Origin of the sequence: Lentzea terrae (assembly GCF_003265345.1) — a bacterium.
In the GTDB taxonomy this organism is placed as follows: Bacteria; Actinomycetota; Actinomycetes; order Mycobacteriales; family Pseudonocardiaceae; genus Lentzea; species Lentzea terrae.
This window is the reverse complement of sequence record NZ_QFWW01000008.1, coordinates 203,913-260,152: the sequence shown is the minus strand read 5'-3', so window position 1 is coordinate 260,152 and position 56,240 is coordinate 203,913. Positions and strand designations below refer to the sequence as shown.

The 56,240-nt window shown below is 69.9% G+C and carries 56 protein-coding genes; 35 read left to right on the top strand and 21 right to left on the bottom strand.

Features of this window, described 5'->3' with window-relative positions; translation table 11 throughout:
- The first annotated feature begins 108 nt into the window (after positions 1-108).
- Entirely contained in the window at positions 109-588 is a 480-nt protein-coding gene (locus tag DI276_RS15545) for a cation:proton antiporter regulatory subunit (protein WP_112264045.1), read from the top strand.
- Positions 589-590: 2 nt separating this feature from the next.
- Positions 591-1,757 (top strand): cation:proton antiporter, encoded by a 1,167-nt coding sequence (locus tag DI276_RS15540; protein WP_112264044.1) that lies wholly within the window; start codon positions 591-593, stop codon positions 1,755-1,757.
- On the opposite strand, the gene DI276_RS15535 is transcribed toward DI276_RS15540, so the two are convergent.
- The gene (locus tag DI276_RS15535) at positions 1,722-1,991 is read right to left on the bottom strand and encodes a hypothetical protein (protein ID WP_112264043.1); all 270 of its coding nucleotides are present in this window, start codon (positions 1,989-1,991) and stop codon (positions 1,722-1,724) included. The genes DI276_RS15540 and DI276_RS15535 overlap by 36 nt on opposite strands.
- A gap of 150 nt (positions 1,992-2,141) precedes the next feature.
- Between DI276_RS15535 and DI276_RS15530 the strand changes: the two genes are divergently transcribed.
- Positions 2,142-2,579, top strand: coding sequence for a MarR family winged helix-turn-helix transcriptional regulator (locus DI276_RS15530; RefSeq protein WP_112264042.1), 438 nt, complete (start codon positions 2,142-2,144; stop codon positions 2,577-2,579).
- Complete coding sequence (locus DI276_RS15525) at positions 2,566-3,078, top strand: hypothetical protein (RefSeq protein WP_198680651.1); 513 nt, start codon at positions 2,566-2,568, stop codon at positions 3,076-3,078. The genes DI276_RS15530 and DI276_RS15525 overlap by 14 nt, the downstream gene beginning before the upstream one ends.
- A gap of 10 nt (positions 3,079-3,088) precedes the next feature.
- Here the strand turns inward: DI276_RS15525 and DI276_RS15520 are convergent, their stop codons facing one another.
- The 3 genes from DI276_RS15520 to DI276_RS15510 are packed head-to-tail and all read right to left on the bottom strand — an operon-like array spanning position 3,089 to position 6,433.
- The gene (locus tag DI276_RS15520; RefSeq protein WP_112264041.1) at positions 3,089-4,039 is read right to left on the bottom strand and encodes a LacI family DNA-binding transcriptional regulator; all 951 of its coding nucleotides are present in this window, start codon (positions 4,037-4,039) and stop codon (positions 3,089-3,091) included.
- On the bottom strand, positions 4,017-5,375 hold the full coding sequence (locus tag DI276_RS15515; RefSeq protein ID WP_112264040.1) for an amidohydrolase family protein: 1,359 nt from the start codon (positions 5,373-5,375) through the stop codon (positions 4,017-4,019). The genes DI276_RS15520 and DI276_RS15515 overlap by 23 nt, the downstream gene beginning before the upstream one ends.
- Positions 5,372-6,433, bottom strand: coding sequence for an NAD(P)/FAD-dependent oxidoreductase (locus DI276_RS15510; protein ID WP_112264039.1), 1,062 nt, complete (start codon positions 6,431-6,433; stop codon positions 5,372-5,374). The genes DI276_RS15515 and DI276_RS15510 overlap by 4 nt, the downstream gene beginning before the upstream one ends.
- Positions 6,434-6,998: 565 nt before the next feature.
- Between DI276_RS15510 and DI276_RS15505 the strand changes: the two genes are divergently transcribed.
- Genes DI276_RS15505 through DI276_RS15475 form a run of 7 tightly spaced genes read left to right on the top strand, consistent with a single transcriptional unit; the run spans position 6,999 to position 13,190 of the window.
- Complete coding sequence (locus DI276_RS15505) at positions 6,999-7,958, top strand: ABC transporter substrate-binding protein (RefSeq protein WP_232836675.1); 960 nt, start codon at positions 6,999-7,001, stop codon at positions 7,956-7,958.
- Positions 7,955-8,812 carry an ABC transporter permease gene (locus DI276_RS15500; RefSeq protein ID WP_112264038.1) on the top strand — a complete coding sequence of 286 codons (858 nt, stop codon included), beginning with the start codon at positions 7,955-7,957 and terminating at the stop codon, positions 8,810-8,812. Before DI276_RS15505 ends, DI276_RS15500 begins: the two co-directional genes overlap by 4 nt.
- Positions 8,809-9,558, top strand: coding sequence for an ABC transporter ATP-binding protein (locus DI276_RS15495; protein ID WP_112264255.1), 750 nt, complete (start codon positions 8,809-8,811; stop codon positions 9,556-9,558). Before DI276_RS15500 ends, DI276_RS15495 begins: the two co-directional genes overlap by 4 nt.
- Positions 9,558-11,849 carry a sensor histidine kinase gene (locus tag DI276_RS15490; protein WP_232836674.1) on the top strand — a complete coding sequence of 764 codons (2,292 nt, stop codon included), beginning with the start codon at positions 9,558-9,560 and terminating at the stop codon, positions 11,847-11,849. Before DI276_RS15495 ends, DI276_RS15490 begins: the two co-directional genes overlap by 1 nt.
- On the top strand, positions 11,846-12,283 hold the full coding sequence (locus DI276_RS15485; protein WP_112264037.1) for a roadblock/LC7 domain-containing protein: 438 nt from the start codon (positions 11,846-11,848) through the stop codon (positions 12,281-12,283). The genes DI276_RS15490 and DI276_RS15485 overlap by 4 nt, the downstream gene beginning before the upstream one ends.
- A 3-nt stretch (positions 12,284-12,286) precedes the next feature.
- Entirely contained in the window at positions 12,287-12,637 is a 351-nt protein-coding gene (locus tag DI276_RS15480; protein WP_112264036.1) for a DUF742 domain-containing protein, read from the top strand.
- On the top strand, positions 12,621-13,190 hold the full coding sequence (locus tag DI276_RS15475) for a GTP-binding protein (RefSeq protein WP_112264035.1): 570 nt from the start codon (positions 12,621-12,623) through the stop codon (positions 13,188-13,190). The genes DI276_RS15480 and DI276_RS15475 overlap by 17 nt, the downstream gene beginning before the upstream one ends.
- 47 nt (positions 13,191-13,237) lie before the next feature.
- On the opposite strand, the gene DI276_RS15470 is transcribed toward DI276_RS15475, so the two are convergent.
- Positions 13,238-14,257 carry a PQQ-dependent sugar dehydrogenase gene (locus tag DI276_RS15470; RefSeq protein WP_112264034.1) on the bottom strand — a complete coding sequence of 340 codons (1,020 nt, stop codon included), beginning with the start codon at positions 14,255-14,257 and terminating at the stop codon, positions 13,238-13,240.
- Between the two features lie 434 nt (positions 14,258-14,691).
- Between DI276_RS15470 and DI276_RS15465 the strand changes: the two genes are divergently transcribed.
- On the top strand, positions 14,692-16,023 hold the full coding sequence (locus DI276_RS15465; RefSeq protein ID WP_112264033.1) for an endo-1,4-beta-xylanase: 1,332 nt from the start codon (positions 14,692-14,694) through the stop codon (positions 16,021-16,023).
- A 37-nt stretch (positions 16,024-16,060) separates the two neighbouring features.
- On the opposite strand, the gene DI276_RS15460 is transcribed toward DI276_RS15465, so the two are convergent.
- Positions 16,061-16,951 (bottom strand): sulfotransferase domain-containing protein, encoded by an 891-nt coding sequence (locus DI276_RS15460; protein WP_157984726.1) that lies wholly within the window; start codon positions 16,949-16,951, stop codon positions 16,061-16,063.
- 606 nt (positions 16,952-17,557) lie between these two features.
- Between DI276_RS15460 and DI276_RS15455 the strand changes: the two genes are divergently transcribed.
- The 6 genes from DI276_RS15455 to DI276_RS15430 are packed head-to-tail and all read left to right on the top strand — an operon-like array spanning position 17,558 to position 25,337.
- Positions 17,558-19,351: a 1-deoxy-D-xylulose-5-phosphate synthase gene (locus DI276_RS15455; protein WP_232836673.1), complete on the top strand. Its 1,794-nt coding sequence runs from the start codon at positions 17,558-17,560 to the stop codon at positions 19,349-19,351.
- Complete coding sequence (ispG, locus tag DI276_RS15450; protein ID WP_112264031.1) at positions 19,351-20,436, top strand: flavodoxin-dependent (E)-4-hydroxy-3-methylbut-2-enyl-diphosphate synthase; 1,086 nt, start codon at positions 19,351-19,353, stop codon at positions 20,434-20,436. Before DI276_RS15455 ends, ispG begins: the two co-directional genes overlap by 1 nt.
- Complete coding sequence (gene ispH, locus DI276_RS15445; RefSeq protein WP_112264030.1) at positions 20,433-21,668, top strand: 4-hydroxy-3-methylbut-2-enyl diphosphate reductase; 1,236 nt, start codon at positions 20,433-20,435, stop codon at positions 21,666-21,668. Before ispG ends, ispH begins: the two co-directional genes overlap by 4 nt.
- Before the next feature lie 15 nt (positions 21,669-21,683).
- Positions 21,684-22,712, top strand: a complete 1,029-nt coding sequence (locus tag DI276_RS15440) for a polyprenyl synthetase family protein (protein ID WP_112264029.1) — start codon at positions 21,684-21,686, stop codon at positions 22,710-22,712.
- Between the two features lie 16 nt (positions 22,713-22,728).
- A complete protein-coding gene (locus DI276_RS15435) occupies positions 22,729-24,120 on the top strand; it encodes an MFS transporter (protein ID WP_157984725.1) in 1,392 nt (463 codons plus the stop codon).
- Positions 24,117-25,337, top strand: coding sequence for a cytochrome P450 (locus DI276_RS15430; protein WP_112264027.1), 1,221 nt, complete (start codon positions 24,117-24,119; stop codon positions 25,335-25,337). The genes DI276_RS15435 and DI276_RS15430 overlap by 4 nt, the downstream gene beginning before the upstream one ends.
- Here DI276_RS15430 and DI276_RS15425 read toward each other — a convergent pair.
- Entirely contained in the window at positions 25,285-25,464 is a 180-nt protein-coding gene (locus tag DI276_RS15425; RefSeq protein WP_112264026.1) for a hypothetical protein, read from the bottom strand. The genes DI276_RS15430 and DI276_RS15425 overlap by 53 nt on opposite strands.
- Here DI276_RS15425 and DI276_RS53390 point away from each other — a divergent pair.
- Positions 25,382-25,699, top strand: a complete 318-nt coding sequence (locus DI276_RS53390; protein ID WP_408610552.1) for an MmyB family transcriptional regulator — start codon at positions 25,382-25,384, stop codon at positions 25,697-25,699. The genes DI276_RS15425 and DI276_RS53390 overlap by 83 nt on opposite strands.
- A gap of 177 nt (positions 25,700-25,876) precedes the next feature.
- Positions 25,877-26,392 (top strand): VanZ family protein, encoded by a 516-nt coding sequence (locus DI276_RS15415; RefSeq protein ID WP_157984724.1) that lies wholly within the window; start codon positions 25,877-25,879, stop codon positions 26,390-26,392.
- Between the two features lie 14 nt (positions 26,393-26,406).
- Here DI276_RS15415 and DI276_RS15410 read toward each other — a convergent pair whose 3' ends face one another.
- The 6 genes from DI276_RS15410 to DI276_RS15385 all read right to left on the bottom strand — a co-directional run bounded on the left by DI276_RS15410 (position 26,407) and on the right by DI276_RS15385 (position 34,118).
- Positions 26,407-27,255 carry a hypothetical protein gene (locus DI276_RS15410; RefSeq protein ID WP_112264024.1) on the bottom strand — a complete coding sequence of 283 codons (849 nt, stop codon included), beginning with the start codon at positions 27,253-27,255 and terminating at the stop codon, positions 26,407-26,409.
- A gap of 14 nt (positions 27,256-27,269) precedes the next feature.
- Positions 27,270-29,420 carry a hypothetical protein gene (locus DI276_RS15405; RefSeq protein WP_112264023.1) on the bottom strand — a complete coding sequence of 717 codons (2,151 nt, stop codon included), beginning with the start codon at positions 29,418-29,420 and terminating at the stop codon, positions 27,270-27,272.
- A 154-nt stretch (positions 29,421-29,574) separates the two neighbouring features.
- Positions 29,575-31,203 (bottom strand): response regulator transcription factor, encoded by a 1,629-nt coding sequence (locus tag DI276_RS15400; protein ID WP_112264022.1) that lies wholly within the window; start codon positions 31,201-31,203, stop codon positions 29,575-29,577.
- 207 nt (positions 31,204-31,410) lie between these two features.
- Entirely contained in the window at positions 31,411-32,061 is a 651-nt protein-coding gene (locus tag DI276_RS15395) for a hypothetical protein (protein ID WP_112264021.1), read from the bottom strand.
- A 24-nt stretch (positions 32,062-32,085) separates the two neighbouring features.
- Positions 32,086-33,186 carry a flavin-containing monooxygenase gene (locus DI276_RS15390; protein WP_112264020.1) on the bottom strand — a complete coding sequence of 367 codons (1,101 nt, stop codon included), beginning with the start codon at positions 33,184-33,186 and terminating at the stop codon, positions 32,086-32,088.
- A gap of 86 nt (positions 33,187-33,272) precedes the next feature.
- On the bottom strand, positions 33,273-34,118 hold the full coding sequence (locus DI276_RS15385) for a calcium-binding protein (protein ID WP_112264019.1): 846 nt from the start codon (positions 34,116-34,118) through the stop codon (positions 33,273-33,275).
- Between the two features lie 177 nt (positions 34,119-34,295).
- Between DI276_RS15385 and DI276_RS15380 the strand changes: the two genes are divergently transcribed.
- Positions 34,296-36,929 (top strand): ATP-binding protein, encoded by a 2,634-nt coding sequence (locus tag DI276_RS15380; protein WP_112264018.1) that lies wholly within the window; start codon positions 34,296-34,298, stop codon positions 36,927-36,929.
- A gap of 21 nt (positions 36,930-36,950) precedes the next feature.
- On the opposite strand, the gene DI276_RS15375 is transcribed toward DI276_RS15380, so the two are convergent.
- The gene (locus tag DI276_RS15375) at positions 36,951-37,730 is read right to left on the bottom strand and encodes a helix-turn-helix transcriptional regulator (RefSeq protein WP_112264017.1); all 780 of its coding nucleotides are present in this window, start codon (positions 37,728-37,730) and stop codon (positions 36,951-36,953) included.
- 73 nt (positions 37,731-37,803) lie between these two features.
- Between DI276_RS15375 and DI276_RS15370 the strand changes: the two genes are divergently transcribed.
- Positions 37,804-38,661, top strand: coding sequence for an alpha/beta fold hydrolase (locus DI276_RS15370; protein WP_232836672.1), 858 nt, complete (start codon positions 37,804-37,806; stop codon positions 38,659-38,661).
- Positions 38,648-39,223 carry a TetR/AcrR family transcriptional regulator gene (locus tag DI276_RS15365; RefSeq protein ID WP_232836671.1) on the top strand — a complete coding sequence of 192 codons (576 nt, stop codon included), beginning with the start codon at positions 38,648-38,650 and terminating at the stop codon, positions 39,221-39,223. Before DI276_RS15370 ends, DI276_RS15365 begins: the two co-directional genes overlap by 14 nt.
- A 171-nt stretch (positions 39,224-39,394) precedes the next feature.
- Here DI276_RS15365 and DI276_RS15360 read toward each other — a convergent pair whose 3' ends face one another.
- Positions 39,395-40,288, bottom strand: a complete 894-nt coding sequence (locus tag DI276_RS15360) for an SMP-30/gluconolactonase/LRE family protein (RefSeq protein ID WP_112264252.1) — start codon at positions 40,286-40,288, stop codon at positions 39,395-39,397.
- A gap of 240 nt (positions 40,289-40,528) precedes the next feature.
- Here DI276_RS15360 and DI276_RS15355 point away from each other — a divergent pair, with 240 nt between their 5' ends.
- Entirely contained in the window at positions 40,529-40,891 is a 363-nt protein-coding gene (locus tag DI276_RS15355; protein WP_157984723.1) for a hypothetical protein, read from the top strand.
- A 37-nt stretch (positions 40,892-40,928) separates the two neighbouring features.
- Here the strand turns inward: DI276_RS15355 and DI276_RS15350 are convergent, their stop codons facing one another.
- The 3 genes from DI276_RS15350 to DI276_RS15340 form a co-directional block, all read right to left on the bottom strand.
- Positions 40,929-41,648, bottom strand: coding sequence for a hypothetical protein (locus tag DI276_RS15350; protein WP_112264014.1), 720 nt, complete (start codon positions 41,646-41,648; stop codon positions 40,929-40,931).
- Positions 41,649-41,724: 76 nt separating this feature from the next.
- Positions 41,725-42,099 (bottom strand): hypothetical protein, encoded by a 375-nt coding sequence (locus tag DI276_RS15345; RefSeq protein ID WP_157984721.1) that lies wholly within the window; start codon positions 42,097-42,099, stop codon positions 41,725-41,727.
- A gap of 154 nt (positions 42,100-42,253) precedes the next feature.
- The gene (locus DI276_RS15340) at positions 42,254-43,210 is read right to left on the bottom strand and encodes a hypothetical protein (RefSeq protein ID WP_112264012.1); all 957 of its coding nucleotides are present in this window, start codon (positions 43,208-43,210) and stop codon (positions 42,254-42,256) included.
- Between the two features lie 629 nt (positions 43,211-43,839).
- Between DI276_RS15340 and DI276_RS15335 the strand changes: the two genes are divergently transcribed.
- The 9 genes from DI276_RS15335 (at position 43,840) to DI276_RS15300 (ending at position 51,247) form a co-directional block, all read left to right on the top strand.
- Positions 43,840-44,901 carry an aKG-HExxH-type peptide beta-hydroxylase gene (locus DI276_RS15335; protein WP_157984720.1) on the top strand — a complete coding sequence of 354 codons (1,062 nt, stop codon included), beginning with the start codon at positions 43,840-43,842 and terminating at the stop codon, positions 44,899-44,901.
- Positions 44,898-45,200 (top strand): PqqD family protein, encoded by a 303-nt coding sequence (locus tag DI276_RS15330; protein WP_112264010.1) that lies wholly within the window; start codon positions 44,898-44,900, stop codon positions 45,198-45,200. The genes DI276_RS15335 and DI276_RS15330 overlap by 4 nt, the downstream gene beginning before the upstream one ends.
- Positions 45,201-45,233: 33 nt before the next feature.
- Entirely contained in the window at positions 45,234-45,410 is a 177-nt protein-coding gene (locus DI276_RS49930) for a hypothetical protein (protein ID WP_157984719.1), read from the top strand.
- Positions 45,411-45,474: 64 nt separating this feature from the next.
- A complete protein-coding gene (locus tag DI276_RS15325; protein ID WP_112264009.1) occupies positions 45,475-46,506 on the top strand; it encodes a radical SAM protein in 1,032 nt (343 codons plus the stop codon).
- Complete coding sequence (locus DI276_RS15320) at positions 46,499-47,293, top strand: SAM-dependent methyltransferase (RefSeq protein WP_112264008.1); 795 nt, start codon at positions 46,499-46,501, stop codon at positions 47,291-47,293. The genes DI276_RS15325 and DI276_RS15320 overlap by 8 nt, the downstream gene beginning before the upstream one ends.
- Positions 47,294-48,478: an MFS transporter gene (locus tag DI276_RS15315; RefSeq protein WP_112264007.1), complete on the top strand. Its 1,185-nt coding sequence runs from the start codon at positions 47,294-47,296 to the stop codon at positions 48,476-48,478. It abuts the gene before it with no gap.
- The gene (locus DI276_RS15310; protein ID WP_112264006.1) at positions 48,475-49,254 is read left to right on the top strand and encodes a phosphotransferase; all 780 of its coding nucleotides are present in this window, start codon (positions 48,475-48,477) and stop codon (positions 49,252-49,254) included. Before DI276_RS15315 ends, DI276_RS15310 begins: the two co-directional genes overlap by 4 nt.
- The gene (locus DI276_RS15305) at positions 49,251-50,291 is read left to right on the top strand and encodes a cytochrome P450 family protein (RefSeq protein ID WP_112264005.1); all 1,041 of its coding nucleotides are present in this window, start codon (positions 49,251-49,253) and stop codon (positions 50,289-50,291) included. Before DI276_RS15310 ends, DI276_RS15305 begins: the two co-directional genes overlap by 4 nt.
- A 206-nt stretch (positions 50,292-50,497) precedes the next feature.
- Positions 50,498-51,247 (top strand): GH12 family glycosyl hydrolase domain-containing protein, encoded by a 750-nt coding sequence (locus DI276_RS15300; RefSeq protein ID WP_112264004.1) that lies wholly within the window; start codon positions 50,498-50,500, stop codon positions 51,245-51,247.
- Here the strand turns inward: DI276_RS15300 and DI276_RS15295 are convergent.
- On the bottom strand, positions 51,233-52,027 hold the full coding sequence (locus tag DI276_RS15295) for an SDR family NAD(P)-dependent oxidoreductase (protein ID WP_112264003.1): 795 nt from the start codon (positions 52,025-52,027) through the stop codon (positions 51,233-51,235). The two genes, DI276_RS15300 and DI276_RS15295, sit on opposite strands and share 15 nt — an antisense overlap.
- Before the next feature lie 68 nt (positions 52,028-52,095).
- Here DI276_RS15295 and DI276_RS15290 point away from each other — a divergent pair, with 68 nt between their 5' ends.
- On the top strand, positions 52,096-52,890 hold the full coding sequence (locus tag DI276_RS15290) for a PIG-L family deacetylase (protein ID WP_198680649.1): 795 nt from the start codon (positions 52,096-52,098) through the stop codon (positions 52,888-52,890).
- Positions 52,891-52,932: 42 nt separating this feature from the next.
- Here the strand turns inward: DI276_RS15290 and DI276_RS50870 are convergent, their stop codons facing one another.
- Entirely contained in the window at positions 52,933-53,544 is a 612-nt protein-coding gene (locus DI276_RS50870) for a hypothetical protein (RefSeq protein ID WP_198680648.1), read from the bottom strand.
- Between the two features lie 208 nt (positions 53,545-53,752).
- Positions 53,753-55,897: a DEAD/DEAH box helicase gene (locus DI276_RS15275; protein WP_112264001.1), complete on the bottom strand. Its 2,145-nt coding sequence runs from the start codon at positions 55,895-55,897 to the stop codon at positions 53,753-53,755.
- 52 nt (positions 55,898-55,949) lie between these two features.
- Between DI276_RS15275 and DI276_RS15270 the strand changes: the two genes are divergently transcribed.
- Positions 55,950-56,228, top strand: a complete 279-nt coding sequence (locus DI276_RS15270) for a hypothetical protein (protein ID WP_112264000.1) — start codon at positions 55,950-55,952, stop codon at positions 56,226-56,228.
- The last annotated feature ends 12 nt before the right edge of the window (positions 56,229-56,240 follow it).

The following is a 56,240-nucleotide window of genomic DNA, read 5'->3' as shown; positions in this document are numbered from 1 at the left end:
TCGCCCTGACGAGGCCTGCTGGTTGTTCGCGGTCTCGCTGATCGCGCCGAGGCGCAATCCCTGCCGCTTCGTCAGGTCTCGCGCGGCACCGCTTGCCATGATGACCGGATGGACGTCAACGAGGTTCTGCTGCCCGGTGTCGGCCTGCGCTACGAGTTCACCAACGCCGACGGTGACCGCATCGGCATCGTCGCGCGCCGCGAGGGCAGCTTCGAGGTGATCCGCTACTCGGCCGACGACCCGGACGAGGCGAAGCCGCTGTTCCGGCTCACCACCGCCGAGGCCGACACCGTCGCCGAGATCCTCGGCGCGCCGCGCATCGCCGAGCGGTTCGCGGACCTGACCAGGGAGGTACCGGGGCTCAGTGCCGGACAGGTCGTCGTGCCCGCCGCGTCCGCGCACACCGGCAAACCGCTCGGCCACACGCGAGCGCGCACTCGCACCGGGGCGTCGATCGTCGCGATCGTGCGCAGCGAGGACGTGATCGCCTCCCCGACGCCCGACGAGGTGCTGCGCGCGGGCGATGTCCTCGTGGTGATCGGCACGCACGACGGCATCAACGGCGTGCGCCGGATCATCGAGGCCTGACGGTGCACACGTCTCTCGCGCTGCTGCTCGAGCTCGGCGTCATCCTCGTCGGGCTCAGCGTGCTCGGCGCGGCCGCGAGACGGTGGTCCTTCTCCCCCATCCCGCTCTACCTGCTCGCCGGTCTCGCGCTCGGCAACGGCGGCATCGCACCGGTGCCCGCCGCCGGCGACTTCGTCGAGGTCGGTGCCTCCATCGGCGTCGTGCTGCTCCTGCTCACCCTCGGGCTCGAGTTCAACACCGCCGAGCTCACCCACAGCCTGCGCCGCCACGTTCCGTCCGCGGTGCTCGACTTCGTCCTCAACGCGACACCGGGCCTGGTCGCGGGATGGCTGCTCGGCCTGCCGTGGCCGGGCGTCCTCGCGCTCGCCGGCGCCACCTGGGTCTCGTCCTCCGGCATCATCTCCCGGCTGCTCAGCGACCTGCGCCGGCTCGGCAACCGCGAGACGCCGGCCATCCTCTCCATCCTGGTGATGGAGGACTTCGCCATGGCGATCTACCTGCCGGTGCTCGTGGTGCTGGCCTCCGGTGGCAGCTGGTGGCAGGCCGTCATCGGCGTGGTCATCGCGATCGCCAGCGTGACGGCTGCGTTCGCCGCGTCCCACCGCTGGGGCCACCACGTCAACCGCTGGCTCGCCCACCCCGACGACGAGCAGCTCATGCTGCGCATCCTCGGCACCACCCTCGTCGTCGCGGCACTCGCCGAGCTGGTGTCGGTCTCGGCCGCGGTCGGAGCGTTCCTCGTCGGACTCACCCTCACCGGCGCCACCGCCGAACGGGCACGCGCCGTCCTCGCACCCCTGCGCGACCTGTTCGCCGCGGCGTTCTTCCTCGCCATCGGGTTCGCCGTCAGCCCGGCCCAGCTGTTCCCCGCGTTGCCCGCCGCGCTCGCCCTCGCCGCGACAGGCATCGCCACGAAGATCGCCACCGGCTGGTACGCCGCACGCCGCGACGGCATCGCCCCGCGCGGCCGGCTCCGCGCCGGCACCGCGTTGGTCGCACGCGGCGAGTTCTCCGTCGTGATCATGAGCCTGGCCGGCGCCACGAGCCCCGAACTCGGACCTGTGGTCACGGCGTACGTGCTGCTTCTCGCCACGATCGGACCACTCATCACGCGCTGGTCCGGCGACTGGCTTTCACCTCAACGCGTCCGCGCCCCCAGAAGCTCTTGACGAAGCCGCCTGCCTGGCGTCCGCCACCGATCCCGAACTGGACGCCGTAGCCGCCTCAGCTTCGATCACCACGCCGGTGGCGACAACCACCCAACCCACGCCCGCGATCACCGGCCACAACACGGACTCGACCACCGCGATCAGCACGTTGACGACACCTGCTGACAACAGCACGCCCACAGCGACCACCAGCACGGTTTGCATCCGGACGTCGGCCAGGTCCCGTCCCGCCATCACGGTCCCTTCCCATTCCTCCTGACGTGGGGATGTATCGCCCCGTGTTCGGTCCTGGTTACGGAAGGAGGTACATGTGCAACCTTCCATCGAGACCTCTCGTCCCGACGATGGTTGCACCGTCGAACCATCTGGTTGTACGGTCGAACCATGCAGAGCGGGGAGACGGACGCGGCACAGGAAGCCCTGATGCGGTTCGTCCGCAACTTCGGCCTCCATCAGCCCGACCGCACACCATGCGGACAGCCGCTGCCGGTCTCGGAGGCGCACGCCATGGTGGAGATCGCCCGGGAAGGGCAGCTCCGTCAGGTGGAGCTGGCTCGCCGGTTGCGGTTGGAGAAGAGCACCGTCAGCCGCCTGGTCACCAACCTCGTCGGCCGGGGCTGGGTGCACCGGGAAGCCGCCGACGGCGATGGCCGCGGCGTCCTGTTGGTGCTCACCGACGCCGGTGCCACCGCCGCCGCGCGGCAGGCCGACGCCCGCCGCGACCGGCTCACCACCCTGCTCGAACGCGTACCCGACGACCAACGCGCCGCCGTGGTGCGCGCGCTCCAGATCCTCGCGGAGGCCACTGTTGAACCGATTTGACCGTTCGCTGACCCGCCGAGCCCTGCTGCTGGTGGTCGCAGGTGCTGTCGCACTCAGCAGCGGTTGCGCCGCCGGCCCGTCGACGGCAGCGCACTCCGACCGACAGGCCGAGGTCGCCGAGCGCGGCTCGTCCGTCATGCCGTTCGACCTGGAACGCACCACCCACCGGTTCACCAAGACCGACACCGGCGGCGTGCAGACCGTGGTCGCCGACGACGCGCGGGACTCCGCCCAGATCACCCTCATCCAGGAACACCTGACCGCGGAGGTGGACCGCTTCCGGCGTGGCGACTTCACCGACCCCGCACGCATCCACGGCAACGAGATGCCCGGCCTGGAAGCGCTCCGAGCGCACAGCGGGCGGATCACCATCGAGCACCAGAACACCCCGGACGGTGCACGCGCCACCTACACCACCAGCGACACCGAGCTTCGCAACGCCCTGCACGCCTGGTTCGACGCCCAGGTCAGCGACCACGGCCCGCACGCCACCAGCTGACCGCCCCAGATCAGCCGCAGGAACCGCGGGCGATGAGCGCCGGCTGGAAGACGATCCTGGCCGGGGCCGCGGGTTCCTCGATGACGAGTTGCGCGGCCCTGCGCCCCATCTCGTACGAAGGCTGGGCGACCACGCTGATGCCGAGCGCGCTCGCCCACGGGAAGTCGTCCATGGTCAGGAAGCCGGCGTCGTCGGGCATCTTGAGGCCCCGAGCGGTCAGTGCCGTGTGGACGGCCACGGTCAGACGGCCCGTCGTGCACACGACGGTGTCGTTGCGGTGCAACAGCGAACCGACAGCGGCATCGACATCGACCTCGTTCTCCACGACGACCTCCTCCGGCTGCCGCAGGCCTCGTTCGACCAGGCCCTGGCGCAGTCCTTCGACGCGCTTGACCTGCGTCGGCCTGGTGCCTCCGCGCACGACTCCCACCCGCGTGCGGCCGCAGTCGGCCAGATGCGCGGCCATCAACTGTCCGGCGGCGACATCGTCGAGGCTGACCGAGTGCAGCCCTGGTGGGGTGCGCGCGACGACCACGCACGGCGTGCCGTTCTGCGCCATTCGCCGTGCCTGGTCGTCGGCGGTCTCGTCGGCGGTGATGATCAGGCCACGTACCCGTTGCTGGTCCATCGCCCGCACCTGGGCGACTTCCCGGTCGGTGCGGCGGTAGGTGTTGGCCAGCATCACCGGGCTGTCGCCGGCGGCGGCCACCTCGTCGACGCCCCGGATCAGGTCCAGGTAGAACGGGCTGTTCAGGTCGCGGATGATCACGCCGATCGTGCTCGACCGGCCGGCGAAGATGCTCCTGGTCAACGCGTTCGGGCTGTAGCCGAGGCTTTCGGCGGACTGCCACACCCTGGCGGCCGTCGACTCGGCCACCAGACCGCCGTTCAGCACGCGGGAGACCGTCGCGGTGGACACTCCCGCGTGTGCGGCGACATCACCGATCGTGACTCGCTTCATCCGTGACCCGCCTGCCTTCCCGCACGACGATCTTGCCACCGATCATGACGGTCCGGACATTCTCGAGCGCCGCCGGGTCGGTCACCACCAGGTCGGCGATCGCGCCCGGCACGATCCGGCCACGCCGCGGGGCGAGACCCGGGAACGTGTCGGCGACGGTGGAGGTGGCCATCGCGATGGCGGCGGGCAGGGTCACCACGCCCGCCTTGGTGGCCCGGTCGATCGCCAGCAGGATCGGGTCGTGGTGGCCGGCCGCGTAGTCGGTCGAGATCGTGTCCACCAGCCCGGCCTCGAACATGGCGTAGAGCAACGGGATCATGTCCGGCCGCTGACCGCCGAAAGTGTCCAGAACGGACACATCGATCACCACTCCCCGTTCCTTCAACCACTCCGCGTGGTCCACGGCCTCCCGCATGGTGAAGCTGGGGTGGTTGGAGTGTCCGGCGATCAGCCGCACGTCCGTTCTGGCGATCGAGGCGACCTGCGTCATCGACGCGGCCGCGTTGTGCACGAGCACCGGAACGTCCAGCTCCCGGGCCTGGTCGGCCGCTTCGGCCAAGCCGCGCAGCGCGACGTCGAACGCGGGCAGAACCACGCCGGACACGATCTCGCGGGCGTCGTCGACGGACAGCAGTCCGGTCAGGCCGGCGCTCGCGAGCGCCTCCTCCACCGTGTCACGGTCGAACGCCGACGTCCTGATGTGCCTGCCCAGCACCGCGACCTTCAGCTCGTTCGCCTGCAACGCCGTGACTGTCACGCCGGTGCGCCGGGCGATCTGCTCGGGGATGTACAGGTAGCTCGCGCCACCTCCGCCGAGCGTGTGTCCCGCGCCGATCTCACCCAGCGCGACCGCGCCTTCGGCCACGGCCTGGCGGGCGGTAAGGGCCCGATGCGCCTCGGTGAGCCCGCTTCCGTCGGCGATGGTCGCCGCCTTCAGGCACGCGGGTGTGTTGCAGGAGGCCGCCTTCACGTTCACCGGGTGCGCTTCGTCAGTCGCGGCAACGGCTTCCGCGGTGATGAACCCGTCGACGCAGAGCACCGTCGTCGTGCCTTCCAGCAGGTGCCGGTCGAGGTTCGCGTTCACCTGCGCGACGGGCAACGGTTCGTGGCCGCTGGGGAACAGCGGGCCGTGCGCGGTGCCGTGCGTGTGGTTGTTGATCAGGCCGGGAATCACCAGCATTCCCTCTGCGGCAACGACTTCCGCCGCCGGGTAGGCGCGGCTTCCCGGCTCCAGGATCTCCCGGATCGTGTCACCCTCGATGACGATGTCGACCCCGCTCCGCCGTTCGGTGCCCCGGCCGTCGACGAGGTCGCAGCCACGCACGACGATCGTCATCGCGACTCCTCGAACCGCTCGAAGCGGAACGGTGCCAGCGCGTCGTCGCGGTTCTCACCGAGCACCTCGTCAGCGACGAGCTCCCCCGCGTGCAAACACAACGTCACTCCGCTGTGCGACACGGCGAAGAAGTAGTTGCGCACGTCCGCGACCCGCCCGAGCACGGGCAGCCCGTCGCCGGGAATCGGCCGCTGCCCCTTGCGCACGCTCTCGACCGTCGCCGCTCGCATCCCGGGGTAGAGCGACGCGGCGTCCCGCACCAACCGCTCGACCGCCTCCTGCCCGCCCTGGTCGACCTCGCCGGAGTGCAGCAGAATCCGGCCGCCACCTTCCGGTCGCAAGTGGACGTTCGGGGCGTGCACGACCCTCGACAGCGGCACCGCGACCGGCGAGCTGTACACGAGCACGCAGGGCAGGTTGCGCATCGGCAGCGCCAGCCCGGCCAGCGCGGCCACCTCGGCAGCCTGTGGCCCCGCGCAGTTCACGACCACGTCCGCGGTGAGCACCCGCCCGGACGCCAGCCGCACGGACCGCACCACGTCGCCGATCAGGTCGAGCCCGATCACGGCGTCATCGGCGACCACTTCGACTTTCGCCGACAGCAGATGTGCGATCAGGCGTCTCGGCTCGACCCACGCCTCGCCGGGGAAGTACGCGGTTCCACCGGACGGAAGCCGGTCCGGATCGATGCCCGGTTCCAGTTCGAGCGTCTCGGCACGGGTCAGCCACTTGGCCTCGTAGCCGAGCGCGAGAAGTGCGTCGACCTTCGCACGCAGCGCTGTTTCGTCGGTGGTCCATTCGATGCCGCCACCACCGTGGTACCAGTCGCCGAGCGGGAACTCGGCCGCCAGCCGTCGGTGCGCCGCCATTCCCGCGACGTTGAGCTCGTGATAGACCAGCGGCTGTTTGTTGCGCGAGTTGACCCACGAGAACGTCGCACCGGACGTCCCCGAACCCGGCGCACCGGCGTCGACGACCGTCACCGTCGCGCCGCGACGAACCAGTGCCGCTCCCACGGCCGCTCCGTAGACACCGGCACCCACCACGACGACCTTCATCCCGGCCTCCTGCAACTAGTTTCATGCAACTAGTTACAGGACAGCAGGACGCCTGGTCGAGCCCGCTCTCGCCAAATCACCCGATTGGACTCAAACATCGTAGTTCTGCGAACCGGAACCACATTGGCTCAGACCATTCTTATGCCAACTCCGCAGGCCACACGGATGCATTGCGAAACGAGGACGGGAAGTACAGGAAGTCGTTGCCCCATTCGAGAACCCGAGCACGAACCGAAGGGGTTGCGCACAGGGGCTAGTCTTGGCGACCTCAATTGATCCTGGATTCGCGAGCTTTTCGTCCAGGTGCATGTAAAAGAACACGGAGTCTCCGGGGACCTCCGCATTCGGTGCACTGAGAATGTGCACAGGAAGCGTGCAGACAGATGACTGAGACCGGTGACTGACCGTTGTACGAAAATTACGGCACGCAGGCTCGCAACGCCGTCGAACGCGAGGCCCAGCCACCGGCAACCAGGCACCTTCCTCGCCCCGCGGGCGAATAGCACTCCCCCACAACAGAATCTCACAGGAGTTCGGTTTGATTTCCCGCCGCATCAGCCGTTTCTTGATCGCACTCATGTTGCTGTGCGCCACAGCCTGCACATCGGCCCCGACATCCGCGGGCAAGATCACGCTGGGGTTCAGCGCGTGGCCCGGCTGGTTCCCGTGGCAGGTCGCCCAGGAACAAGACTTCTTCCGCCGCAACGGCATCGACGTCGAGCTGAAGTACTTCGACAGCTACACCGACAGCCTCAACGCGTTGTCGAGCGGCGCGATCGACGCCAACAGCCAGACGCTCAACGACACGCTCGCGTCGGTCAGCGGTGGCGCGCGCCAGACGATCGTCCTCGTCAACGACAACTCCACGGGCAACGACCAGGTGATCGCCCGTGAGGGCATCTCCGCCATTGCCGACCTGAAGGGCAAGAAGGTCGCCGTCGAGCAGGGCACCGTCGACCACTACCTGCTGCTGCTCGCGTTGACCGAAGCCGGTCTGTCGCAAAAGGACATCGAGCTGGTACCGCTGGCCACCGACGCTGCCGCAGCCGCCTTCGTCGCGGGCAAGGTCGACGCCGTGGGCGCCTTCGCCCCGTTCACGACCACCGCACTGCAACGACCCGGCAGCCGCGCGATCGCGACCTCCGCCGAGTTCCCCGGCGCCATCCCCGACCACCTCGTCGTGTCCAGCACGCTCGCGAAGGACCGCCCGGAGGCCGCCCAGGCGTTGGTCGACACGTGGTTCGACACGCTCGACTGGATCAAGCAGAACCACGACCGGGCCGTCGAGATCATGGCCGCACGCGGCGGCGTGAGCACCGGCGACTACGAGAGCTACGACGCCGGCACGAGCATCTTCACGTTGCGGCAGAACCTCGACGCGTTCACGCCGGGGGTCACCCCCACGCACCTCAACCACCAGGCGGGGAAGATCGCGGACTTCCTGGTCAGCACCGGGCTCACGCAGAACCGGCCGTCGCTGGACGGGCTGTTCGACGACAGGTTCGTGAAGGCGGTGCAGAGATGAGGACCGCGCTGGCCGACCGCACCCCGGACGTCCGCACCACGTGGCCACCGCTCCCCCGCCGCACCCGCCCGCGCCGCACCGCGCTCACCATCCGCACACCGATCTCCCGCCGCGCCACCACCATCCTCACCGTCCTCTCACTGGCCGTGCCGTTCTCCGCGTGGGTGGTGCTCAGCGCGAGCGGTGCCGTACCCGCAACCTTCCTGCCGCCGCCGGGCGCCGTGGTGTCCGCCGGCTGGGAGACGGCGCGCTCGGGCGAGCTCGCCGTGGACGTGTGGACGACCACCCGGCGCGTGCTGCAAGGCTTCGGGCTCGCCGTGCTGGTGTCGGTGCCGCTCGGCATCCTGATGGGCGCCTTCCAGGCCGGGCAGGCGGCGTTCGAGCCGTTGATCGGGCTGCTGCGGTACCTGCCCGCCAGCGCGTTCATCCCGTTGCTCATCATCTGGCTCGGGCTCGGCGAACCGTCCAAGATCGCGATCCTGTTCATCGGCACGGTCTTCTTCAACACGCTGATGACCGCCGATGTCGTGCGGGGTGTGCCGCGGCCTCTCATCGACGTCTCCTACACGCTCGGCGCGCGCCGGGGCGAGGTGTTGCGCAAGGTCGTGGTGCCGCACTCGTTGCCGGGCATCATCGACGCTGTTCGCGTCAACGCGGCGGCGGCGTGGAACTTCGTGGTGGTGGCGGAGCTGGTCAACTCCACGGCCGGGCTCGGGTACCGGATCGTTCGCGCGCAACGGTTTCTGCAGACGGACAAGATCTTCGCGGTGCTCGTCGTGATCGGCGTCATCGGTGTGACGATCGACGTGGCCCTGCGCCTGGTGCGCGCTCGAGTGGGGCGGTGGGCCGCATGACGTTGGCACTCACCGATGTTTCCAAGGAATACGGTCAGAAGCTTGCGCTGGACGGGGTGAACCTCACGGTGTCGCCGCGCGAGTTCCTCTGCGTCGTCGGCGCGAGCGGTTCGGGGAAGTCGACCCTGCTGTCGCTGGTCGCCGGGCTCATGATGCCTACCACGGGCGAGATCACCGTCGACGGTCATCCGATCACCGGGCCCGGGCCCGACCGCGGCTTGGTCTTCCAGAACGGATCGCTCTACCCGTGGCGCACCGTGGAGCGCAATGTCGCTTTTGGACTCGAGCTGCTCGCGCTGGACACCGCCGAGCGTGACCGCAGGGTCGACTGGTACCTCGCGGAGACCGGCCTCGCGGGCGTGCGGCGGTCGCTGCCGCGCCGGCTGTCGGGCGGCCAGCAGCAGCGTGTCGCGATCGCGCGGGCGCTGGTCTGCGAACCGGACGTGCTGCTGCTCGACGAACCGTTCGGCGCGCTCGACGTGCAGACGAAGGAGGACATGCAGCTGTTGATCAGGCAGATCTGGCTCGACACGGGCACCACCGTGCTCATGGTCACCCACGACGTCGAGGAGGCCGTGTTCCTCGGCACCAGGGTCGTCGTGCTCGCGAGCGACCCCGGTCGCGTCGCCGCCGAGGTCCGCGTCCCGCTCGCGGAGGACAGGGATCTCGCGGTCAAGCGCACGCCCGCGTTCCTGGCGTTGCGCGCGTCCGTCGAGGACATGGTCCGCTGCGGGGTGACCAGGTGATGCGGCGCGTGCTCCACGGGCACTCCATCGGACGGAAGCTGAACCTGCTGATCGTGCCAGGACTGGTCGCGGCGGTGGTCGTGGCGGTGCCGTTCCTGCTCGGTCAGGCCGGGGACGCGCGATCGGCCGCGGGTACCGCCGAGTCCGCACGGCACGTGCGCGAACTGGGGAACCTGATCTGGGAGCTGCAACAGGAACGCGTGCTCACGGCCGCGCACCTCGCGTCTCCCGGCAACGACGGCGAGAACCTGAAGCGCCAGCACGCAAACGTGGACAGGGCGGCCGGGAACGTGCGCGCCGTGCTCGGGGACTCCATGTCCGACGAGCTCACGAACGCGTTGGTGCGGCTGGGTTCGCTGACCGGACTGCGGCAGAACGCCCTGCGCGGCGGCGCCTCGTCCGACGGCGTCGCGCGGACGTACCACGCCGTCATCACCGCGGTCATCGACTCGCTGCGCCTGGTCCCGCAACCCACCGGCGACGCGGAGGGCACGCGACAGCTCACCGCGCTCGAAGCCCTGCTGCGCGCCACCGAGCAGCACTCCCTGCGCGACACCGGGATGATCATCGCCGCGACGAGGAGGCAGACAGGCCAGGACCTGCACAACGACGCCGTGATGCAGGCCCGTGCGTTCACCGAGCGGTTCGTGCAGCAGGCCGACGCGGACCACGCGGCGCTGGCCGTGACGGTGGAAGAAGGACCCGAAGCTCGCCGGGTCGACGAGCTCGCCTCTCGGTTGCCTGGCCAGCCGAGCCCGGCGTTCGCGGCGGAGGCGTTGGCCGCCGTGACCGCGCAGGCCGAGCTGCGCAAGGTCGCGCAGGACCAGGTCACCGACGAGATCACCGCCGCGGCCGCGGCACGCGCGGGCTGGGCGAACGCCGTCGCGTGGACGGTGGGTGCCGGCGGTGCCGCGCTGCTCGTCCTGGTCGGGTGGCTCGCGATCGCCGTCCGCCGCTCGATCGCCACCCCGTTGCGCAAGCTCACCGACGCGGCGGGCGCGGTGGCCGATCTCGCCGGCCGGGAACTGGTGCGCGTCACCGACACCGAGGTGCCCGACCAGCAGGTGCCTCGGCTGCACGAGATCGAGGTCTCGTCCGGCAACGAGCTGGGCCGCCTCGCCGAGGCGTTCAACCGCGTGCAGGGCACGGCGGCGCAGCTCGTGGAACGGCAGGCGATCACGCGACGCAACGTGAGCTTGATGTTCGCCAACGTCGCCAAGCGCACGCGCAGCCTCGTCGGCAGGCAGCTCGCCCTCGTCGACGAACTGGAGCGCGACGAGCAGAACGAGCGGCTGCTCGCCAGCCTGTACCAGCTCGACCACCTCTCCACCCGGTTGCGGCGCACGGCCGACAACCTGCTCGTGATCGCGGGCGCCCGCGAGGACGGCGGGTTCGCCGGACCGATGACTCTCGGCACCGTGCTGCGCTCGGCGCTGGCGGAGATCGAGGACTACCAACGGGTCCGGCTCGGCACCGTCGGCAAGAACAGGGTGACGTCCTCGGCCGGGACGGACCTGATCCTGTTGTTCGCCGAACTGCTGGACAACGCGACCTCGTTCTCGCCGCCGGAGTCCACTGTGGAGGTCGACGTCGCACGCACGGCCGACGGGTCCTGCGTCGTGCGGATCGTCGACCACGGCATCGGGATGACCGAGGCCGCCCTCGCCGAGGAGAACCTGCGCCTGGTGGAACGCGAGCGCCTGGACATCGCGCCGACCAGAGTGCTCGGCCTGTTCGTGGTGGGCAGGTTGGCGCGCAGGCACTCGCTCGCCGTCGAACTGCTCCCGACCGAGGGCGGCGGCGTCACCGCGCGGGTGACCGTGCCTGCCGACCTGCAGACGCGGGAAGACGCGCCGTCGCGGCCACTGGTCATGTCCTCGCCACCGTTGCCGGACAGGGACTTCGGCTGGTTCATGACCGACACCACGACGACGTTGCCCGCGGTGAACGACCAGCCCGACCACCTGTCGGGCGAACTGACCACGGAGATCACGCTGGTGTCGACCGCCATCGCCCGCGTGGCGGTCGTGCCGCAACCCGTTGCGGCGCCCCCGATCACACCGGAGCCGGCCGGACGCGCAGGGCTCACCCGCCGGGTGCCGGGCGCCAACCTGGCACCGAGCCTGCGCACCCCCGAGGCGCCGGCCGACCCCGCTCCCGAGAACACCGCCTCCTGGCAGCAGCGCGACCCCGCCGCCGAACGAGCCGCGCTCGACGCGTTCGCCAACGGCCTGGCACTGGGCGCCGCCGCCGGAGCAGGCACGCAACCCACGAGAGAAGGCAGCGAATGACCGCGCTTCCCGCCGCACGGACGAGCGTCGAGGCACAGAACTTCAACTGGCTCGTGACCCGCTTCGCACAAGGGACCCCTGGCGCCCTCGCTGCGATCGCCGTGTCCGCCGACGGTCTGCTCATCGCGACGTCGTCGAAACTGGTGCGGGAGAACGCCGACCGGCTGGCGGCGATCACGTCGGCGATGCTGAGCCTCGCGGGCGGCGTCGCCGACTGCCACCCGCTCGGCACACCGGACAAGGTCATCGTCGAGCTGGGGCAGGGCTACCTCATGGTCTGCACCATCAGCATCGGCTGCGCGCTCGGCGTGCTGGCGTCCAAACAGGCCAGTCTCGGCACGATCGGCTACGAGATGGCGATGTTCGCCAACCGCGCCAGCGCCGTCCTCACCCCGCAGGTGATCGAGGAACTCAAGTTCACGGTCGGGCGGTAGGACATGCCGGACCCGGACGTCTCGCTGCTGCGGCCGTACCTGCTCACGTCCGGACGGACCGAGCCGATCGACCGCGACCTGGAGATCGAGACCCAGGTGCTGACCAGTGAGCTCGGCGCGGCGTCGCACGCGAGCCTGTCGTTCGAGCGCCGCGACATCGTGGCGCTGTGCACGAAGACCATGTCGGTGGCGGAGGTCGCCGCGATCCTCGGGCTGCACATCGGTGTGGCCCGAGTGCTCGTGGCGGACCTGGCGGCGCTGCGGTACGTGGTCATCCACCGCCCGGCCGCTGGCCTCGCCGGCGATCCCGCCATGATCGAGAGGATCATCCGCCGCCTTGAAGCCATCAGCTGAGCCCCGCACCCCGACACCGGTCAAGATCATCATCGCGGGAGGTTTCGGGGTCGGCAAGACGACGGCGGTGTCGTCCATCTCCGAGATCACGCCACTGCGCACCGAGGCGGCCATCACCACGGCCTCCGACGACGTGGACCGCACCGGCCACGTGCCGGGCAAGACCACCACCACGGTGGCATTGGACTTCGGCTGCATCACGATCGACGACGACGTCAAGCTGTACCTGTTCGGCACACCGGGCCAGGACCGCTTCGGCTTCATGTGGCGCGACCTGGCACACGGTGCGCTGGGCGCGCTCGTGATCGTCGACACGCGGCGCATGGACGAGTGCTATCCGGCCGTCGACTACTTCGAGAAGGCGGGCCTGCCGTTCGTCGTCGCGGTCAACCTGTTCGAGGGCAGGCTCAGCCACGCGACGGCGGACATCCGCTGGGCGCTGGCGATCGCCGACCACGTCCCGCTCATCACGTTCGACGCCCGCGCCAAGCTCTCGGTTCGCGACGCGCTCCTGACCGTTCTGCGGACGACGCTGGAGCGCGCGACTTCGTAGCGGCGGCGGTCTACCTGAACCAGCGCAGGTAGACCGCCGCCGGTCCGTCAACTCGTCGTGCTGACGATCCGATCGTCACCGGGGCGGACGCTGCCGCGTCCGTCGCGGTTCGACGTCGAGAACCACAGCGTGCCGTCCGGTGCCGAAGCGACCCCGCGCAACCGGCCGTAGGTGCCGGAGAACAGGGCCGCCGGCTGGCCGACGGCGCCGTCGGCGCCGACCGGGATCTTCCACAGTCGCTGTCCGCGCAACGCCGCCATGTAGAGGCTTCCGTTGTGGAAGGCCAGACCGCTGGGTGAGGCCGTCGCGGTGGACCACGTCAGCAGCGGGTCGACGAACCTGGGGTCGTTGCACGCACCTTCGCAGGTCGGCCAGCCGTAGTTGCCGCCGGCCCGGATGCCGTTCAGCTCGTCGAGCCGGTTCTGCCCCAGTTCGGCGGCGAACATCCGGCCGCCGGTGTCCCAGGCCAGGCCCTGGACGTTGCGGTGGCCGAGGCTGTAGACGAGCGACGAGGTCGGGTTGCCCGGTGCGGGCGTGCCGTCCATCGTCATGCGCAGGATCTTGCCCGCCAACGAGCTCGGGTTCTGCGCGTTGGCGGTGTTGCCCGCGTCGCCGGTGCCCGCGTAGAGCAGTCCGTCCGGGCCGAACGACAAACCGCCGCCGTTGTGGATCGTCCGGCCGCGCGGGATGCCGGTCACGATCGGCTGCGGTGTCTCGCCGATGCGGAACCTCGCGATTCGATTGTCCGAAGTGGACGTGTAGTAGACGAACACGTACCCGTCGGTGGTGTAGCTCGGTGACACGGCGATGCCCAGCAGGCCGCCCTCACCCTCCGCCACGACGCCGGGGATGCGGGCCACCTCGCGCGTCGTCCCGTCGCTGACGGACAGCACGCGGGCCGAGCCGCGTTCGGTCACCAGCGCCGACTGATCCGGCAGGAACGCGATGTCCCACGGCACGACCAGGTCCGTCGCCACGTCGCGCTCGACGGCGGCAGCGGTCCCCGGTGTCAGCGACAGGCCCATGGCCACTGCCGCTACGGCCAGCAGACCTTCACGAAATCTCATGCATGCCTCCTTGTGGACGCAATGTCGGCGGCGGCGGCAGCGCGAGAACTCAGTCCTATGCAAGCACACTGTGAGAGCGCGCCCAACACCCTCGGGCGCAGGGCCGGGTGTCGGAGTTTTCGAAACATTACCAAATAACGCCGTCGCGCTCCCTCCTGGAAGCCTTGCCACCGCAGCGGATTCCTGCGGCCCAACAGGCCCGCTCACCTGTGCTTTCACCAGCACGGCAAGATCTTCTTCACAGGCCCGCCGGCGTTCGCCGATTTGCCGGCCGAGCCGGAAGTCATCCTTGATCGGCCGAACTCTTTCAGTTGATACTGCTCAGCGCTTCACTTCGGGCATCGTTTGGACAAGGCGCGATCCGGACCGCCCGCACCGAGTAAAAACCCATTCGCGCCCGCGTTCCGCGGGTGCTTTCTCAGAAAGCGCCGAACATGACACTGACACTGAAGTCAGTCGCACGAGTCGCGCTCGTGTCATCCCTGGTCGCCGCCGCTGCCGGCACCGCGATCCTGGGCGCCTCACCCGCCAGCGGCGCCGCCTCCACGCTCGCGGCGGCGGCCCAGCAAAGCGGCCGCTACTTCGGCACCGCGGTGGCCGCGAACAAGCTGGGTGACTCGACCTACACCGGAATCCTCAACCGCGAGTTCGACATGGTCACGGCCGAGAACGAGATGAAGATGGACGCGACCGAGCCGAACCAGGGCCGGTTCAGCTACGGCAACGCGGACCGGATCGTGAACCACGCGCGCAACCAGGGCAAGCGGGTGCGCGGGCACGCGTTGGCGTGGCACTCGCAACAGCCCGGCTGGATGCAGAACATGTCCGGCACCGCGCTGCGCAACGCGGTGCAGAACCACGTCACGCAGGTCGCGACCTACTACCGCGGCAAGATCTACGCCTGGGACGTGGTGAACGAGGCGTTCGCCGACGGCAGCAGCGGCGCCCGGCGCGACTCCAACCTCCAGCGCACCGGCAACGACTGGATCGAGGCCGCCTTCCGCGCGGCCCGCGCGGCCGACGCCGGCGCCAAACTCTGCTACAACGACTACAACACCGACAACTGGTCCCACGCCAAGACCCAGGCCGTCTACCGGATGGTGCAGGACTTCAAGTCCCGCGGCGTCCCCATCGACTGCGTCGGGTTCCAGGCACACTTCAACAGCGGCAACCCGGTTCCCTCCAACTACCACACCACCCTGCAGAACTTCGCCAACCTCGGCGTCGACGTGCAGATCACCGAACTCGACATCGAGGGCTCCGGCAGCACGCAGGCCCAGCAGTACCAGGGCGTCACGCAGGCCTGCCTCGCCGTGTCGCGCTGCACCGGCATCACCGTGTGGGGCATCCGCGACACCGACTCCTGGCGCGCTTCCGGCACGCCGCTGTTGTTCGACGGCAACGGCAACAAGAAGGCCGCCTACACCTCGGTCCTCAACGTCCTGAACGGTGCGACGGGCACCAACCCGCCGACCACCACGACCACCGCACCGAACCCCGGCGGCTGCACCGCGACCTACGCCGAGGGTGAGAAGTGGAGCGACCGCTTCAACGGCCAGGTCACCGTCTCCGGCACGGACAACTGGGTCGTCACCGTCACCGTCAGCTCACCCCAGCGGATCATCGCCACCTGGAACACCAACGCGACCTGGGACACGGCGGACGTGATGACCGCACGCCCCAACGGCAACGGCAACACGTTCGGCTTCACGATCATGCACGGCGGCAACTGGAGCTGGCCCAGCATCTCCTGCCGGGTCGGCTGAGCGCGCGGGAGAGCCCCGGCCGGGGCTCTCCCGGTGTTCACGGACGGTGGAGCCACTCGACGAGCTCGGGCGGAGCCAGTTCGGCCACGCGGCTGCGGTAGCGGTCGAGTGCGGCGGAGTCGAGCAGGCTCCGCCACTGGCCGCTGGTGCCGGAGCGGAAGAAGTTCTCGTTGCTGCGCCACAGTTTGTGGTCGACGCCGGGAGCCAGCTCGTCGGCGCGGCCGCGCATGCGGTCGAACGTCGCCGCGGCCACCAGCTCGTCGACGCGTTCGTCGCTGATCTCGATCGACAGCAGCCGCGCCAGGCGCCGCAGTTCGCCGGGCAGGTCGGCTTTGAGGTCCGCGTAGTGGAACAGCGCGACCTGGGGCTCGTTGCGACGGTCCCAGAACGTGCGCACGTGGTTGACCAGGTTGGCCAGACTCACGCCGAACGAAGTCGTGTCGTTGAGGAGATCCGAGTCGGCCCACGCCCAGAACCGGTCGACCGGGTCCAGTGGCGGGGGCGGGGGCTGCTCCGGGTCGAACCCGCCTGGGGGGATGGCATCCGGATGGATGTTGGCCGTGGCGTTCTCGAAGGACAGCATGGCGTCCCTCGGGTCGCGCCCGACGCAGATGTAGGTGACGTCCTCGTGGAACGGCAGGCCGTCGAGCGGTGTGTGGGTCTTGATGAAACGCCGGTGCTCCTGGCTTTCCAGCGCGGCCAGCGTCGCAGCCGTGTCGTAGGTCGTCGCGTCGAGCCACGGGGAGATCTCGGTGAGCGGCCGGTCGAACTCGGTCTTGTCGAAGATCAGCAACGCGCACAGCATCTGCATCCAGGTCGTGCCGCACTTCGCCGGCGGGCTGAGCACGACGTCCCCTGGCCGGAACGGGAAGTCGGCCCACAGGGCGCTGTCGGACACCACCGTGCGATAACGCCGCAACGCAGCCATGTTCAGCTCCCCCACTGTTGACGCCTGCGCTCTCAGGGTGCCACGCGCGGGCACCCGGCCAGCAGGTCCCAGCGGCCCAATCACGAGGTCAGCGAGATCCGCCACAAGGCACCAGTCGACGACCGGGAAGGACGTTGGCAGCCCGGCGCAGAACCAGGACGTCGGAACTACGCCAATGTTGTCGACTTCGCGGACCTCGAAGACGACATGTGGATGCCCGCAAGAGATCGACCACCGATAGGTACACCGAGACATCACCAGGCGCCGAAACCAGTTTGAAATGCTTGAACCAGCCTTCTCCAGGCGAATTCCAGGCCATTCATAATGATCGAGGGACACTCGCCTGCACATCACCGAAATGGAGTACTTTTAGGCCGATCGATCCAGCTCGACACGCCATCCGGACGCACGTGACGACACCCTTCTGCCAGGCGGTTCCCTTTTGTGGACTATGAGAACACCAACGATGGTGTGAGGATCGCGCATCGACATCGAACCCGCTCGGGTTGCCGGCCCCGATAGCCATCGATAGCGTCGAATTGCAACAGCGAGATTGTTGCCGCTGTCGCATTTTAACGGGGCGCGCAGGTATCCGAGGGGTCAGTGGTGATCGAACAATTCACAGAACGGCTGTGCCATGCCGACGGCGTGCGTCCTGCCGACCTGAAAGCCATGGATTTACCGGAGCTGAACGAACTGGCGGGGGCGATTCGGTCCTTTTTGATCGACCGGGTGACGCGGTCCGGTGGCCATCTGGGGTCGAACCTCGGCGTGGTCGAGCTGACGCTGGCGTTGCACCGCAGCTTCACCTCACCGGCGGACCGGATCATCTGGGACACCGGGCACCAGGCGTACGTGCACAAGATGGTCACCGGGCGGTCGGCCGACTTCGTCCGGTTGCGCACGTCGTCCGGGCTGTCGGGTTATCCGAGCCGCAAGGAGTCCGAGCACGATCACGTGGAGAACTCCCACGCGTCGACCGCGCTGTCGTACGCCGACGGGTTCGCGAAGGCGGACGAGGTGAGTCGTGTCGCAGACCGGCACGTCGTCGCCATCATCGGCGACGGCACGCTGACGGGTGGCATGGCGTGGGAGGCCTTGAACAACATCGGCGAGGCCGAACGCAAGGTCATCGTGGTGCTCAACGACAACGGGCGTTCCTACAGTCCCACGGTGGGCGTGGCCGGGCGGCTGCACATGAACGATGACGCGGGCTTGTTCGTCCACATGGGACTTGCCTACCTCGGTCCCGTCGATGGGCATGATCTCGTTGCGCTGCAGGAGGCATTCGAGGAGGCGAAGCGCGTACCGGGGCCGGTGATCGTGCATTGCCGGACCGTGAAGGGACGCGGGTACCGGCCTGCCGAAACCGACGAGACAGACCGGCTGCACGCGGTGCCGGCGCAACGATCGGCAGCAACAGCAGCAGGCCTGACGTGGACGCGGGTGTTCGGTGACGAACTGGTCCGGCTCGCCGAGGATCGGCCGGACATCGTCGCGGTCACCGCCGCCATGTTGCACCCGGTCGGCCTCGGCGCGTTCGCAGCACGGTATCCGGACCGCGTGTTCGACGTGGGGCTCGCCGAGCAGCACGCGGTGACCTCGAGTGCCGCTATGGCGATGGCGGGTCTGCGGCCGGTGGTGCCGATCTACTCGACGTTCCTCAACCGCGCGTTCGACCAGGTGCTGCTGGACTGCGGGCTGCACGAGTGCCCGGTCACCTTCGTGCTGGACAGATCAGGTATCACCGGCGAGGACGGTCCGAGCCACCACGGCATGTGGGATCTGTCGCTGCTGCGGATCGTGCCGAACATGCGCTTGGCCGCACCGCGCGATGGCACGACGTTGCGGCAGGCCCTGCGCGCCGGAGTGGAGAACGCGGGAGGGCCGACGGCGGTGCGCTTCCCGAAAGGCGAGCTGCCTGCCGACTTTCCCGTTCGTGAGGTGTGCGACGGCATCGACGTCTTGCACGGGGAGGGACGGCCGAAGCGCAAGCGCGACGTGCTGCTCGTCGCCGTGGGTGCGATGGCGGCGGAATGCCTTGCCGCGGCAGCCGAACTGGAAGCACAGGGCGTGACCGTCACCGTGGTGGACCCGCGCTGGGTGGTGCCGTTGCCGGACACGCTGGCGAGCGCGGCGGCTCACCATCGGATCACGATGTCGGTGGAGGACAACACCCGCACCGGCGGTGTCGGCACCGCACTCGTGCAGTTGTTGCAGGACAACGACATCACCCAGCCGGTCCGCACGATGGCGGTCGAGCCCGCGTTCCACGCTCATGGCAGCCGCAAGAGCATCCTGTCCGGTCTCGGGCTGACCGGCCCGTGCATCGCCGAAACCGCTCGCACGACGCTGTGCCACTGGTTTGGCGAACACTCGATCTGCGCGGAGGTGTCGTGATGCCTGCTACCTCACGCCGTCCCACCCGTCAGCTCTCGCTGGGCAAAGTCGGTGTGGGCAGCGAACATCCTGTTTCGGTGCAGTCCATGACCACGACGCCGACCGCGCACGTCGACGCCACCCTGCAGCAGATCGCGGAGCTGACAGCGGCGGGCTGCGACATCGTGCGGGTGGCGTGTCCGAGTGCCGACGACGCCGAGGCGCTGCCCTCGATCGCGCGGAAGTCACCGATTCCGGTGGTGGCCGACATCCACTTCCAGCCGCGATACGTGTTCGCGGCGATCGAGGCCGGCTGCGCCGGAGTCCGGGTCAACCCCGGCAACATCCGGAAGTTCGACGACCAGGTCGAGGAGATCGCCGCGGCAGCGCGCGACCACGGCACGCCCATCCGGATCGGGGTGAACGCCGGCTCGCTCGACCGGCGGCTGCTGGCCAAGCACGGTTCGGCGACCCCCGAGGCGCTGGCGGAGTCCGCGTTGTGGGAGGCGGGTCTCTTCGCCGAGCACGGGTTCCACGACCTCAAGATCTCGGTCAAGCACCACGACCCGACGACGATGGTTCGCGCGTACGAAATTCTTGCGGCGCAATGTGATTATCCGTTGCACCTGGGCGTGACGGAGGCGGGTCCGCTGATCCAGGGCACGGTCAAGTCCGCGGTCGCGTTCAGCGCGTTGCTGCGGCAGGGAATCGGCGACACCATCCGGGTCTCGTTGTCCGCGCCACCGGTCGAGGAGGTCAAGGTCGGCACACAGATCCTGCAGTCGCTCGACCTGCGGCCGCGCAAGCTGGAGATCGTCTCCTGCCCGTCGTGCGGACGTGCCCAGGTCGACGTGTACCGGCTGACCGAAGAGGTGACCGCGGCGCTGGAAGGGATCGAGACACCGCTGCGGGTCGCCGTGATGGGCTGCGTCGTGAACGGGCCCGGCGAGGCCAGGGAAGCCGACCTCGGTGTGGCGTCCGGTAACGGCAAAGGCCAGATCTTCGTGCGAGGCGAGGTCGTGAAGACCGTTCCCGAGGCGCAGATCGCCGAAACCCTGATCGAGGAAGCCCTGCGGCTGAGCGAAGAACAAGGGAGTCCGGCATGACCTCGCTGCTCGTCTACAGCGACGATGCCGCACTCGCTCGCACGATCAGTGAGAGCGTGCCCGCGGCCACCGTTCTGCCTTTCGGTCACCGGTCGCAGCACGCGGCCAACGGACGGCTTGGCGTGGCCGTGCGGCGTGGTGACGCCACCGCGGCCACCGACGACCTCATCGTGGCGGCGTTGCGGGCCGACGGTGTGCCCGCCGGCCGTGATCGGAGCCCGGCGCTGCTGCCGACGGTCACGTTTTCCCGCCACGACGGCGACGAAGCACTGGCGGCCGCGCTGAAGCGCTGGTCGGCGGCGCGTTCGGACCGTGCTGTTGTGCTCGCGGCGCCGCGAGCGGCGTGCGCCGGTGTCGACCGCGCCGTGGAGATCGTCGAGCTCGCACTGCGCAGATTCGGCCGACCGGTGTACGTGCGCAAACAGATCGTCCACAACGAACACGTCGTCGCAGACCTGGCGGGACGGGGTGCGGTGTTCGTGGAGTCCGTTGAAGAAGTGCCGCACGGCGCCACTGTCGTGTTTTCCGCACACGGTGTCTCACCAGCGGTCCGTGCGGCGGCATCGGACCGGAACCTCGTCACGATCGACGCAACCTGCCCACTGGTGGCCAAGGTGCATTCGGAGGCGCGCAAACACGCCGAACACGGACGCACCATAGCCTTCATCGGACATGCCGGACACGAGGAAACCGAAGGTACGTTGGGAGAAGCGCCCGGCGTGACGCACCTCGTGGAGACCGTCGAGGACGCCGAGACGTTCGATCCCGGAGATCCGGAACGCGTCGCCTTCCTGACCCAGACCACGCTGGCGACCGCCGAAGCCGAGCGCATTGCCTCGGTCATCCGCCGCCGTTTTCCCACCGCGCACGGACCGCGAGGCGCGGACATCTGCTATGCCACCACCAACCGCCAGCAAGCCGTCCAGGCGGTCGCAAGCCGCGCCGAACTCGTGCTCGTCGTCGGCTCGGCCACGTCGTCGAACGCCAACCGGCTCGTGGAGGTCGCGAGCAGGGCAGGCAGCCGGTCCTTGCTCATCGAGGACGCGACGGAGCTGGATCCGGCGCTGCTGACCGGCGTCACGACCATCGGCCTCACCGCGGCGGCGTCCACACCCGAACTGCTCGTCGAACAGGTGCTCGACGCCCTGCGCGGGCTCGGTGAGATCTCGGTGGACGAGGTCCGGGTCGCACGCGAGGACATCACCTTCACGCTTCCCGCGCAGCTCCGCTGACCAGAGGGGGACGAAATGACCATCGACCAAGCTCTGACCGTCCACGACGTGTATCCGGCTGTGCGCGCCCGGATCGAGCGCCTGCTGGACGACCTCGCCGATGACAGGCAGATGCACCAGGCCGTGGCGTTGCTGCTGCAGACGCGTGCGCCGGAAGACGCAATGCTGTTGACGCCGCTGCTCGTGCACGACGCGGAGGCCGAAAACCCAGGTGACGCGGTGGCCATCGCATCGGCCCACCACCTGTGGTGGCTGGCCGCGCACGTCATGGACGACGTGATCGACTCAGCGCCGTTGACGTACAACAACGAGCTCGGCGCCGGCGAGTCGGTGATGGCGGCGGTGTGCTGCGGCATCAGCTTGCCCACCAAGCTGATCTGCGCCGACTTCCCGTCCGCGACCGCCACCGCGATCCTGCGCGAGTACGCCGACGCGTGGACCACGTCCAACAACGGCCAGATCCGCGACCTGCGCAACCAGGTCGGCAACACCTCGTGCGGCGAGGTGTTGCGCACCTACCGGGACAAGAACGGCGCGGCCTACGGCATGGCGTGCGCGGCGGCCGCGCTGGCCGCGGGCGCGGCGCCCAGCCGGGTGGAGGCGTGGCGGGAGTTCGGGTACGCGCTCGGCACCGTCGGCCAGTTCCGCAACGACCAGGAGGACATCGTCTCCGGGGAGCACGAAGACCTGCACAACGGCACCGCCACGTTCCTGCTGACGCACTTCCTCGAGAACTGCTGCACCACGGCTGATCGACGGCGCTGGCTCGCCTTGCTCGGCTCGGGCGACCCCGCACCCGAGGACCTCGAAGCCCTCGTGCGCGAGATGACCGACCCGCGGTGTCTGGCCGGCTACTACGCGACGATCGCCGAGATGCACGACCGGGTGGTCACGCTGCTGCGCGATCTCACCGAAGGGCTTCGCGAGCGCCCTGTCGTGCGGCAGCTGCACGTGCTCGCCGATCGGGCGGCGGCACCTGTGGACGGGTTTCCGCGCGTGACCGGCCGGTTACCCACCGCAGGAGCCGCACCTGCGGCCAGCTGACGGAGGTCGACTCGCCGTGCCCGTGACCGCTCACCGTGCCACGCGCCCCGGCCTCCCGCTCGCCGCCGGACTGCTGTCGGCGCAGCTGATCACCACGCTGGACACCTCCATCGTCAACGTCGCCCTGCCCAGCATGCGGTCGGCGCTGCGGATCCCGGCCGCGCAGCTGCACTGGGTCGTGACCGCCTATCTGGTGGTACTGGGCGGGTTCCTGCTGGTGTGCGGCAGGCTGGCCGACCACGTCGAGCCGCGCGCCATGCTGCGCGCGGGCTTCCTGCTGTTCCTGGCGGGATCGGTGCTGGGTGCGCTTGCCACGCAGCCGTGGATGCTGATCACCGGCCGCTCGGTGCAGGGCCTCGCGGCCGCGATCATCACTCCCGCCGCACTGGCGTTGATCACCGCTGTCTCCGTTGCCGGGGAGCGACGGCTGTGGCTGCTCGGCTGGTGGTCGGCAGTCGGCTCGATCGGCTTCGCCGGCGGTGGTGTGGTGGGCGGCATCCTGGTCCGCTACCTGTCGTGGCAGGCGGTGATGTGGGTGAACGTTCCGCTGTGCCTGCTGGCCATCGCGTTGCTGACTGCGGTGCCCGGCACGCCGCCCGGTGCTCGCCGGCCGTGGCCTGGTCTTCGCGCGGTGGTCAGCTCCGCGCTCGTCACCACCGCGTCCGGCGCACTGATGCTGGTGCTGAGCTCGGTGACCACCGGATCGGGTCGCTCGACCGCGTTCATCGCCGCAGCGGTGTGTCTGCTCACTGCCGGCACCGCGTTCATGCTGGAACGGAGCCGGGCCGAACCGTTGATCCCCTTGCCCCAGCTGCACACTCGCGCGCTGCTGGTCTCCATCACGATCATCCTGTTGTTCGGCGTCGTGGCCACGAGCGGCCTCTTCGTCATCATGACCCTCCACCTCCAGGACGTGCTGCGGCTGGATCCGCTGTGGACAGGTATCGCCTTCCTGCCGATCGCCGTCGTCGCCGCACTCGCCGCACCGATGGTGGAGCGGGTGCGGCGACACCTGTCCCGGCGTGCGCTGCTGTTGACCGGGCTTGGCCTGATCGGCGCGGGCCTCGGATGGCTGACGTCGCTGGACCGGTCCCACGACTACCTGACCGGAATGCTGCCGGCGATGGTGCTCGTCGGTGTCGGCTTCGTGCCCGTGCTCGTGATCGCGACCGAAGTCGGCACCAACGCCGCCACCGCGGAAGCCCGCGGTGCGGCGTCCGGCATCGTGAACATGACCTCCCAGCTCGCCGGTGCGCTCGGCGTGGTCCTGTACCTGACGTCGAGCGCCAACGGCTACGCCGCCACGTTCACGGTCACCACCGTCCTGACCGCCCTCGCGTTCGCGCTCGTCGCGCTGCCTGCGGTGGGCGACGTGCTCCGCGACGAACCGCTTGAGGAGAACCGATGACGACTCCCCCACGGGTGCAGGACGTCATGACCCGCCAGACACCGGCAGACGCACCGGAGCGGCTGCTGACAGCACACGACGACACACCACGGCAGTTGACGTTCCCCACCGGTGAGACCGGTCTGCTCGTCACCGGCTACGACGACGTCCGCCGAGTGCTCTCCGACGCAGAGGCGTTCAGCTCCGTCGACGCCCCGTTCGGTCACCTGATCAACGACGATCCAGGAGCCCCGGTTCCGCCAGGGGCGATGCTCGGCATGAACGGTGCCGACCACATGCGCCTGCGCGGGAAACTGGTCGCCGAGTTCACCGTGCGGCGCATGCGTTCCTTCGCACCCCACGTACGCTCCATTGTGGACGACGTGCTGGACGGGCTCACCGGCCACACCGCCGACCTCAACCGCGAGTTCTCCCAACGCGTCACCGCCCACACCATCGGCGAACTGCTCGGCCTGCCCACGCAGGACCGGGAGCAACTCGGCCACTGGGCCACCCAGATCAACGACATCACCCTGCCGAGCGCGACCCGCCGCAGCGCCGACGACCACGTGCACCACTACGTCCGCGAGCGCCTGCACGCCGGCACCCCGGGCCTGCTCAGCAGGCTGGCACGCAGTTCGGCGGAATCCGACGACCCGCTCTCCGACGACGAGCTCACCACCATTGGCGCCACGCTGGTCGTCGCCGGCCAGGAGACCACCGCGAACGCGATCAGCCTCGGGGCACTCACCCTCATCCGCTATCCCGAGCTGCGCCGCCACCTCGCCACCGCCCCCTCGTCGATCACAGACCTGAGCGAGGAACTGCTGCGGTACCAGTCGATCGTGCACCTGGGCGTCGCCCGGAGGTGCACCTCCGCCACCACCGTGGCAGGACGCGAGGTCCGGCGCGGCGACCTCGTCGTCCCCTCCATCGCCGATGCCAACCACGACCCCGCGCTCACCTCGTGCCCTCAGAGGCTGGACCCGCGCCGCGGCCGCACCCGGCACGTCGCCTTCGGACACGGCGCCCACCAGTGCCTGGGCCAGCACCTCGCCCGGCTCCAGCTCGCCGAGTCGCTGACGGCGCTCGTCCGGCGCGTACCGTCGCTGGCGCTCGCAGTGCCGGTGGATCAGGTCCGCGGTCTGATGAACATGACGGTCTACGGTGTTGATGAACTTCCAGTCAGGTGGCAGGAGATCCTTCCACGGTCGTCGAACGGCTCTGATCCGCGCTGATCGACCGGGCGTTGGTCTCGTCCACGTCGCTGTACTCGTCGGCGGTGAGCCCCGGTTCCTCCGCCACCAGAACGAGCTTCTCCTCGACATCCGCGATCAGCTCGTCCTGCCGCGTGTCGGTGACCAAGGAATTCGACTGCGCGTGGAATCAGTTCTTCATCCACAATGGACATCTCGTGCCGCACCCGCGAACGGCCGCACTAGTGGCCGACTTGCAGTCCCACGAGGAGTTCCGCTCGTTGTGGGACCGCCACGACGTACGCCCGTCCCGCGACGAGATCAAGCGGTTCAACCACCCCGACGCCGGCTTCTCACCCTGCGCCGCCAGACCCTCACCGTCGCCGGAGCCGAGGACCACGTGATCATCGTCTACCAACCGGAGCCCGGCAGTTCCTCGGCCGACGCCCTGACAAGGTTGCTCTAGCCAGAACGGCTCGCTCCGCCGCGGCAGCAGGGTCAGCACTCACCGGCAGCGAGAACGTCGGCCAGTAGGCTTCACGACATCGGATTCCGTTGTGGGGGCGGGGGGGTTCTGGCCTGTGCTGGATCAGGTGCGGTGGGCGCTGGACGCCATCGTCTTCGTGTTGTCGGATCCGCTCACCGCAGGCGGCGTGGTGGTCGGAGCGGCGGCGCTGGGCGCGAGCGGGTGGTTCGCGGCGCGGAGGTTCGGGTGGCGGCCGGTTCCCTCCGTGTTCGCGGGGATCTTTCTCGGCCTTGTGCTCGCCCTGACGTTCTCGCGGTCTCAGCCGAGCTGGGCGTTGGTCGGCACGGAGTTCTGTCTCCTCAACGGCTTCTCGCTGCACGGGGTGTCAGAGCTGTTCAACGCGCTGCTGTTCGTGCCGGTGGTGTGGTGCGCGGCGCTCGCGACGCGACGGCCGCTCGCGGTGCTGGTGTCGGCGGTGGCGTTGAGCGCGGTGATCGAGGTCCTGCAGCCGCTCGTCGGGCGCGGTATGTGCGAGACGCAGGACTTTTTCAACAACAGTGCCGGAGCCGTGGTGGCGGCTGCTGTCGCGGCCGGTTACGTGGCGTTGCGCGACCGTACGACGGTACAGTGATAAACGGGACCCCGTCAGTCCTCGCACACCCTGAGGGGATCGCCTCGGCGCACGCCGGGAACGTCGGCCAGGACCGCGAACACGGCCTGGCTCACGTACAGCAGCGCCGCGCGTCGGGGGTGCCGGGACACCACATCGGCCGTGCCGACCACGCTGCGCGGCACCCAGAAGTCGCCGTCGACGGAGCTCTTTGCCGTGCCGCACGACGAACACGGCGGCTCGCCCTCGAAGCGCGTGTGGCGCGGGCACGGGGTGAGGACGGCGACTTCGGCACGCAGTGCGGCCATGCGGGCCGAAGTCTCGCCGTGCGCGTCCAGGAGGTCCTCGACGACCAGTCCTTCCGCGACTTCGCGCAGTGCGGAGATGAGCCGCGTCGACAGCAGGAGGCCGCCGTCCGGGAGGTTCACGACCTCCCAGCCGTTCGGCCCCGGGTGTCCGCCGTCGGGAGCGGGCGCGTCGAGCAGGGACTCGTCGATGCGGACCGGCCGCACCTGCGTGACGTCGAAGGCGTCGTGGTGGCCGCATTCGGGACACGGTGGGTCGTCGCGGAAGGGTTCGCCGAGCACGAACGGCGGGTCGAGGGACAGGTCGGCGCCGGTGACCCCGATGAAGTCGGCCGTGGCGTAGTCCTGGTCCTCGAAGTCGGTTCGCGACGACCGCAGCGGCGTCAGACCGAGTGCTGTCACCGCGTCCGCCAGCGCATCGGCGACTTCGACGGAACCGGTGTGCGCCAGCCACATCACCTCGCCGACCGGGGAGATCTCGGCCCGGTCCGCCCAGGAGCCCATGACCTGGCCGACGTGTCGCCAGTCCACGTCCAGCCGATCGTCGCGGGCCACCGCGACGGACCACGTGCGCCTCATCTGTCCCCTCGCCGTCAGATCAGTTTCGCCGCCGAGTCTGCGATGCCGGCGCCATAAGCGCTCGGTGGGATTCCTGGATCGGTCTGGGTGTGCAGAAGCAGGTAGTAGGCGGTCATCGCGGCGGCGAACTGGGCCTTGTCGCCGGGGTTCGCGCGCAGGTGCGCGATGAACGCGACCGCCACCGCGTTCGGCACCACCACGAACTTCTTGGCGGCCGCGAACGCCGCGATGTCCACGTGCAGTTCGGGATGGATGACGTGCAGGTGGATGTCGTGCCGCACGTTCATCAACGGCTGGTCGAACGCTCCGCCGACGTACTTCGGCCACGAGTGGTGCCCGTGGATGGGATGCCCGCCCCTGCCGAGCTTCCCGTTCCAGTCCAGAATGCCGCCCAGGAAACGCAGGTTCCACCGGAACGGCTTCTTGCTGCGCTTCCGCCTCCGCCGCGCCCTCTCCCGTTCGCGCTCGCGGGGCACGGGCTTGGGCTTGGCCTTCGCGATCTCCTTGATGAGCAGGTAGAGCAGCACGATCACGGCGATGACCAGCAGCACGATGCCCAGCCACCACAGGACCGTGGCGATCGAGACCCCGGCGGCGATCGGGATGGCGATCGCGGCAGCCGCGGCGGGCGGTGAGGCCATCCGCGCGGCCGACCGCAGCCGTGCCGTGGTGAAGCCCTCCAGCGGCGCGGTCACGGCGGTGTCGTTCTGCCCGCCACCACCACCGGTCAGGAACTCGCGGATCCTGCCGGCGACGGACCGCAGCAGCGACCTGGCACCGTCCACAACGGACCGTCCGGCGTCGGCCAGCGCGGTGACCGGGGCGCGGACGAGGTCCAGCACCGTCGAGGCGATGTCCCGCAGCGCCTGGCCGACCTTGGTGGCGTAGCCGCGCACCACGTCGAGAGCCTGCCGCACCACCGCCGTCACGGCCTCGCGCACCTTCGCGAACACGTCGGCGGCGATCGAGCCCACCTTCTGCCCGACCGCGGCGATCCCCTCGCGCAGGCGGTTCGCGTAGTCGCTCGCCGACGCACGGGTCGCGGCGAGGATCCCGCCCTGCGCGGCCGCCGCCTGGGCGACCGTGGCGGAGTTCTCGGCGCTGACGTGCGCGACCTCCTCGACGTCGGTCGCCGGGTCACCGCCCACGTCGAGGTTGGCCAGCCCGTCGGCGCGGTTCGCCTCGATGCGCGCCACCGCACCCCGTTCGACGGCCGTGACGTGCCCGGCCGACTCGCCGAACAGCTTGCGCACCGCGCTCTTCGCCGACATCCAGGCCGACCTCAGCGCCGAGGTGACGCCGCGGACGACTCGCCGCAGCGCTCCGGAGATCGCGTCGATGCCCCGTTCGACCATGGACCGGATCGCGTCGCCGACCCGGCGGATGGCGCCCTGAGCGGTCCGCGCGACCTGCTCGACCAGCCCTGCCGTCTCGCTGACGATGCTGGAGAGGAACCCCGTCACCTGTGAGACCACGGACCGCACGCGTCCGGCAACCCGTTCGGCCGCGCCCAGCACCCAGGTCCGCAGCCTGCCCACGCCCGGAAGGTTCGGGATCGGCAGTGCTCTGGCGAACGACAGCACGCCGGACGCGACGCGCCCCACCGTGTTGTTCACCGTGGACCGTGCCGCGGCGGCCCCGGAGCGCATCCGTGCCGCCGTTCCCGCGACCAGCCCCGCCGTGCCTGCGGCGAGCCCGGTCACCGTGCCGACGACCGAACCGGCGGTACCGCGCAACCATCCCGCGACCTGCCCGATGGCCCCGTCCACGGCGGCACCCACCCGTCCGACCGCGCCACCGAACCCGGCGTCCACGCCTTGGCCCGCTTGGGCTTCCTGCGCTGCCAGCTCGGTGCGGCGGGCCTGCGAGGCGGTGCGCACGGTCGTGATGGACGTCTGGGTGTCCGCGTCGATCGCGGCGGCCTGCCCGGTGACGGACTCCGGCAGCTCGGCGGACTCCCCGGTCGGCGCTTCCTGGTCGGCGGCGGGCGCCGGGGCAGCGGGCTCGAGCAACCGCTGGACCGCCGCGTTGCCTGCGGACCGTTGCAGGGCCAGCAGTCTGCCGCGGGGACCACCTGGCAGCGCGGGAGCGGCGCGGTGGGTGCGTTCGCGCGCCGGAGCGCCGACCCGTTCGGTCTCGCCCTCGCCCTGCCTCGTGATGGCCATGGCTGCCCTCCGTCACGCCGAGGACCACGATGCCTTCCTGGCGACCAGCTCGGACAGCCCGTGACGCCAACCGCTCGGGCAGAATTCACTGCCCTGGCGGGCACCGTGCTGGTGGAGCGGAAGCCCAACAACGCTCTGAGACCGCGTGGACCGATCAGACGAGGCGGTGCTCGAACGCGAACGCCGCCGCCGCGGTGCGCGACCCGACGTCCAGCTTGGCGAAGATGTTCGACAGGTGCCGGGCGACGGTCTTCTCCGACAACACCAGCACCGAGGCGATCTCCGGGTTGCTGCGACCCGCCGCCACGAGCCGCAGCACCTCGATCTCGCGTGGACTCAGGCCGCCGGGCGCCTCCCGGTCGGCGACGAGCTCGGCCACCGCCCGCTCCGCCGGTCGCGCGCCCAGCTCGGCGAAGACCTTCCTGGCTGCGGTCAGTTCACCGGCCGCGGACTCCTCGTCGCCGAGCAGCCGGAGTGCCCTGCCGATCAGGACTCGGCTCCTGGCGACCTCGTGGGGTGCGGAGAGCTGGTTCCACCCGCTGACGGCCTCGCGTGCCGCGGCGAGTCCCACGTCCGCGTTTCCCTGGGCCAGGGCGACCGACGCGGCGGCGTACGCGGCGGACGCCTGCAGGGCCGTGCAGTCGAAGGAGTCGGCGATCTCGCGCAGTTGCTGCGCGAGCGGCGCGGCCTCGTCCGCCGCGCCCGCCTCGACCAGCACCTCGACCGCCGCCGGGAGTGCCTGCGACCGGTGGACCGGGTCCTGCCACTCCGCCAGCAACCGGTGGACCGCAGCCGCCGCGGCTTCGCGGCGTCCCCTCGCCAGCCACAGCAGTGCGCGGCCCGGTTGAGCGGGATGACCGTGGCCGGCCGCCTCCTCGTACGCGGCCTCGGCGGCGTCGTGGTCACCTTGGAGTCGCAGCGCCTCGCCCCGCTCGTAGGAGGCCTGGCCGACGGCCTGGTGGCCGCCCTGTGCCGCATACCGCCGGGCGGCGTGCTCGAGCTCGGCGACCGCCTCGCCGTAGGCACCGTGCAGCCGCATCAACTGGCCGCGGTGGACGGCGCACTGCCCCGTGAACGCGACCAGGCCGGGCTGGGCGTCGCACCAGATGGTCAGCGCACGGGTCCATTCACCCGCACGGCGGAAGTCGCACACTTCCTGGCACGCCTCGATCGACGAGCAGTAGACGATGCCCGCGAAGATCGGCGAAGCCTCCCCCGCCAGCACCCCCACCATCGCCTCGTCGAGCAGCCGCAGCCCGTCGGCGACCCTCCCGGAGAAGATCGTCAGCCGGCCTTCGCAGTGCAGCCCGAGGGCGACCAGGTCGGGCTCGTGGAAACGTTGCCCGTAGCCGGTGACCTGCGGAGCCAACGCGACCGCCGCGCCGAACTCCCCCTTCACGATATGGCTCATCAGCTGCTGGTAGCAGAGGAAGCCGCGCTCGGCCACGTCGCCGGCCACGTCGTCGAGGATCCGCTGGGCCCGCGACGCCCAGCCGCTTCCGATCGCCGCCTCGCCGCCGTGGAACAGCACGGTCGAGAGCCAGAGCGCGGAACGGGCGGCGGCGAGCACCTCGCCGTGGTCGACATTGATCTGGTACGACCGCTGCAAGGCCTGGACGCAGTCGTTGCCCTGCCCGAGCAGGAAGGCCGTGGTGGCGAGCGAGACGAAGTCGTCGGCGGTCAGCTCTGCCTCTTCCAGGCCTGAGAGAGCCTCGTACGCCAGCACCCATTCGCGACGCACGAAGGCCTCGCGGGCCTGACGCAGATCGTCCACGACGCTCATGGCGCACCATCCTCTTGCGCCATGAGCGTAACCGCCGGGGCGAGCTAGTGGCGTGGCCCAGAACGACGGCCGGGTAATTCACGCTCAGCAGGGCGCCTCGCGGCACCGCCCCCGCGCCCCCATACGTCCGGTATGAGGACGCGGGGGCGGCACCACGATGCACCCGTCTGACCGCGAATTCGCCTGGCAACGTTCTGGGCCACGCCACTAGCGCCGGGAGATCATCTCCGCCGCGATCGGGAGCAGCGCCAGCAGCGCCGCGGCCGACTGCAGGTAGAACTGCACCACGCCGATCGGCACGAGCCGGGACAGCCCGAAGACGACCAGTGCGGCGGCGATCAGGACGGCCCTGCTCCTTCCCGTCGCGGCTGAGCGCACCACCGCCACCGCGAAGAGCAGCGTGCCCACGGCGAACAGCAGCGAACCGCCGATCAGCACCGGCACGAACCAGCCCTCCAGCGCGTCCTGCGTGGCCGCGAGGTCGGCACCGGTCTCGTGCGCGGCCAGCACCGAGAGCTCCATGCCGGGCAGTACGGCGTACAGCGTGCTGCCGGCCACCACGAACCCGAGGCCGACCGCGCTCAGCGAGTGGTCGCCACGCTCCCGCAGATGGCCGCGGACCGCGATGAACGCCAGTGCGATCAGCGCCGACGCGACCGCCGCAGCGAGATGGGACAGTCCCCAGCGGGTGAGGTCGCCGGCCGCGGCGTGGGCCACCGCCTCGCTGTCCGGCAGACGACCGGGCAACGGTGGATGCCACAGCAACGCCCCTGCGAGCGCAAGCGGGCCGCTCGCGACGAGGACTGCTCTCCCCTTGGACGCGGTCTCGCGCGCCGTCTGTTCCAGGCTGATGGACATGGCTTCCTCCTTCGTCCGGCGGTGTCACGCCACGGCCGGCGTTGCGGCCGGAGCTCTGGCGGCGATGCGGTGCGCGAGATGGGCCGCGTCTCGGCTGACGCCGTCGACCTCTCCCGACGCGAAGCAGTACTGGAAGGCCAGCCCGCAGAAGTAGAACCCCGGTACGTCGTCGACGACGCCGCGGTACTCGACCGGCCAGCCGTCCTCGATCGGCAGTGGCAGGTCGATCCAGTCGTAGGTGTGCCGGAATCCGGTCGCCCAGATGACGCTCGCGACGTCGAAGCTCCGGCCGTCCGCGAGGCAGGGCCGCCCGCCGGCGACACCGGTGACGTGCTCGGTGATCCACTCCACGCCGCGCTCGCCGAGGTGCCGGCGCTTGACCCGCAACTGCGGAACCCCGTGGTGCCGGACCTGCCGCATCTTCTTGCGGCCCATCGGGGTGCGCCGGGTGAGCACGTGGTTGAACGCGAACTCGATGAGCGGGAACGCCCGCCGGAACCCGGAGGACCCCCACTCGAGCGGAATGTTCCCGCGATCAGGGCCGACCAGCGTGACCGGACGCGTCGCGGCCACCTCGTGGGCGATGTCCAGGCCGCTGTGCGACGCGCCGACGACGAGCACCGGCCCCTCGGGAAGCTCGCCAGGACGCCGGTAGGCGCTGGAGTGGAGCTGCCGGATGCCGGGGTCGATCCTGGCGGCGAACGCCGGCACCTGCGCCGCCCGGCCGAAGGTGCCGGTGGCCACGACGACGTTGTCGCAGGTGATCTCGTCGGTGCCGATGGTGGCCGCGAATCCGCCGCCGGCCCTGGCGGAGAGCCGTTCCACTCGGGTCTGCATCCGCACCGGAAGGCCGTGGGTGACGGCGTACAGCTCGAGGTACTCGGCGAACTCGTCCTTGGTGGGGAAGCGCCAGGGGTCGCCGGGGAACGGCATGCCGTCCAGGCTGTTCGCTCTGGCAGGCGTGAACAGGGTCAAACTGTCGTAGTGGCAGCGCCAGTTGTCTCCGATGCGGGCCATCCCGTCGAGGACCAGGAACTCACGGCCGAGCCGCTTGAGCTGGTACCCGGTCGCCAGACCGGCCTGGCCCGCACCGATGATCAGTGTCTCGATGTGTTGTGTGGTCATGCCGCCGACGCTAGGTACGACGAACCGCACCTCACATCGGTCGGCACACCCATCCACTCACCGGGACCGATGGGTGGATCGACCCATCACTTGGTGATCTCGACACCGGACAGTTCGTCGAGCGGGTCGATCGTCGCGGTGTCGGTGCCCGCACCGCCGTCCACGATGTCGTCCGTCCCGTCCTTCACCAGCAACGTGTCGTTGCCGGAACCTCCGAAGACGCGGTCGCTGCCGGTGCCGGGGTTGATGGTGTCGGCACCGCCGAGCCCGAAGAACGAGTTGAACTTCTCGTCACCGGTCAGCTTGTCGGCGAACGCGCTGCCGGACACCGCCTCGACGTCGTCGCGAACGTTGTCGCCGCTGGTGGTACCGAACGAATTGATGAGTCCGTCGTTGTTGATGTCGTCCATCGTCACGGACACTGCAGCCACGGCACGTTCGTAGCTGACGGTGTCGAAGTCCTTGCCACCGTTGTAGATGATCTCCGAGTCGCCGCAGCAGTCCTTCTGGCCCGCCAGCATGAGGTCGTTGCCCGCCTCGCCGAACACGTTGCCGAAGAACCGGCCCTCCACCGACACCCGGTCGCCCAGGTCGCCGAGCCGCACCGTCACCTGACGGACCTCCCGGCCGAGGAACCGCTGCTCGCACAGAACCTTCGTCGCCGTGGCCGAGACACAACCCTCGCCCGCCGTGATGGCCACGACGTCGGTGACGGAGATCTTCGTGCCCTCACGCACGATCCGCAGGTTGTTCGCGTTGCCGACGCCGCCGTCGTAGGCGATCCCGGAGCCGAACGTGGTGCTGTTGTTCAGCTTGACGGTGGCGGGGGTGGCTGCCTGGGCGCTGCTCGCGACGGCCGGCATCACACCGGCCACGACCACCCCCGTGCACGCGGCCAGCCACGACAGCCGCCGCTTGGTCGTCGTCCTCATTGCCTTCTCCTTCAGTCCGTGCCGCCATCGAGGCGGGCTCTCACTGATGAAGGCGTGAGTTCGCACCTCACTGCGGAAGGTCCGGCCTCACAACCGGAAGGCGGTGGCGCAGGAGGGCGTGGCGATTGTGCCGACCGGCCGTTGTCACGCTCAGCGGACGCGCGGTAGACAGCGAGAGTGCAGGCGACAACGACCGCGTTGGTCGGGCGCGACCCCGATGTCGTGCAGTTGCGGGAGTTGCTGGCCGTCGAACGGTTGGTGACCGTGACCGGGCCCGGCGGGGTCGGCAAGACGCGACTGGCGCTGGACGCGGTGGCGGGCGGTGGGTGGTCGGTGTGCGAGCTGACGGACGTCGACGACGCGGAGGACGTGCCGGGCGCGGTCGCCGAGTCGTTGGGGTTCCCGAGTGTCGATGCCGCGGTTGTCGGTGTCGGCGACACCGAGCGGCGGCTCGTGCTGGACAACTGCGAGCACCTGGTGAGCGCCGCAGCCGCGGTGGCGGCGCTGTTGCTGCGCCGGTGTCCGCGGCTGCGGATTCTGGCCACCAGCCGGGAGCCGTTGCACGTCGACGGCGAACACGTGGTGCCGCTCGCCCCGCTGGACGTGCCGACCGGCGACGACCCGGACCACGTGCGGGACGCCCCCGCGGTCCGGCTGTTCCTGGATCGGGCCAGGATGTACGGAGTGGCGTTGGCCGTCGACGAGCAGACGGCGCCCGCGCTCGCTGCCCTGGCGCGTCGGCTCGACGGGCTGCCACTGGCCATCGAGCTGGCCGCGGCCCGCACGCCGGTGTTCACGTCGGCCGAGATCGTTGAGCACCTGGATGCCCGGCTGGACCCGCTGGAACGGCGCCGGGCGGGCGGACCGCACCACCACCGGAGTCTGGCGGCGGCGATCGCGTGGTCCTACGAACGGTTGCCGGAGGAGACACGTCAGTTCTTCACCCGGCTTGGTGTGTTCCCGGGCAGTTTCACCGCGGACGTCGCCGCCGCGGTGGCGGCCGGCCCCGAGCACGACCGGTCGGTCGTGCTCGTCCACCTCGATCGGCTCGTGGGCGGCTCGCTCGTCACGGTCGAGCGCCGCACCGAACGCACCTGGTACCGGCTGCTGGAGACGTTGCGGGACTTCGCCCGCGACCGGTTGCGCGAACAGGGCGAGCTGGACCGGATCCAGGACCGCTGGGTGGACGCGCTGGTGCGGGTCGCCACGGACCAGGTGGAGACCGTTCTTCGCACCTGGTCGCTGGAGCTGTACGTGGCCATCCACACGTTGCCCGGCCAGTTGGCGCAGGCGATCCGGTGGTGTCTCGGTCACGACGACCGTCCGGACCGGGCGCACGCGTTGTTCCTGCCGCTGTTCGGCATCCTGCGCAGCGCCAACGGGGACTTCGTCGCCGATCTCGGTGAACGGCTCCTGCGCCGCTGGCCGGACGAGTCGGCGCCCAACTGGGCCATCACCACGGCCATCACCGCCACCGCGCACGTCAGCCTCGGCCGGTTCACGACCGGTGCCGCGCTGGCTGAACGCGCACTCCGCGCGCCCGACCCCGGATACGCGGCGGTGGTCGCACGGCGAGCCCTGTTCCTGTGCGATCGGGCGAGCGGTCACGACGACCGGGCGTTGCGGTGGGTGCGGGAAGGGCTTGCCGAGGCGGAGCGGTTGGACATTCCGCCGTTCCACACCGAGCTGCAGGGGTTTCACGCCGTCGCGCTCGCCGGCGTCGGCCGGTTCGACGAGGCGCTGACCGCGGCGGCCGACGCTCACCGGGACGCGGTGCGCCAGGACAGCCGGCTGTTGAAGATGTTCACCCTGCTGACCCACGGATCGCTGCTGGCGTTGCGGGACGACGCCGCGGGCGCGCGCGTTCTCGCCGAGGCGACTGCGCTCGCGCGGGTGGTCGGCAAGCCGTTCTGGGTCGGCGTCGGACACCGCAGCTCGGGCCTGTGCGCCCTGCTGGCCGGACGGCTCGACGATGCGGCAGAGGAGCTCCGGCGTGCCCTGGACGTGTTCGTGGGCAGCGGTGACGTTCCGGAAACGTGGCTGACGATCAGGTCGGTTGCGGCGTTCCTGGTCGCCTCCGGGCGGGATCGTGCCGCCGTCGTGCTCGCCTCGTCGGCCGGCACGGTGCCCGCGATCGGCGGCGTCGACGTGCTGAGACGCGAGGTCTCCACCCGTCTGCCGGCCGACCCGGACACGAGCGGACCGGTGCTGCCGCTCCGCGAGGCCGTCGCGCTGGCACGGCGGGAACTCGCCCGTCCACCCCTGAGCACACCTGCGCCGGTGAACCAGTTCGATCGCAACGGTGCTGTGTGGACACTCAGCTTCTCCGGCACGTCAGTCCTTCTGCCGGACAGCAAAGGACTCACCGACATCGCCACCCTGCTCCGCCGCCCCGGACACGAGGTGCACTGCACCGAGCTCGCGAAAGTGGCCGTCCACGAGTCAGACGTCGGCGTCGTCCTCGACGAACAGGCCAGGCGCAGCTACGAGAAGCGCGTCACCGAGTTGCAGAGCGAGCTGACCGAGGCCGAGGACGCCCACGACATCGCCCGCGCCGAGCGGATCCGAGTCGAGCTGGACCTGCTCGTCGACCAGCTCGTCGCCGCCACCGGCCGCGGAGGGCGCCGACGTGTCCAGGGCGGCACCGGCGAACGAGCCCGCGCGGCCGTCGGCTGGCGCATCCGGGCCGCCGTAAAGCGGGTCGAACAGGTGCACCCGGAACTGGGCAGGCACCTGCGGCTGAGCCTCCGCACCGGCGCCTGGTGCGTCTACCAGCCCGAGGTCCCGGTCGACTGGCAAGTGCGAGCCTGAAGCCGCGCGCACCCCAGGTGATCACTTCCAGGAAGTTTCGCGAATCAGTGCGGCGAGGCCGGCGCGGTTGGTGAGGCCGAGCTTGCGGTAGACCTGTTCGAGGTGCTTGTGCACGGTTCGCGGGCTGATGCCGAGGTTGCGGGCGATCTCCCGGTCGGTCGATCCGTCCGCCACGTGCGCTGCGACGTGCCGTTCCCGCGGTGTGAGGTCGGACAGCAGGGCGGAGGAGACCGCGAACCGCTCGGACACGAGCGACGTGTGCCGGGCCGCGGCGACCAGGGCGGCCAGCCGCTCGCGCCGGATCAGGGCCTGCGTCAGGTGGGGTCCGAGCAGGTCGACGACCGCCCGGTCGCGCCGGGAGAAGCCGGGGCGGGAGCGGCTGAACACCACCACGCTGCCCCTGCGCCCGTTCAGCCGCACCACGCGCAGCAGCTGGTCCACCCTCCCTTCCGGACGGTAGAAGTCGGCGTAAAGCGGTAGCCGCGCCAGGGTTCGCCGGTCGGCCAGGTCGGTCAGCGCCACCGAGGACGCGGGCGACAACCGGCCGGACCGGTACGCGGTGAACGCCGGGTGGTGGGCCACCGCGGCCGCGAAACCCGGACGGCCCATCAGGTTTCGTTCGGGCCGGGTGACGTGGACACTCGTCAGCCGCCGTGCGACGTGGTCGCTGCCGATGATGCTCGCAGTGTCGCAGCCGACCAGGCGCTCCAGCCCGTCGAGGGTCAGGGAGGCGTCGTCGTCATTCCACTCGTGCACGAGGTCGAGGGCGCGGCGCAGGTCGCGTGCGGTCAGGTCAGCCACAGAACCAAAGACCGGCACTGGCGCCGGCAGATACGAGCTTGACTCGCTGGCTAATGATGATAGCTTTTAGCTAATGTCATTAGCCGACCTGGAGGCAGCCTTGACCGAGTTCCTGAACGTCGACGGCGGGACGATTGCCTACGAGGTGACCGGCGCCGGACCACTGGTCGTGCTCGCCCACGGCATGGGAGACAGCAAGGAGGCCTACCGGTTCGTCGTCCCCGCGCTGGTCGAAGCAGGGTTCCGGGTCGCCGCAACGGATCTGCGCGGCCACGGCGAGTCCGGTGTCAGCTGGCCCTCCTGCACCCGCACCGATCTCGCGGGAGACCTGATCGCCCTGGTGAAACACCTCGGTGAGCCCGCTGTGCTCGTTGGCCACTCCATCTCCGGCGGCGCGGTCACGATCGCCGCCGCGAAGGCGCCGGAACTGGTCACCGCACTGGTCGAGCTCGCGCCGTTCACCCGCAGGCAGCAGGTCCGGCTGTCCGACTTCCGGGTGCGCGGCTACCGCCGCGGCATGACCCACCTCCTGGGCACCGCCCTCCTCGGCAGCACCAGGCAGTGGGCCAAGTACCTGGACGTCGCCTACCCCGGCGTCAAACCGGCGGACTGGGACGCCCGCCTGGCGGAGATCACCGCGATGCTGGACGATCCCGGACGCATGAAGGTCCTCCAGGCGATGGGCAAGACCTCCCCCGCCGATGCCGGCGAGCAGCTGGCCAACGTCACCTGCCCGGTGCTCGTCGTCCAGGGAACGCACGATCCCGACTGGGCCTCGCCGCGAACGGAGGGCGAGGCGATCATCGCCGATCTCCCGACCGGCCTGGGCGAGCTGAAGATGATCGAGGGTGCCGGTCACTACCCGCACGTCCAGTTCCCCGAGCAGACCGTCGCCGCGATCCTGACGTTCCTCGACGGTGTCCGTGCCTAGGGCGGGCCTGCACGCGGACACGATCACCGCGGCCGGCGCCGCACTGGCCGACGAGATCGGCTTCACCGAACTGACCATGGGCGGGCTGGCGGAACGACTCGGCGTGCGCACCCCGTCCCTGTACAAGCACATCGACGGCCAGGACGACCTCAACCGCCGGATCGCGGCACTCGCCCACGTGGAGATCGCCGACGCCGTCGGCACGGCCACCCAGGGCCGCGCGGGACGGGACGCGCTGGCAGCCGCCGCACACGCCCTGCGCGACTTCGTGCTCGCCCACCCCGGCCGCTACGCCGCCACTCTCGGCCTGACCCCGACCGGCCCCGACGACCCGGTCGCGATCGCCGCCCTGCGCGGACTCGGCCCCTTCGAAGCCGTCCTGCGGGCCTACGACATCGCTCCGGAGAAGACGACCCACGCACTGCGTGCGCTGCGCAGCGTCTTCCACGGCTTCGCGGACCTCCAGGCCACCGGCGGCTTCCAGTGGTCCACCGATGTCGGCGAGAGCTTCGAGTGGCTCATCGACCTGATCGACCACGGCCTGCGCCACACCGCGGGCTAGTGGCCCAGAACGTTGCCAGGCGAATTCGCGGTCAGACGGGTGCATCGTGGTGCCGCCCCCGCGTCTTCACACCGGACGTATGGGGGCGCGGGGGCGGTGCCGCGATGCACCCTGCTGAGCGTGAATTACCCGGCCGTCGTTCTGGGCCACGCCAACTAGACGCCGCCCGGCTCACTTGTCCACGAGGACGACCTCGTACTGGTCGGCGGTCGGCGGGAAGCCGGTGTCGAACTTCGCGTTCACGACGGCGAGCCGGTTGCCGTGCAACGCGGCCGTGGTCGGCACGTGGAAGAGCGGGCTGGTGATCGTCTTCTCGAGCGCGCCCGAGGTCAGGTCGGGGCTGAGCTGCCACCGGGTGACCTGGTTGATGAAGTTCTGCACCACCCACAGGTGTGGTCCTTCGAGCACGATGCCGTCCACGAACGGCACCTGGACGCCGACGTCGGCGCTCGCGCCGGACACCGGGTCGACCGTGTAGATCGCCGCGTTCGCCGTGTGCGCCACCAGCAGCGTCTTGCCGTCCGGGGTGACCTCGATGCCGTTGAGGTTGAAGTCGCCGGTGATGGCCGCGGCCGGGCCGCTGAGGTCCAGCACGCGTGCCGGTCCCGGTACGCCGGTCTCGCTGACCGGGACGAAGTACAGCTTCGGCTGGACGGAGTCGGTGAACCAGGCGCCACCGGGCGCTACCACCACGTCGTTGACGATGCCGCCGAGCTGGTAGGTGGCGACCTCGGTCCCGGTCACTCCGTCGTACAGGTGGGCCTGGCCGGTGAAGGCGCCCGCCACGAACAGCAACTGGGTGGCGTCGTCGAACTTGAGGCCCGCCGCCATGCGGCCGGCCGGTGCGCTGATGAACAGCTCGGCGGTGCCGCGCTGGAGGTCGCCGCGGTAGATGTCACCGTTGAACAGGTCACCCGCGAAGAAGGTGGCGCCCCGGCCGGTGGCGATGCCCTCGGCCGACGTCGCGCCGGGCAGCACGATCAGCTCGCTCGCCGGTGCGGCGATCGCGGGAGACGTCAGCGCCGCGACGAGCACGCCGGCCGCAAGGAGAACTCCGGGTCTCATGGTCACCTCCAGGGATGAGGAACCATCATGGAACGTCCAGCGCCGAATTCTCAGGGGCAACCGATCGGGTCCAACGGCCCATGTCGGACCGGGCCGATCGGCCTGCGCGCGTGGAGAGCGAACAGCGCCGCAGACCTCCTGCGTCCGCTGAGGACAGTGAGTGTCCACGGCTGCACCGTCCCAGGCGGTCCCGGCAGAAAGGGCATGGTGTTCCGCGCCCACGAGGCGCACGCTGTGGGCATGACCACGCCAGGCGAGAGGTTCGCGACGGCGCTCGCGGCCAAGGACGAGGCCGGGGTCCGTGCCGTCACGACGCCGGACCTGGACTTCCGTGCGATGACGCCGAACCGGTTCTGGGAGGCGCACTCCCACGACGACCTGCTCGAGGTCCTCTTCGCCAACTGGCTGGAGCCGAGCGACGAGGTGGTGGCGCTTCTGTCCACTTCGGCCGGTGAGGTGTCCGCACGCCAGCACGTCACGTACCGCCTGCACCTGCGCAACGCGGACGGCGACTCGTTGATGGAACAACAGATGTACTACGACGTGGTCGACGGCCGGATCAGCTGGGCGCGCGTGATGTGCTCGGGGTTCGTGCGCGTCTAGTGCCGCCGGTGTTCGATGGCATGGTTGCGGAAAGGCGCTATCCCCGGCGTCCGCCCTGTGGCACCGCACCGTCCGGTGGCCAGCCGGCTTCGTGGACCTCGCTCGAACTGGACACCCGCCACTTCGAGGAGGAGTCCGGTCCGAAGATCGAGCCGGTCGGTTCGAACATGATCGCGATGTCGTAGTCCCAGCCCGCCGCGGTGAACTCCCGGTCGTCGACCTCGCCGCCGCCCGCCAGCTCCGTCGTGGTCCCGGGGTGCAGGTCTGCCACGTCGATCCACGTCAGCTTGGGGTGGATGCGGACGATGGTGTCGCCACCGTCCTGTTCGACGTGAACGCGGCCGCGGATCTCGATGCGGTGGCAGCCGTGCAGCGTGAGCCGCATCGACTCCAGCTCGTTGAGCCGGACACCGGTGATGTCCTGCGAGATGTCGCGGTATCCGCCGAGCCAGGCGTTGCCGGTGGGGCCGAGAGCCGCTTGGGTCTTGGCGATCTGCTTGAACACGGGGAGCAGGGCGGCCTGGATCTCGGGCCGGCCGAGCATGAACTCGTTCCAGTCCGAGTCGGCACGGCCGTACTTGACGAAGGCCTGACCGAGCCCGATGACCCGCCAGCGCATCAGCTCGCGGGCGAACGGCGCGCCGGCGTCGGTCATCCGCAGGTACATTTCGCCGCCGCGGTGGAGCGCGTCCAGTGGACCGCGTTGGACCACGAGCTTCTGCACGGCCTGGTTGCCCGCGCTGCGTTGCAGCCTCAATAGGCTTTCCGCGGGCGGCGAACCGCCCACCGCCGGGTTGGCGGCCGAGGTTCGCTCTCCGGCTTTGTCGACGTGCTTACGCATTGTTGCCCCGAAGCCGCAACTGCGCAGGTGGTGCGGCGTCGATCCACGGAATCGTCTCGTTCGTGGTGATGTCGAGGAGAGGTGCGCGATCCGTGGTGTCGCCCGATTCCCAGGCATAGCGCCGCCAAGTGCCGTCCTCGATGAGGAACACGGCGACTCCGGTGTCCCCCGACGAGACCCAGACGCGGCCGGCGGAGTCCCAGGCGGCGTCCAGCGGCAACCAGTCGGGCCACGTGACGGCGGACGAGAAAGTGCCGCGACCATCGGCATCTCCGATGACAAGACGGCTCAGCCTCGTGTCGTCGGTCCACGGTTCGAAGGCGAACCAATGACGCCCGTCAGGCGCTGGAATCCGTTCCTTCACCACAGCGCCCAGCATCGGCGGCGTGCGTCGCAAGACACAATGCCCGAACGGTCAGGCATGGGGGCGACGGTCTTGGCACCACCGAAGCCACAAGGGCGCGCTACCGGCCGGTGCAACCGGCCGATAGCGCGCGAGCTACTGGTTCACGAGATGACCGTCATTCCCACCAGTTGACTGCGAGGCCACCGGAGTTGGTGCGGACGAACGCGTACGGACGGTGCGACGGTTCCGCCACGATCGTCGTCCCGATCCCTCCCGCGATGCCGCTGCCCGCACTGCCCTGGTTCGCCCAGTTCCAGGCGCGGCCGGTCCACCAGTGCACCCACAGGTTCCCGTCACCGGCCCGCACGAACGCGTAGGGCCGCGCGTTGTCCACCGTCAACGCGCCCACTCCGTCGGTGACGCCGCCGCTGGGCGCGCCCTGGTTGGACCACGCCCAGGCGCGTCCGCTCCACCAGTTGAGCCACAGGTTGCCGTCAGCGCCCCGGACGAACGCGTATGGGCGTTGGGCGCCTCCCGAGCTGTTCCTGACGGCGGTCGCTCCCACGCCCGCAGCGATGCCGCCGCCGGGCGCGCCCTGGTTGGACCAGACCCAGGAGCTGCCGGACCACCAGTTGAGCCACAGGTTGCCGTCTCCGCCGCGCACGAACGCGTACGGGCGTTCTTGGCTCCCCGCGCTGTCCTTCACCGTGGTCAGGCCGACCGCACCGGTGATACCGCCGCTGGGCGTGCCCTGGTTGGACCAGACCCAGGCGCTGCCCGTCCACGAGTGGATCCAGAGGTTCCCGTCGTTGCCGCGAACGTACGCGAACGCGCGCTCAGGCCGGTTGGGGTCGTCCCGCACCGTGATGGCACCGATGCCCTCGGCGACTCCACCCGCGGGCGCGCCGTGGTTGGTCCAGGTCGAGCTGACGCCGTTCCACACGTTCCGCCAGAGGTTTCCGTCGCCGCCCCGGACGAACGTGTACGCCTGGTAGCCGTCCCCGATCCGGGCGACACCCACACCGCCGGCGACACCGGAGGCGGGGGCGCCGAGAATGGTCCAGAGCCAGGACGAGCCGGTCCACCAGTTGAGCCACAGGTTTCCGTCGGACCCGCGAACGAAGGCGTGCACCCGACTGTCCGGCCCGCTACCTCCTGGGGGCCGCATGGACACCGTGCCGACTCGCTCGGCCACCGTGGTGTTACCCGGCGTCCCCTGGTCCGCCCAATGCCAAGCGGCCAGTATCGAAGGCTCGGCGTTCGAGGCGCCGACGGTCCCGGCACCTATCGTCAGGAAAGCCAACAACAAGCAGGCGACTCGTCTGAGTCCACCGCGCATCTGCTTTCTCCTTGTTCTCGTGGTCGCGCCGGGGGCGGCTGCCACCGCGAGATCCGCGGCGGTGCGACGGAAGCAAGCCCAGGCGCATCGTGTGCTTGGTGATTGCGCGGCAAGTGTGTCGGCCCGGTCATGACCGATTCGTTGGCTGCGATTGAGTGCGCTGGTCACCACCGCGGAACGTCGCTTTCTGTTATTGAGGGCCGCCTCAACAGCGGTTTTCTCCCCATCCTCGCCCGATGTTTAACTGCGCCGATCGAGTGGGCGGACTGACCACGGAAAGCAGCACCATTGCGCTGAACGGGTGGCAATGGAAGCCGAATTGCGCCAACCAGGCGGCATTCATCGGCAGGGTTGCGACTCACCGTCATGCAGGTCTAAGACTGAGGCAGGGGTCACATTCACTCTTTTCACTCGGGGGCGTTGTGCTTGCCGTTGAACTCGAAAGGCGACTGACCGACGGTTCGGAGTTCGCCGACAGCCGGATACCCGCGCTGGTCGCGGAGAACTGGACGAGCTTCGGCGTGGACGTGCTGGCCGGGCGGATCCCGGCCGCGGCAGTGCTGATCGAGGCGCTCGACCGGGTCCCGGAGTGGACCGACCTCGCGTTCCGGTCGACGGCGGTGCGCATCGCCGTCGCCGACCTGCTGAAGGGTGACACCGACGACGCGGTGCTCGAAGAGGTCGCCGCACTCGTGTGGTCGTCGCCGCCGACGCATCCCGAGGGCGAGGTGATTCCCCTTGGGACGCCCGGAAACGGCCGCACGTTGCCGTTGCTCGTGCCCGATCCGCGCCGGGTGTCGTGCCGTGTGGTGTGCGAGCGGTTCGAACGCACCATCGGCGCTGATCTGGTGCGCGAGGGTCAGCAGCCGGCCGCGATCGACGCACCGATGGAACCCGAGGTGGCGGTGCTGCGCGCCGGCGTGGATCTGCTGGCCGCGCTGGTGCCGAGACTGGCCGCGTCGGTGGCCGAGCACGTGCACCTCGTCGCGGTGGTGCGGCCAGCCGATCGGGCGTTGAGCGCCTCGAACGCGGCCGTGCCCGGTGCGGTGTTCCTCGCGGGCGGGGCGCTGAGCGACCGGCTCTCGGCCGCGGAGGGAGTGCTGCACGAGGCGACGCACCTGCGGTTGTACGAGCTGGCGCTGTACCGGCGGCTGTACGCCGAGCACCCGGCCAAGACCATCACACCGCCCTGGTACGGCGCGGAGTCCGGTGGCGGGCTGGCCTGGCCGGTCGACCGCGCGCTGGCCGCGTTCCACGTCTACGTGCACCTCGCCGCGCTGTGGTTCGCCGCGGCGGGCAGCACGGACGTCCTCACCTCGGGCGAACTGACGCAGGCACGCGCCCGGTTCGACCGATGCCTGGACAAGGGCGGCTACCTCGCCCACGCACTCCTCGGTCCACTGTGGACCGACCTCGGCCCGGACGGCGCGCGGTTCGCGGAGGGGCTCGCCGCGCAACTCGAACAGATCGGAGAGGCCTCATGACCATCGAGCAGGCGCCCGTCAGGACGGTGTACGCGCTGGAGCCGGACGTGCGGATCCGGCCGCTGCCGGAGTGGGCTGGTGCGCTCGTCTACACCCCGCACTCCCCCGACCTGCACTACCTCAACACCACGGCGTGGACGGTGCTCGAACTGTGCCCCGGCCGCACCCGCGATGAGCTGGCCGAGGCGTTCGTCGAGTTCGTCGGCGACACCGGCGTCGAGCCCGAACAGGCACGCGAGCTGCTCGCCGACACGGTTGCCACGCTCCGGAAGCAGCACATCATCGCCGAGACCGGTTGATCAGTCGATTCGCAACGAAGGAGGTGAAGTTCCATGCGTGAGCAGGAAGATCGCCTGAGCGGTCTGAAGGATCAGTTGAAGAAGCGCGGCCTCGAGTCCTCGGTCGTGCACCGGGTAGAGCCGTCACTGCGGACCGGGTCGCAGGTCGCGTTCAACCCGTCCCTGGTGGACGAGATCGTCAAGCCGGGCAAGGAAGAAACGCCGGGCTGAGTTGCACGCGCCCCGAGAGGAGCCGGCCCTCTCGGGAGCGCACAACCCGTTGGGAGGGGCGAGGATGACCAAGCCGCAGATGACGCTCGAGACACCGATCGTGGTGGGTTGCCAGGTGACGAACATCTGCAACCTCGACTGCAAGCAGTGCTACACCGAGTGCAGCCGCTCCTCGCCTCCCGGCGAGATGACGTTCGACGAGTGGAAGCAGCAGATCGACTACCTGGCCGACAACGGCGTCGTGCACCTGTACTTCGAGGGCGGCGACCCGTTGCTGCGGCCGGACTTCCTGGACCTGCTGCGGTATGCGCAGAAGCGGTTCCTGCTGTGGTTCCGCACGCACGCCACCACCATGACACCGCAGCTCGCGAAGGAGATCGCCGACATCGGGCTGGGCCGGGTGGTGATCGACTTCTTCGGCACGGACGCCGAGATGCACGACCACCTGACCGGCGTGCCGGGGTCGTTCGAACGGACCTGGGCGGGCGCGCGGTTGCTGCGAGCCGAGGGCGTCCCGGTGATCCCGGCCGCGATCGTGAACCGGCTGAACGTGCCGCACCTGCAGCGCTACGTCGAGTTCGGGACGGAGCTCGAGGCAGAGGAGCTCGGGCTGCTGCGGCTGTACCCGATCGGCGCGGCGAAGCGGAACTGGGCCGAGCTGTCGCCGCGGCCGCTCGACATCATCGAGGCGATCGCGGCGCTGGACGTGCCGGACGGGTTCCGGGTGATGAACGGCTTCCACCCGCACGACGCGAACTGCTGCTGGGTGAACGCGCACATCACCTCGACCGGTGACAGCATCGGCTGCCCGTACCTGCGCGGCATGACGAACTACGGCAACGTGCGCGAGGTGCCGTTCCTGGAGACCTGGGGCCACCCGCTGTACGAACAGCTGCGCTCCCAGCCGATCGAGGGCGACTGTCCTGAGTGCACGAAGAACCGGATGCTGAGCCCCGGCGGCTGCCGATCGAGCGCGTACACGTTCACCGGTCGCTGGGACGGCGCGGATCCCTACTGCCCCAACATGAACTACCACGACATCGACGTGACGGTGCTGCCGGGCACGCGGATGTTGCCGGTGGTCGACCGTGGCTGAGCACCAGTTCGAGGACGACGCGGTGCTCACCGTGGTCGGCACCGGGATCAAGCTGGTGTCGCACCTGACCACGGAGGCGCGCGAGGCGATCGAGAAGGCGGACGTGCTGCTGCACGCCACGCAGACGCCCGGGATGCCGCAGTGGCTGCGCTCGCTCAACTCCGCGGAGTTCGACCTGACGTCGTTCTACGCGCCCGGCCGGGACCGGTGGGTGACCTACCGGATGATGGCTGATCGGGCGCTGGAGGAGCTGGGCCGCGGACAGCGGGTGTGTGCGGCGTTCTACGGTCACCCGGCCGTGTACGTCACCCCTGGGGTGGAAATGGTGCGGCGAGCCCGCGAAAACGGGTACACCGCACGCATGTTGCCCGGTGTGTCCGCGGAGGACTGCTTGTTCGCCGATCTCGGTGTCGATCCCGGCGTCGCCGGGTGGCAGAGCTACGACGCCACCCCGTTCCTGGTCTACCGGCCGCGGTTCGACACGTCCGCCGGGCTGGTGCTGTGGCAGCTCGACGCGCTGGGGCACCGCGACTACCAGCCGCGACACGAACGCTCGAACTACGAGGTGCTGGCGCGGGTGCTCGCCGAGCACTACGGGCCGGACCACGAGGTGGTCGCCTACCTCGCGGCCCAGTACCCGAGCGTCGCGCCGATCGCGCAGCCGTTGCCGATCTCCGCACTGCCGCTGCATCCGGGCATGTCGACGTTGTACGTGCCGCCGCTCGGGCCGCGCGTCGCCGACCGGGAGATGCTCGCCGAGCTCGGCCTGGTCGGACCTGGGGAGTAGATGCGCGGGCACGTGGGCGACGTGCCGCGGCTGCGCGAGGAGCCGCGGTTCGCCCGGCTGCTCGCGTCCGACTTCGTCAGCGGTGTCGGCGACCAGCTGAACCGGGTCGCCGTGCTGGCGCTGGTGTACCAGGTGTCCGGGTCGGGCTACGCGGTGTCGGCCGTGCTGGTGGCGCGGATGCTGGCGACGATCGTGGCGGCGCCGTTCGGCGCGGTGCTCGCCGACTGGCTGCCGCGCCGGGACGTGCTGGTGGTGTCCGGGCTGGTGCGGATGATCGTGGCACTCGCGATGGTGTTCAGCCACGGGTTGGTGCTGCTGATCGCGCTGGTCGCGCTGCTGGAGGCGTTGTCGGCGCTGTCGACGCCCGCGCGGTCCGCGTTGATCCCGCACCTCGTCCGGGAGCACCGGGTGATGTGGGCGAACGGTCTCGACCAGGGCATGTTCGGCCTGATCATGGCGGTCGGGTCGTTCGCGGGCGGCGCGGCTCTGGCGTTGATCGGCACGTCCGGGGCGTTCGTCGCGAACAGCGCGTCGTTCCTGCTGTCGTCGTTGCTGTTGCTGGGTCTGCCACGAGGGATTCCTGGCGGTGGTGCGGAGAAACGGGACCGGCGGCTGCTGGCGGCGCTGCCCGCGCTGGCCGATCCGGGGCTGCGCCTGTCGGTGCTGTTGAGCGCGGTGTGGCCGTTGGCCGGCGGGGCGTTGAGCGTGCTGATCACCGCGTACTCGTTCGACACGTTCCACGCCGGCGGGTTCGGCATCGGGTTGCTGTACTCGGCGCTCGGCGCGGGCTACCTCGTCGGCGGTGTGGCGATCGGGCGGCTGCCGGCGCTGGCACGGGTGCGACCGACTCGGATCGCACCGGTTTCCTTTGCGGTGGAAGGCGTTTGTCACGTGCTGGTGAGCCAGTCGCCGACGCTGTGGCTCGCGACGGGGTTGCTGTTCGCCGGCGCCTGCTCGGCGGCGTGCGGCAACGCGGCAATTGGGAAGCTGCTGATGGGCGCGCCGGACGACGTGCGCGGCCGGGTCATCGGGATTTCCAAGGGCTTGGCGGCGTGCGGGCAGATCACGTCGATGGCGGTCGCGGGCGTGCTGCTGGAGGCGGCGGGCGCGCGGCCGGTCGGGTTCGGTTCGGGGGCTTTGCTGGTGGTGCTGGTCGTGGTGACGGGGTGGATGGTGCGGCGATGACCGAGGTGCTGGCGGGAGGGGCGAGCAACTACGGCAAGGTGCTGCGGGTCGGCGAGACGGTGCGCCGGCCGTTGCGGCCGCACAGTCCGGCCGTGCACCGGTTGCTGCGGCACCTGGAGGACGTCGGATTCGTTGGCGCGCCGCGGTTTCTGGGCGTGGTGGACGGGCACGAAGTGCTGACGTTCGTCGACGGCGAGGTGCTGCTGCCACCGTTGCCGTCGTGGGCGTTCGATTCCTCCTTGCTGGCGTCGGTCGCCCGGTTGGTGCGCGCGTTCCACGACGCCTGCGCTTCTTTTCCGGTGCTCGCGGACGACGGCTGGGATCAGCGCACTCCGGCGCGGTGGAGCGGTTCCGTGCTGTGCCACGGCGATCTGGTGCGGTCGAACGTGGTGCTGCGCGACCGCCGCCCGGTCGCGTTGATCGACTTCGACCTGGTGGCACCGGCGTCGCGGGTGTGGGAGATCGCGTGCGCGCTGCGGCATTGGGTGCCGCTGCGCGGCGAGGGCCCGGAAGGCGCCGCGGCGGCGCCGTTCGTGACGGGAGAGCGGCTGCGCGCGTTCTGCGACGCCTACGGGTTGCCCGCGGCGGAACGGCCGGACGTGCTGGACGCCGTGCTCGACGCGGAGGACCTGCAGCTGCGCCTGCTGCGGCAGTGGGTCGCCGCTGGTCACGAGGAGTACCGGCGGATCTGGGAGGCGGGTGCACCGGACCGGATCGCGGCGCGGGTGCACTGGGTGACCGAGCATCGCGCGTTGTTGTTGGCGGCGATGACGTGAGGACGTACGAGCCGTACCGCGTGGCCACCGATCTGCACCGGCCAGGCCCGCCGCTGCGGGTGGCCGCCGAGAACGGCTCCGCAGCCTGGCTGGTGACTCGTTGGGAGGACGCGCGGGAGGCGTTGTCCGACCCGCTGCTCTCGGCCGATCCGAGCCTGCCCGGTTATCCGGCTGGCCCCGGCCATCGCGGCGCGAGCACCGGCGGTTCGATGATCAGGCTGGACGGCGCGGCGCACCGGCGGGTGCGGCGGATGTTCACCGGCGAGTTCTCGGTGCACCGAGTGGAACGGATGCGACCTCTGATCGCGTCCTGCGTGGCGTCCGCGGTAGCCGACCTGCGAGCGCAGGGCCCCGGCGCCGACCTGATCCCGACCGTCGCGCTGACGGTGCCGCAGGCGGTGATCCTGCGGCTGATCGGCGTGCCGGAGTCCGAGGTGCCGGCGACGATCGCTGCGGCCCGGCACCTGCACGACCGCACGTTCCCGCGCTCGTCGCTGGCGTCGGCGGAGAAGGCGTTCCTGGCCAGGCTGCGGGCGCTGGTCCGCCGCGGTCCGGCCGACGACCTGACGGGCAGACTGGTCGCGTCCGGCGAGCTGACCGAGGACGAGGCCGTGGTGAACCTGCGCCTGGTGGTGGCCGCGAGCGTGCAGACGACGTCGAGCATGATCGGCCTGGCCGTCCTGTCCCGCCTGACCGACCCGTCCCGCTCGGTGGACGACCTGCTGGCCGACTGGAGCGTGGTGCAAACGGGCCCGCGCCGAGTGGCGGTCGCCGACACGTCGATCGGCGGCGTACCGGTGCGTGCGGGCGAGGGCGTGGTGGTCTCGCTGCCGGCCGCCAACGCGAGCCGCCCACCCGGTGCCGGGCACGTGGCGTTCGGCTTCGGCCCGCACCAGTGCCTGGGCCAGCACCTGGCCCGCACCGAACTGGACGAGGTGCTGAACGGCTTGTTCCCCGTTCGCCCAGCCACCCCCGACTTGCGCACGTACGACGCATCGGTGATCTACGGCGTGGAATCGCTTCCCGTCACGTGGTGACGTCGACGCGGATTTCCGCCGTCGAATCGACCTGACGTTCGACGGTCCGCGCCATGTCCGAAGAAAGACGGGAAAGCCTTGGCGGACGCCGGAATGGCCATTTTCTTCTGCTCCTGGAACGTCCGCGAACTCGTTCGACAAATCTGCCCTGCAGTTGACACGGCGATACTCTGGGAGCGCTCCCATAGTCTGCTGGAGGAGTCATCATGCGAAGGACCGTCCGTGCCGTCGCTGCTGCCGGCTTGCTCTTCGCGAGCACGTTGGTCACGACAGCGAGTCCGGCTCAGGCCGATGTGACCATCTGCGACCAATACGGCTCGACCACCATCCAGGGCCGTTACGTGGTTCAGAACAACCGGTGGGGCACCTCGGCGCAGCAGTGCATCAACGTCACGTCGTCCGGCTTCCAGATCACCACTCAGCAGGGTTCGGCCCCGACCAACGGGGCGCCGGTGTCGTACCCGTCGGTGTTCCTCGGTTGCCACTACACCAACTGCTCCCCCGGCTCCACGCTGCCGATGCAGGTCAGCCGGATCCGCAGCGCCACGTCGTCGATCAACTACCGGTTCGCCGGCGGCACCTACAACGCCTCGTACGACATCTGGCTCGATCCGACGCCGAAGACCAACGGCGTGAACCAGATGGAGATCATGATCTGGTTCCAGCGCCAGGGCCCGATCCAGCCCATCGGCAGCGCGGTCGGAACGACCAACATCGGCGGGCGCAGCTGGCAGGTGTGGCGCGGCAGCAACGGTTCCAACAACGTCATCTCCTACGTCGCGCCGTCGGCGATCACCTCGTGGTCGTTCAACGTGCTCGACTTCATCAACGACGTGCGCGCCCGCGGAGCGATCACGAACTCCTGGTACCTGACCAGCATCCAAGCCGGGTTCGAACCGTGGAACGGCGGCGTCGGCCTGGCCGTCAACAACTTCTCGGCCTCAGTCAGCGGCTGAGCCGCCCCCGGTCTGCTTCGGGGATCCGACCGCGCCGATCGCGGTCTGGCCGCCGTCGACCCGGATCGTCTCGGCGGTGATGTACGCGGCCGCCGGCGTGGCGAGGAAACGGACGGCGGCGGCCACCTCCTCGGGATGTCCCATGCGGCCCAACGGGATGCGCTCGGCGACGCGGCGCGCCTGCGCCGGATCGGTGAAGGCGTCGTCGTTGATCGGGGTGCGGATGAAGCCGGGGTTGACGACGTTGACGGTGATCCGGTGCGGCGCGAGCTCCGCGGCGAGTTGCCGGGTCAGTGCGATGATCCCGCCTTTCGAGGCGGTGTACGCGGGATAGGCGTAGCCGATCTCCCCGGCGCACGAGCCGATGTTGATGATCCGCTTGGTCCCGTCCGCCGCACCGTCGAGCAGATGGGGAAGCGCTGCCTGGCACACCCGGAAGGCGCCGGTGAGATTGATGTCGAGCACCCTCGCCCAGGTCTCGGCGTCGGTGTCGGCCAAACCGGTCCGGTGGAGCACTCCGGCGGCGTTGACCACGACGTCGAGCCGCCCACGCCACGCGATCACGTCCGCGACGGCCTGGTGCACGGCCCGCTCGTCGCGGAGGTCCGCGGTGAGCGCCAGCCCTTCGGCACAACGCTTCGCCGTGGTTTCGGCACCGCGCCCGTCGCGGTCCAGCACCGCGACGTCGAACCCGTCCTCGTGCAGCGCCACGCACGTCGCGGCACCGATGCCGGACGCTCCGCCGGTGACCAATGCGACCCGTCGTTCCACCACGGTCATACCTCCCAGGCTGCGAGCGTGCCGGGATGATCATGTCACTGCCCTGACCTGGCCCGAGACTGGACACCATGACCCGAACGCTGCTCGCGGTGCACGCCCATCCCGACGACGAGTCGACGTCCACCGGCGGCATCCTGGCCCACTACGCCTCGCTCGGCACCAGAATCGTGCTCGTGACCTGCACGAACGGCGAGCTCGGCGACGCACCGGGCGGCGCCGAACCGTTCACCCCCGCGCATGATCCCGCACGGGTCGCGTCGCACCGGCTCGGCGAGCTGCAAGCGGCGTGCCGCGTCCTCGGGGTGACCGACGTCGAACTGCTCGGCTACCACGACTCGGGCATCGCGGCGTGGGAGAAACCGCGCGGCGCCTTCGTCGACGTGCCGGTGTCCACGGCCGCCGACCGGGTGGCGAGGCTGATCGAGCACTACGAGCCGCAGGTCGTCGTGACCTACGACGCCGAGAACACCGCGCAGCACCGCGACCACCTGCACGCCGCACGAGTCGCGGTAGCGGCGTTCGAGGAGTCCGGGGTGGCGGCCAAGCTCTACTTCAAGGCGCACGGCCGGACGTACTGGGAACGCGTCATCCGAGTGGCCGCCTCGGTCGGAGTCCACCGGAACGTGCCCACCGGCCTCGACGACGTCGACCGGCGCATCACCACGACCATCGACACCCGCGCGGTCGTCGACCGCAAGCGCGCCGCCCTGCACTGCCACGCCTCCCAGCTCTCCTCGTCGATCGCGGGCAGGCTGCCACCGGCCGAGTTCGCCGAGGCGTTCGGGGTCGAGGACTTCATCCGGGCGCGGGACACCACGGGATCACCTGTTCCGGAGACCGACCTCTTCGCCGGTCTCGGGTGAGAGGAGCACCCGCGCCTCAGCCGCGGTGGCCGCTGGAAGAGATCAGCAGGTCACCTTGACGGTCGCGTTCGCCTGGAACGACACGTGCACGTGGTCCATGTGGTTGGCGGTGGGACTACCGCGATCCTCCATCGGCTTCCAGCCGCTGCCGTCGTTGTAGCGCTGGCGCCAGATCACGTAGCTCACGCCGAAGGCCCGGCGGTTGGCCAGCACGTAGTCGGCCAGGGCGTTGCCGGTGGCGGTGTCGACCATGAAGTCGAGCGCCAGGCCGAGGGGATGGTCACCAGAGCCGGCGCGGCCGGCGGCGCCGCCGATGTCGTCCACGCCGAACTTGCCCGAGACGTGGTGACCCACCTGGGCCACGTGTGGTTTGACGCCGTCCAGGGTGGTCGGGCAGGGCGGCGGCGGAGGAGGCGGGGGCGGCGGGGGCGGCGTGGTGGTCTCGGGGGTCGTGGTCACCGGAGGCGGTGTGGTGGTCACCGGAGGCGATGAGGAGGACGGCGCGCTGGTCGAGGTCGTGACTTGACTGGCAGACGTGGCGGCCAGGTTGGCGGCCGCGCCGGTGGGGTCGATCTGCTGGCCGGAACCGCCGACCACCCAGTAGGTCGCGGCCAGGCCCGCGCCGAGGGTGACGGCGACGGCGATGGGCAGCATCCGGCTGGGTAACTGCTTCGTATTCGTATTATGTCGGCCCGGCATTCGGGAACACCTTGCGTCGGGGACAGGGGCATGCTCACACGGCGGGCCATGTTACGAAATGAACACGGCGACCTCCCAACCCAGTGTTCATGGTCACATCTCTGCTGGTGACCGTGTTGCTACCGAACGTGATAACCGGTGCGTCCGCCGAGGTCAGCGGGCATCATGACAGACCGAGGCGTTGCTGCTCGGCCTGCACCACTCGCTGTTCCACCGACACCGCTGAATCCAATGCGCTCGCGTGTGAGTGCTTCGTGTCGCTCTCGCGCGCGTAGTGATCGAACAGCAGGGTCTTGTGGTCGCGGATCTCCTGCACCCGTGCGTCCACGCTGTCCTTGACCAGCAACCGGTGCACGTGGACCTTGCGGACCTGGCCCATCCGGTGACAACGGGCGATCGCCTGGTCCTCCGTGCTCGGCTTCCACTGGGGCTCGGCGATGATCACCACGGACGCGGCCTGGATGTTGAGGCCCACGCCGCCCGCCTCGATCTGGGCCAGCAGCACCGCGTGGTCCTCGCACGCCGTGAACGCGTCCACCATTTGCTGACGGCTCTGCGCCGACGTCGCGCCGGTCAGGGGACCGAAGACTTCGACGTGGTTCGCGACCGTGTCCAGCACGTCGTGGAAGTACGAGAACACCACGACCTTCCAGCCGTTGTCCCGCGACTCGTCGATGATCTCCAGCAGCCGCTCCAGCTTCGCCGAGCCGCGGGGCGTGCCCGGCGCGTAGGCAGCGCGGCGCATCGCCATCAGGTTCCCCTTGCGCACCGCGTCGAGGTACGCACGCCGGTCCTGCTTGCCGAACTCGACCCAGTCCTCCATCTCCAGCAGCTCCGGCAGCTCCCCCAGCACGTCCTCCTGGTTGCGCCGCAGGTACACCGGCGCGACAACGCGGCGGAAAGCCTTCGCTCCCACCACGGCGTCGATGGCGCCCGTGCGGGCCGCGACGTTCGGCTGGAGGTAGCCGACCAGGTTGCGGAACTCCTCGACGCGGTTCTCCATCGGCGTGCCGGTGAGGAGCACGGCCCGCTCCGCGCGTTGCACGATCGTGTTGACCGCCTGCGAGCGCTGCGTGTCCGGGTTCTTCACGTAGTGCGCCTCGTCGACCACGACCAGCGCCGGGCGGAACCTCTTGGGCAGCACCAGTTTCGGCAACGTGCCGAACGTCGTCACGCCGACGCCGCCCTGCGCCAGCCACTCGCCGACCGCGCCGTCACGGCCCGCGCCGTGCATCCGGTGCGGCACGAGGTCGCTGTGCCTGGCGATCTCGTTGACCCAGTTGACGACGACGCTAGCCGGGCACACCACCAGGAACCCGCGCCGCCCACCGGCGGCGAGACTGGCCATCACCGCGATGGCCTCGATCGTCTTGCCCAGTCCCATCTCGTCGCCGATGATGACGCGTTTGCGTGCCAGCGCGAACTTGGCCCCGAACACCTGATAGCCGCGCAGCGACACCTTCAGCAGGCTGGTGTCCAGTGTGGTCGCGTCGACCTCGTGCTCGATGTCGGCCGGCACGAAACCCTTGGCGGCACTGCGATCCGGCAACGCGTCCGCACCGGCGAGGTCGGCGAGGAGCGTGTTGTAGGCGGCCGCGTCGAGCTCGTAGTCACGCCACAGCGCGCGATGATCCAGGTCCGGCACGCGCAGCTGTGTGCCCACCGCGCGCAACGCCGCCACGTCGCGACTGGCCAGCAACGCCTCGAGCCGACCAAGCGCATCGATCGCGGCCTGCCGGTTCTTCCGCAACGAGAAGAACATCCGCACCCGGCTCCAGGCCCGGGACGCGGCGCGCACGTCGGCGTCGACCCTGCCCAGCACGTCGCCGAGCGGCTCGTGCAGCGGACCGACGAGCTGGTTCGCCCTGCGCAGCTTGGACATCAGCTGCAACAGCGCGGTCTGGTCGCGGTCAGCGCGGTCGGGGTTCAGCCGGACAGTCGTTTCGCGCGCGACACCGTCGACGAAGGCGCGGGCGACCCGCACGATCTGCTCGGCGGACTGCCTGCCGACGCCGGGCACGCCGTCGAGCTGTTCCGCGCGCGCCTCGGCGACATCGGCGACAGTCCGATACCCGGCGGCCTTCAGCTTGCTCAGCCGCAGGTTCGCCTTCTTGTCCCGGAGCTTGTCCACCGGCATGGCGCGGAGCTGGTCGGCCACCAGCGCGTCCCGGACCGCCTGGTACTGCGCGGCGGCGAGCGCGAGCAGCCGTTCCGGTTCCGCGCGCACCCCCGCTGCCTCGGCGCGGAACGCCTTCGCGGCGGCCAGCACCGCGCGGGCATGCCTGCCGACCTTCGACGAGTCGTCCACCCGTGTCCTTTCGTGAGGCGGCCCGAGAGTACCGAAACCAGGCGGGTCGTCGGTGGCCGGAGCGCCGTGTTCGCTCTCCACGCGGCACGCAGCGACTGCCGATGTCGTCGAGGGTTGGGCGACGCCGAACGCGAGCGGGACGGCGATCTCGTTGCACGACAGCAACGACACCCGCGTCGGCAATGGCTACGTCGTCGCCGGCGCGTCGTGGGCCGGCCGGGACGGCATGTGGCACAACGATGCGGACGGGCCCACTTGCCCTAACAGCGCGATCAGCGGCTTCCTGCCGCGTCCGCGTGTGTCCAGCAAGTCCGCAGATCTTGAACGCTGATCGGCTCCGCTG

Bases quoted from the DNA above. Each gene is read 5' to 3' on its own strand.
- DI276_RS15325 (WP_112264009.1), top strand. From the start codon at position 45,475: ATGACCAAGCCGCAGATGACGCTCGAGACACCGATCGTGGTGGGTTGC.
- DI276_RS15360 (WP_112264252.1), bottom strand. From the start codon at position 40,288: ATGAGACCCGGAGTTCTCCTTGCGGCCGGCGTGCTCGTCGCGGCGCTG.
- DI276_RS15310 (WP_112264006.1), top strand. From the start codon at position 48,475: ATGACCGAGGTGCTGGCGGGAGGGGCGAGCAACTACGGCAAGGTGCTG.
- DI276_RS15460 (WP_157984726.1), bottom strand. From the start codon at position 16,951: ATGGCTGCGTTGCGGCGTTATCGCACGGTGGTGTCCGACAGCGCCCTG.
- DI276_RS15440 (WP_112264029.1), top strand. From the start codon at position 21,684: ATGACCATCGACCAAGCTCTGACCGTCCACGACGTGTATCCGGCTGTG.
- DI276_RS15385 (WP_112264019.1), bottom strand. From the start codon at position 34,118: ATGAGGACGACGACCAAGCGGCGGCTGTCGTGGCTGGCCGCGTGCACG.
- DI276_RS15465 (WP_112264033.1), top strand. From the start codon at position 14,692: ATGACACTGACACTGAAGTCAGTCGCACGAGTCGCGCTCGTGTCATCC.
- DI276_RS15315 (WP_112264007.1), top strand. From the start codon at position 47,294: ATGCGCGGGCACGTGGGCGACGTGCCGCGGCTGCGCGAGGAGCCGCGG.
- DI276_RS15530 (WP_112264042.1), top strand. From the start codon at position 2,142: ATGCAGAGCGGGGAGACGGACGCGGCACAGGAAGCCCTGATGCGGTTC.
- DI276_RS15410 (WP_112264024.1), bottom strand. From the start codon at position 27,255: ATGAGGCGCACGTGGTCCGTCGCGGTGGCCCGCGACGATCGGCTGGAC.
- DI276_RS15500 (WP_112264038.1), top strand. From the start codon at position 7,955: ATGAGGACCGCGCTGGCCGACCGCACCCCGGACGTCCGCACCACGTGG.
- DI276_RS15545 (WP_112264045.1), top strand. From the start codon at position 109: ATGGACGTCAACGAGGTTCTGCTGCCCGGTGTCGGCCTGCGCTACGAG.
- DI276_RS15390 (WP_112264020.1), bottom strand. From the start codon at position 33,186: ATGACCACACAACACATCGAGACACTGATCATCGGTGCGGGCCAGGCC.
- DI276_RS15510 (WP_112264039.1), bottom strand. From the start codon at position 6,433: ATGAAGGTCGTCGTGGTGGGTGCCGGTGTCTACGGAGCGGCCGTGGGA.
- DI276_RS15470 (WP_112264034.1), bottom strand. From the start codon at position 14,257: ATGAGATTTCGTGAAGGTCTGCTGGCCGTAGCGGCAGTGGCCATGGGC.
- DI276_RS15535 (WP_112264043.1), bottom strand. From the start codon at position 1,991: ATGGCGGGACGGGACCTGGCCGACGTCCGGATGCAAACCGTGCTGGTG.
- DI276_RS15520 (WP_112264041.1), bottom strand. From the start codon at position 4,039: ATGAAGCGAGTCACGATCGGTGATGTCGCCGCACACGCGGGAGTGTCC.
- DI276_RS15480 (WP_112264036.1), top strand. From the start codon at position 12,287: ATGCCGGACCCGGACGTCTCGCTGCTGCGGCCGTACCTGCTCACGTCC.
- DI276_RS15430 (WP_112264027.1), top strand. From the start codon at position 24,117: ATGACGACTCCCCCACGGGTGCAGGACGTCATGACCCGCCAGACACCG.
- DI276_RS15330 (WP_112264010.1), top strand. From the start codon at position 44,898: ATGACCATCGAGCAGGCGCCCGTCAGGACGGTGTACGCGCTGGAGCCG.
- DI276_RS15395 (WP_112264021.1), bottom strand. From the start codon at position 32,061: ATGTCCATCAGCCTGGAACAGACGGCGCGCGAGACCGCGTCCAAGGGG.
- DI276_RS15400 (WP_112264022.1), bottom strand. From the start codon at position 31,203: ATGAGCGTCGTGGACGATCTGCGTCAGGCCCGCGAGGCCTTCGTGCGT.
- DI276_RS15485 (WP_112264037.1), top strand. From the start codon at position 11,846: ATGACCGCGCTTCCCGCCGCACGGACGAGCGTCGAGGCACAGAACTTC.
- ispG (WP_112264031.1), top strand. From the start codon at position 19,351: ATGCCTGCTACCTCACGCCGTCCCACCCGTCAGCTCTCGCTGGGCAAA.
- DI276_RS15495 (WP_112264255.1), top strand. From the start codon at position 8,809: ATGACGTTGGCACTCACCGATGTTTCCAAGGAATACGGTCAGAAGCTT.
- DI276_RS15295 (WP_112264003.1), bottom strand. From the start codon at position 52,027: ATGACCGTGGTGGAACGACGGGTCGCATTGGTCACCGGCGGAGCGTCC.
- DI276_RS49930 (WP_157984719.1), top strand. From the start codon at position 45,234: ATGCGTGAGCAGGAAGATCGCCTGAGCGGTCTGAAGGATCAGTTGAAG.
- DI276_RS15300 (WP_112264004.1), top strand. From the start codon at position 50,498: ATGCGAAGGACCGTCCGTGCCGTCGCTGCTGCCGGCTTGCTCTTCGCG.
- DI276_RS15515 (WP_112264040.1), bottom strand. From the start codon at position 5,375: ATGACGATCGTCGTGCGTGGCTGCGACCTCGTCGACGGCCGGGGCACC.
- DI276_RS15490 (WP_232836674.1), top strand. From the start codon at position 9,558: ATGCGGCGCGTGCTCCACGGGCACTCCATCGGACGGAAGCTGAACCTG.
- DI276_RS15355 (WP_157984723.1), top strand. From the start codon at position 40,529: ATGACCACGCCAGGCGAGAGGTTCGCGACGGCGCTCGCGGCCAAGGAC.
- DI276_RS15290 (WP_198680649.1), top strand. From the start codon at position 52,096: ATGACCCGAACGCTGCTCGCGGTGCACGCCCATCCCGACGACGAGTCG.
- DI276_RS15405 (WP_112264023.1), bottom strand. From the start codon at position 29,420: ATGGCCATCACGAGGCAGGGCGAGGGCGAGACCGAACGGGTCGGCGCT.
- ispH (WP_112264030.1), top strand. From the start codon at position 20,433: ATGACCTCGCTGCTCGTCTACAGCGACGATGCCGCACTCGCTCGCACG.
- DI276_RS15370 (WP_232836672.1), top strand. From the start codon at position 37,804: ATGTCATTAGCCGACCTGGAGGCAGCCTTGACCGAGTTCCTGAACGTC.
- DI276_RS50870 (WP_198680648.1), bottom strand. From the start codon at position 53,544: ATGCTGCCCATCGCCGTCGCCGTCACCCTCGGCGCGGGCCTGGCCGCG.